Consider the following 53,305-nt stretch of genomic DNA (forward strand, 5'->3'; position numbering starts at 1 on the left):
CTGATCCGCCTTGATCACTTCATCGGCCAGGCGTTTGTCTGTAATTTTAAATGCCTTGGTGGCCTTTGCCAGCTGCCATTCACATAATTTGCCCATGGCATGAATCTGTGCACCGAGATTATCGATTTCCCGGTCATAGGAAGTTGAGATGTGACGTTCCATAAAATGGCGGTCTCTCCTTTTGTGTGCGAAATATGAAAACAAAACAAATATAGCTGATGCATATTAAAATTATATTAGGGCAGGAAAACAGTCAGGCAGATTTTCCGGCCGGTGTTGATCACCTGCTTGCCCAATGTCATAATTAGCATCCAAATTAAAACCATGAAGCACATGAAGGACATGAAGATTGATTTTCCGGCATATATTCTTCATGCTCTTCATACCCTTCATGGTAAAATAAAATATTCAATGCTTAAGTTAATGACATTGGGTTGCATATTTTTTATGTTTGGGAGAATTTTTGGGGAGAAAAAATTGACAAAATACGTATTTAAAGGAGCTACCATGTCCTGCCTGGAACTTTTGGCGCCGGCAAAAAATATGGAATTTGGCAAGGCCGCCGTGGACCATGGTGCAGATGCCGTGTATATCGGCCCCGAGCGCTTCGGGGCAAGGGCTGCCGCCGGCAACAGTGTGGCGGATATCGAAGCGTTATGCACCTATGCCCACCGCTATTTCGCCCGGGTGTATGCGGCCTTTAACACCCTGCTCTTTGACCATGAACTTGAGCCGGCCAGGCGTTTGATCCAGCAGCTTTACCATGCCGGGGTGGATGCCCTGATCATCCAGGATATGGGTCTTTTAGAGATGGATCTGCCCCCCATCCCCTTATTTGCCAGTACCCAGACCGATAACCGGACACCGGAAAAGGTCAGATTCCTTGAACAGTCCGGATTTTCCCGTGTTATTCTTGCCCGGGAACTGCCGCTGGCGGCTGTTAAGCAGATCCGGGACGCCACGAGTGTGGATCTTGAGGCCTTTGTCCACGGGGCATTGTGCGTGGGCTATTCCGGGCAATGCTACATGAGTGCGGCCATTGGCGGCAGAAGTGCCAATCGCGGGGCCTGCGGCCAGCCCTGCAGGCTTGCCTGGACCCTTGAAGATAAACAGGGAACCACCCTTTGTGAAAACAGACACCTACTCTCTTTAAAGGACATGAACCGCGCTGATTTCCTGGCGGATCTGGTCCGGGCCGGAATTACCTCTTTTAAGATCGAAGGAAGGCTTAAAAGTTTAGATTATGTGAAAAATATCACGGGATTTTACCGCCAGAGGCTTGATGCCCTGATAAAGACCGGTTTTTCCCAATCCTGCGCCTCTTCGGGCCGTACCACTTTTTTTTTCACCCCGGATCCCCGCAAGTCCTTTAACCGGGGATTTACTGATTATTTTCTTTCCGGTTCCTCACCAGGCTCCATTGCTGCCTTTGATACGCCAAAATCAGTGGGAGAGCCGGTGGGCCAGGTTAAGCAAATTAAAAACCAGGCCCTGGTACTGGACCGGGTCCATGATCTGCGGCCCGGGGACGGGATCTGTTTTCCCACAGCACCGGGCAGGCTCAAAGGATTTTATGTGAACCGGGTGGATGAAAACGCATTTGTGTTCCCGTCCGGCAGAACACGGATTCACAAAGATGATCTGCCGAAGGGAACCATGGTATTCAGAAACCATGACCTTGGGTTTGCGCGTCTTATGGCAGGCATGACCGCCCAAAGAAAGATATCTCTGGATATGAAATTTTGTGAACACCCCCAGGGGTTTGAGCTCTCCTGTGTGGATGAGGACAATATCCAGGCCCGGGCCCTGCTTTGTGTTCCGGGCGAACCTGCCCGCAATCCGAACACGGCCAGGGCAGCCATTGAAAAGCAGTTGGGCAAACTGGGCAATACCTGTTTTTTGATGAACCGCCTTGAAATCCTTTCAAAGCCGGTGTTCCTGCCTGCCGCTGACTTGAACCGCCTGCGCCGGGACCTTTTGGACTGCCTGGAAAAGAACCGGTTAAAGGCCCATGCGCGGCTCTCTGTTGCGCCAAGGCCTGTCCCCGTTTCTTTTTACCGTGCCGACCTTGATTTCCGGGCCAATGCTGCCAACCATCTGGCGGTTCAGTTTTATAAGAAAAGAGGCGTAACATCCATTGATCCAGCCTTTGAATGTGCCCCGCCAGGACCGGGAACCCCGGTCATGACCACAAAACACTGTATCCGCCGCAGCCTTGGGTGGTGTTCCGGAAAGGCAGAGAAAAACCGGAGCAATTCCCCGCAGCCTTCTTTGGCGCCGTTGTTTCTGACCCATGGCAAACACCGTTTCCAGGTGACCTTTCACTGCCGGGAATGCGAAATGCAGATCCGGACAGAAGGATAGTTGCATGTAACTTTGACGTAAGACATGCATATGATGGGGTGATTGGGGCGTTTATTTGCCATACGTGAAGGCTCAAAAAAACAAATTTTTATTTGGCTTCTTTATGATCCAGATTTTTCTGAAAAGCTACTCCCGTTCAGTATTACTTTAAATTCACACATATTATCGCCATTTCCTATTGACTGTTTCATTTCGACTTTGACATTAGTTTGGGATACTTTTGAAAAAATTGTTTCAATCATTCCTTTTGAACAAAGACATTGGATGGGATGTAATTTTACATATTTTCCTCTAACAAGTGGGCACCCGCACTCATGAAACACACCGGTTATTTCCAGATCATTTGATTGCCACCCGCCTTTTAAACCTTTCGATTTTCGAAGAATATTCCAACCATTGATGAGATCTGAAATTGTTTTGATTTCATGTCCTAAAGAGGATTCGCATAATTGTAAAATATCTGAGACGCAACTGATACCAGCCTTTTTCATCAATGTTTCTTGGTCGGTTTCATTTAAAAGACTTATTCCTTCGTGAAGGCTTTCAATCCATTTTTGATTTTTATTGATCATAGTTCGTTCCTAAACATCAAGTTGATCTGCGGTTACCGTTTATTTTTCATTCCGGCTTATCTACCCAGATAATATGAATATTATGTGGATATAAATAATTCCTTCTTCCACAACGCATGAAAATGGTGGACCGGTCCGTGTCCCGAGCCGGTTTTGATATCGGCGCCGGCCTTTAATGCTTCGGTGATATAGGTTTTGGCCTGGGAAACGGCAGCTTTCAGGTCAAGTCCCCGGGCAAGGCCTGCGGCAATGGCAGATGACAGGGTACACCCCGTACCGTGGCTGTTTTTGGTGTCCACACGGTCCGCCGTATAGCGCGTTGTCTGCCCGGAGGCGGCTTCATAGAGCAGATCAATGCCCGGCCCCGAAGCCAGGTGCCCGCCTTTGACCAGCACATTGGCTGCGCCAAGGCCTGCAAGGGCAACGGCAGCCTCTTCCATTTTATCCGGGGTGTCGATGGTCCTGCCTAAAAGCACCGAGGCCTCGGGCAGATTCGGGGTGATCACCGTGGCCAGGGGAAGCAGGTGTTTTGTCAGTGCGGCCACAGCATCGTCCTGGAGCAGCTTGTCTCCGGATTTGGAGATCATCACCGGGTCCAGCACCACATTGGGGCATTGCCATTGTTTGAGTTTTTGGGCCACCAGTTCAATGACTTCAGGTGAATGGAGCATGCCGATTTTGACGGCATTGGTGCCGATATCCGCCATCACAGCATCAATCTGTTCCCCGATAAATGCCGGGGGAACCGGGAAAATACCTGTGACACTGTGGGTGTTCTGGGCCGTGAGTGCTGTAATGGCGGACATGCCGAATACCCCCAGGGCACTGAAAGTTTTCAAGTCTGCCTGGATACCTGCCCCGCCGCCGCTGTCAGACCCTGCGATGGTTAATGCGCGATAGTATGTTTTCATAAGTTACAACGTCCCTTTGGATCGGATTTTTTTAATTGTTGTTGTCCCGGGTGTAGATAAGATCCCGGGGGCTGAGTGTGTTTTTAATCAGTCCGTATTTCAGGGAAAAATCTATAAATGCCTGCCATTTTTCAGGGTCGCTGACCTGGCCCGGGGCTGCAAAATACGCGGCTGTCAGGGCAAACGCTTTTGTTTCTGTCTCTTTATCCACTTCGGGCAGGGCGTCAAAGTAGAGGGACAGGGCGTTGTCAGGATCCCTTTTAATGTCAGCCAGGGCCTTGGAAAGCGCCAGGACAAATCCGTGGACAGCCTCTTTTTTCTTTTCAAGGGTGGCTGCACCTGCCGCAAAAATCAGCTCTTCGTATTCCGGAATGCCGTATCTTTCCAGTTCAAAAAACCGGGGTTCAACGCCTTGCTGCTGCATGGTCACGGTTTCGTAAGTTTTAAAGGGACCCATAACAGCGGCCACCTGTTTGGAAACCAGGGCAGGCAGGATGGTGAATCCCACATTCACCGGGGTGTAGTCCGTGATCCCGTTGATGTCGGCAAAGCCTTTGAGCAGCATGTCCATGAGTCCGGGCACGGTGTAACCGATTTTTTTACCGGACAAATCTGCGGGCGTTTTTATGGACTGATCCAAAAACATCAGGGTGGTCAGGGGCTTGACCACAAGGGGGGCCACAGCTTTAACCGGGAGTCCGGCATCTGCCGCCATGATGGTCTGGGGCTGGTAGGATACGGCCAGATCCACCTGGCCGGCTGCTGCAAGCTTCAGCGCATCCGAGGTCTCCGACGGAATGATAATCTCAACGTCCAGACCTTGTTCTGCAAAATATCCGGATTCCTGGGCAAGATAGACAGGCAGGTGGTCCACGTTGGGAAACCAGTCCAGCATGAGCACAAGTTTCTGTGCCGAAGCAGTGCTGCAGAGCATTAAGAAAATCATCAGTGTCAGAACAACATGTCGTTTCATTGTTTATCCTTTCGTTTTATGAATGAATTGTTTTTCCATGTCATGATTCGTTTTTCAGCAAAACCGACCAGGGCCCACAGCCCAAGACCCATGGCCGAAAGCCAGAGAATGCAGGCAAATACCAGCTCCGTATTCAGCCGGGCATTGGACTGGATCATCAGATACCCAAGTCCTTTCTGGGCACCCACCCATTCGCCGATGACCGCGCCGATGGTGGCCACGGTGACGCCTACCTTAAGCCCGGAGAAAAACTGGGGAAGGGCCCAGGGCCAGTACAGCAGGCGCAGCTTCATCCAAAACCCCGCCCCCATAAGGGTAAACAGTCTGCGAAAATCAGGGTCGCAGCTTTTAAGGCCGGATAACAAGCTCACGGTAATGGGGAAAAAAATGATCACCCAGGCCATGAATACCTTGGACCAGATGCCGTACCCCAGCCAGATCACAAGCAGCGGGGCCAGGGCAAATACCGGCACAGCCTGGGATGCCACCAGAAACGGGGAAAGGCCTTTTTCAATGCCGGGCCGGGCAAACATGAATATGGCCAAAGGAATGGCGGTTCCCAGGGCAATCACAATGCCCAGTATGATTTCCAGGGCCGTGGTCAGGGCATGGGGCCAGATCAGGGGCGCTTTTATCACCGCACAAAAGCCGATGGCCGATGGCGGGGGCAGGATAAATGCCGGGATGTTCATGACCCGTACAAAGGCCTCCCAGAGGACCAGTATGCCAAGGATAAGGGCTGACGGGAATAACATATCTGACCATTTCATCCCTGAATCTTCTCCTTTTCGGTCAGCAGCCGGGAAAGAATCCTGGCCTTGATGTCCATGAATTCCGGCAGGCTGAAATCCCTTGGTTTGGATGCCCTGGGCTGGAACCGTTCCAGAATGGCCATGGGGGCAGAACCTAAAAGGATGATGTCATCTGCCAGGGTCAGGGCCTCTTCAATGTCGTGGGTGATCATGAGAACGGTTTTGCCGAACTCTTTTTGCAGCATGAGCAGCAGACCTTGCAGTTCCCGGCGGGTAATGGCGTCCAGGGCGGACAGGGGTTCATCCAACAGGACCAGGTCCCGGTCAAACATCAGGGTGCGGGCCAGGGCGCATCGCTGGCGCATGCCGCCGGATACCTGGTCGGGATAATGGGTCTGAAATCCTGTAAGCCCGATTTTTTCGAAGATCCGGGCAAGTTTTTCCTTTGCCTGTTTCATGTTTTTCAGGGCCCGGGGCTTTGCCTGCACCGGCAAAAGCGCGTTTTCTCCCAGCGTCAGCCAGGGCAGCAGCATGTCCTTTTGCTGCATATAGGCGGCAACGCCGCCAAGGTGGGCAGTGGCGTTGCCCTGCCACACAATCCGGCCCTGGTCCGGGCAGACCATGCCGGTCAGGCAGTCAAAAAGGGTGGACTTTCCGCACCCGGACGGGCCCACCAGCACTGTAAACCGCCCCTGGGGCAGGTACAGGCTGAAATTTTTAAAAATGGCCTGCAAACCAAATGATTTGGCCAGACCTTGGACCTCAAGCATAAGTTGCTTCCAGTCTTGCTGTTAGTAAGTGCCTAAACCCAAACCCGTGTTTGGGCGGCTCGTTAGCGGAGCGTCTGCTCATAAAGTTGCCCAGATGCAAGGCCCGGATGGGTGGCTTTTCATTCAAACACTATTTACCAGCAACCCCGGTCATGGTAAATATTTTTATTGAAAACGTCCCGCATAACCGGGAAGCGCCGTTTCGGTTATTCACCCTCGGATCATTTAAGGAAAAGTCCATGTCATCAGGGTCATCAGGGTCATCAGGCAGCAATGAGACCGGTTCCGGCCGGCTGGGCACGTTTGCCGGTGTTTTTACGCCAAGTATTTTAACCATTCTCGGGATCATTCTTTTCCTGCGTCTGGGATATGTGGTGGGCGCTGCCGGGCTTGGAAAATCTTTGATTATCATTGCCGTGGCCAACCTGATTTCCGTTCTGACCAGCTTTTCCCTGGCTGCCATTGCCACCAATATGAAGGTTGGCGGCGGCGGTGACTATTACCTGATTTCCAGAACCCTTGGCATAGAATTCGGCGGGGCCATCGGCATTGTGCTGTTCTTAGCCCAGTCCGTGTCCATTGCCTTTTACTGCATTGGTTTCGGGGAGGCCCTGACCGCTATCCCCGGCCTGACCGGCCATGTGACGGTACAGCTTATTGCAGGTGCGGCCCTGGTGTTTCTTTTTCTGCTGGCATGGATCGGCGCGGATCTGGCCACCAAGTTCCAGTATGTGGTCATGGTATTTTTAATCCTGGCGCTTTTATCCTTTTTTATTGGCGGTATCCGGCAATGGAACACCGGACTTTTGATGGAGAACTGGGTTGCCAGGGAAGGCGCCGCTCCTTTCTGGATTCTTTTTGCCCTGTTTTTTCCGGCGGTGACCGGGTTTACCCAAGGGGTGAGTATGTCAGGCGATCTTGAAGATCCGGGTAAAAGCCTGCCCGCAGGAACCTTTGCCGCGGTCTTTCTCTCCATACTGGTCTATTTCTCCGTGGCTGTCGTGTTTGCCGCTTCCACACCTTTGAAAACCCTGGCCGGCGACTACGGCGCCATGAAACAGATTTCCATGTATGGCTGGCTGATCAATGCCGGTGTTATTGCTGCCACCCTGTCTTCGGCCATGGCCTCGTTTCTCGGCGCACCCAGGATTTTAAAGTCCCTGGCATCGGATAAAATATTTCCCTTTCTTGCCCCCTTTGCCAAGGGGGCTGGCCCGTCCGGCAATCCCCGCCGGGGGGTGCTGCTCTCCTTTGGCATCGCTGTGGCCACCGTGTTCATGGGCCAGCTGGACCTGATTGCCGGGGTGGTCTCCATGTTTTTTCTGATCTCCTACGGCCTGCTCAACTATGCCACCTATTTTGAAGCCTCTGCCGAAACCCCGTCTTTCAGGCCCCGGTTCAGGTGGTACAACAAAAATATCAGCCTTGGGGGTGGGTTGATCTGCCTGGGCGTAATGCTGGCCATTGATTTTAAAACCGGAATTGCTGCCGTGGCCATCCTGTTTGCCATTTTCCAGTATCTCAAACGGGTATCTGCCCCGGTAAGGTGGGCGGACAGCCGGCGCTCCTTTCATCTTAAACTGGTCAGGGACAATCTGATGGAGGCACAAAAGGTTCCCGAGCACCCAAGGGACTGGCGGCCCTATATCCTTGCATTGTCAAATGATGAAGAACATATGAAGCAGTTACTGGATTTCTCCGCTCTGATCGAGGGAAAAAGCGGTATGACAACCGCTGTACGGATTCTCCAGGCACGGGGATACCGTGCTGTAAAACTTAAGGCAGAGGCGGAAAAGAATCTGGCCCGGATCATTTCCGAGAAAGAGAGTTCAGCATTTCCCCTTGTACTGTTTTCGGAGGATACGGCCAATGGCCTGTCCGTGCTGTGCCAAAGCTTTGGCCTGGGGCCGGTCAAGGCCAATACCGTACTCATGAGCTGGAATGAACAGTATGCCAAGAATGATGACCCTGCCCGGTTCCATAATTACCTGGAATTGATACGGCTGGCAGCCCAGTCCGGGTGCAATACCATTCTCTGGGACTGGAAAGAGCTGCCTGGAACTGCTGAACCTACTGAAATCACATGCAAACACAGAACAATTGATGTCTGGTGGAAGGATGACGACACCAGCCGGCTCATGCTGCTTCTTGCTTATCTGATCACAAGGGGCGGTCCCTGGGACGGCGCCGAAATCCGGCTTTTAGCCTGTTATCTGGACCGGGACAACACGCAGATCATGCAGATGCTTTCCCATACCCTGGATGAATTCCGCATCCAGGCCGAACCTAAGGTTATTCTTGGAATCAATGAACAGGTGGTTTTAAAAACATCCCAGGAGACAGACCTGGTTTTTATCCCTGTATCCCTGAAAAAAGATGATGCCCTGATGTTTGGCGATCTGATGTTTGGCGACCTGCCGGCAGACTCGCTTTTGCCGGATTTGAAAAGGGTTGCCATGGTCATGGCTGCCCAGAAAATTGAGCTGGATTCATCCCCGGAACAGGGCAGGGCCGGTGAACTGGCGCATTTGTTTGATGAACTCAAGCATGCGGAAAAAAGGGTGGAGGCCGCAAAGAAAAGGGCCCGGCAGGTCGCAACATCTGCCACGGATTTTATCAAAGATGCGGGTGATATGCCGCTCAATGACCCGGACCTGTTAACGCATCTTAAAGCAATGCTTGCATTGCAGGAAAAATCCGAAGAAGCCAATAAAAAGGTGCTTAAGGAACAGGCCAAGCTGATGGAAGTCTCCCGGCGGGCCAAGGATGAGGGACTTGCCGTGGATAACGAAGCGCAGTAATTATCGACAGTATCTGTACTCCTTAGTGCCTTACTCCTGAGCTTCTGTCACAAAAAACAAGAAATTGTTAGACTCCTTTCTTCTTGTTTCTAGTTTCCAGTCTCTAGTTTCTGCGGCTCTGCCGCCTTAGATAGGCAAAGTGACCAACAAAGGCTCGTTCGTACTTTTATGCTTTAAGCCGATAATCAAGGATATGGGGGAGATCTTTTAAGCAAATCGAGAAGTACCCTTGTCGATCCGGTCGGCGTTCTTTTTCCCTGCTCCCATTGCCGTATTGAAGAGGGGCTTACATTTAATAATTTGGCAAAAACTGTTTGACTCAAATTCAAGGATTCTCTTATTTTTTGAATTTGATGTGTCGAAAGTTGTACTTCAGGGATGGTAACGCCCAGTGAGTTTAACTCTTTTTCAGTAAAAGAGGTCTTAATTCCTGAATTAAGCATATCTTGAACAGTTTCACCGATTGCTTTTTTTATTGAATCCCTCATTTTATTCCTCCAAATCAAACAAAACGTATTCTTCTATCAATTTTTAAATTCGGCCGGTATGGATTTCCATCAAATCTGAGCCCAATTTTTTGAAATAGTTTAATTCTGCTTTGTTTATATTGCCTCTTTCATTTTTACCAAATCCATACAGGAAAATAGCTTTGTCTTCTTTTTTATGCGATTATTGTCCTGAATCCAGAACTTTTCCCTTGCCCTTCCCGGTTTACACGAACTTTAAACAGGTTGCTGCCTAAATTTGTTACAGAGAGCCCTTTTTCTAAATTTTCAACAGATTCGATGAGGTGATGATTTTTCAAATTCATCTTGTTTGCCCATTTCTTAAACCATTTCGTGCATAACTTCCTCATAAAATAAACTATAACTCTTTGTGATATACTTTTCAAGCCTCAAAACGCTTGCATTGCAGGGCAAATACGAAGAAGTCAATAAAAAAGACGCTAAGGAACGGGTCAAGCTGATGGAAGTCTCCCGGCGGGCCAAGGATGAGGGACTTGCCGTGGATAACGAAAACCCGTAATTTTCAAGTATTCATATCCTATTCCAGCTGTTTTATGACCTCTGCGTCCGAGCTGTCAGAATGAATGGTTTCACCAATAATCTTATTGGTAGCCTCTTCAATGTACTGCCTTAAGGTTTTATTCAACGCTTCAAATTCAGGCCATAATGTCTCATCCACAAAACTTTTGGGTATTTTTGCCATGACAGTGGTATATCTTTGCCGGTAATATCTGTATGGTTTGATGTCGTATCTTCTTAACAGGGCTAAAAACAATTTTCTGGACCAAACATCTGCCATGGAAAATTTATACTCCACAGGCGGATCTTCCTTTTTGATTTCGTTTAACCGGTCCCTGATTCTTTGAAGGGCGTTAAACGCGGCATCCTTTTCCCCGTCAGTGGTCGCTCCGGCAAAAAGCGCTTCTATCAGTTTGAGTTTTTCGGTCAGTTTTTTTTCGTTCATGTATAATTCCCGTAATTCGATTTGTTTTTTTTCGATGCCCTAATGCTTTTCTGCCAGACAGTTCATCCACATAACGCCGCCCCTTCCCAGGCCATCCTGGCAAATCATAGTCCGGACAAGTTGCAGATTGTGTTTCAGGCATAACGCTTCCCATCCCGCCGGTGATAATGCCGTGAACCTCCGGCCTTTAGAATCAAACTCATTTGCCATGACGTCATCCCGCCGGGCCGGAACAGAAAATATAAATCGGCCCTTTGCTGCCAGAAGCGCATTAACAGCCCCAATTGTTCTCTCAATTTCCTGTACGGAAAGATGCATCAGAACGGCAACGGCATATATTCCGTGAAACTGCCCCAGGTGATATGACAGCCCATCCGGCAGTTTCAAGAGATTCACATGCCCCGCAAGTTCGGGGTGGTGTATTTTTGTCTGTTGCACCATTGCTGCCGAGCCATCTGTAGCCAGGACTTTGAACCCCTGGCGGATCATAAAGGCGGCATCCCTGCCGGAGCCGCACCCGAGCTCCAGAAGTCTGCCGCCTGGTCTCAGGCTGGATAAAAGAAATTCATGCAGTTGTGTGACATCAGCCGATTCATACCTTTCAGCCACTTTCAGGGAATGTTGACTGTAATAGTTTAAAGTTGAATGCCCCATGGGTGACGTTTTATTTTTGGGCAGTCATCCCCTGGAGAATGGCCTTGACCTGGTTCCCGTCAGCACGCTTTCCAAAATGCTTCATAACGGCGCCCATGGCCTGGGTGGGACTTTTCATGGCAGAAAAATCTATATTGGTTTTTATCCAGGCTTCAATGGCTTCCGTGGTCGCCATTTTGGGCAGATAAGATTCTAAGAGTTCCAGATAATCAGAAGATGTCTCTTTTTTTATCTCCAGCATGGTTTTTTCAGATTTGACGAACTTTCGGATGATATTATGGATATCCTCATCCGTGATCTCTTCCGGCGTTTTTGTCCGGGTGGATTTTTTCCCGCTCCCAAGGGTGATGGGCACAGTGATTTCAGGAAACGCCCCCATAATCAGGCGCATGGTATCCCTCACGCCTGTATCTTTTTTAAGCATGGATGTTTTCATATCCTGCCGGATTTTATCATAGAGGGAAATCCCCATTGATGCATCCCATCCATATTGAGCTGTATTTTCTGCCATTGCCTGCATTCTCCTTTTTTATGGCGCCGTTGCCGGATGCGCGGGTTAATTGTATCTCTTAATTTATTGATGTCTATACCAGAGTCTGGCCGGCTAGGGCCAGGGATTTATTGGACCGCGGGGAGATTGGTCTGGACGAAAAAAGTATCAATTGGGGCTGGAAAGGGTTTCCCTGATTTTTTGGGCAAGGGCTTCTCTGGAAAAAGGCTTTTGGAGGAACATGACCCCTTGGTCCAGAATTCCGTGGTGGGCAATGACGTTGGCTGTATATCCGGACATGTAAAGGGTTTTCAGGGATGGGAACTTGAGCTGCAGTGTACCGGAAAGTTCTTTGCCGCTCATCTTGGTCATAATCACGTCGGTGAGAAGCAGGTCAATCTTGCTGCCGTGACGGTCTGCAACAGACAAGGCCTGGTGGGGAGAATTGGCTTTGAGCACCCGGTAGCCCAGTTGGTTCAGTGTCTTTGCACAGAAGTTCAGGATCATGACCTCGTCTTCCACAAGAAGGATGGTCTCACCGCCCCCTTGAACCGCATGGCCTGTGTTCCTGGGGAGCTGATAATTGTTGTCATCGCCTGTGTAGGCACTGAAGTAGATCCTGAACGTCGTGCCGTTGCCCGGTTCGCTGTATACGTTGATGAACCCCTTGTTCTGTTTGACGATGCCGTAAGTGGTGGCCAGCCCCAGCCCGGTTCCCTGGTTTGGTTTTTTCGTGGTGAAGAAAGGCTCGAACAGGCAGTCTTGAACAGCCTTGTCCATGCCGCATCCGTTGTCGCTGACTTCCAGGGTGACAAATTCTCCGGGTTTAAATCCCGGCCGTTGGCGGCACTCTGATTCCCCTATGCAGACCATATGGGTTTCGATGGTGATCCTGCCGTTTCCGGTGATGGCATCCCTTGAATTCACGCAGAGATTGACAAGAATCTGGTCTACCTGTGAGGGATCCAGCATAACCCGTCCCAGATTCTTGCCGGGGATCCATTTCAGTTCAATGTCTTCGCCGATGAGCCGGATCAGCATTTTGATCATGTCATCGATAATCACATTAAGATTCAGGGGTCTTGGGGAAATGGTCTGCTGGCGGGCAAAGGCCAGTAGCTGGCGGGTCAGGTCTGCCGATCGTCTGGCTGCTTTTTGAATCTCGTTTAATGCGTGGTAATTAACGTCATTTTCATTGATTCTGTCCATTATCAATTCCAGGTTACCCAGAATGACAAAGAGCATATTGTTGAAATCATGGGCCACCCCGCCAGCCAGGCGGCCCACGGATTCCATTTTCTGCACATGGAGGATTTTTTCCTGCAATGCTTTGTTTTCAGCCTCAATCCGCTTGTTTTCAGTAATGTCCTGAACGGTGCCGATGGATTTGACAGGGTTCCCCTGTGCATCATATTCGGTTTTGCACCGTTCCTGTACATATTTGATGCGGCCGTCTTTCATGCGCAGCCGGTGATCAATGCTGTAGGGTTTTCCTGTTTTCAGGGACCGGGTGTAGGCCTGATCGATTTTTTCCCGGTCCCCGGGATGGGCCGCATTGAGAAATGCCTCATAGGAGGCGTCAAAGCAAGCAGGATCGACTTCAAATATCCGGTAAATTTCCTCGGACCAGAATAATTCCCCGGTCCTGGGATACAGCTCCCAGTGGCCGATATGGGCCAATTGCTCTGCATCCCTGAGCCTGGACCGGAATACCTTGAGATCTGCCCTGGCCTCTTTCAGTGCCGTGAAGTCACAGGCGATTTCCAGAATCGTAATCCGGTCTTTCCGGGTTCTCACAGGGATCAGGCGGAGTTTCCAGAATCCGTTTTCAGCTGGCCAGCCGCATTGTCCGGTTGCCGGGAGGGTGATGTCTGCAGGTTTTTCGGTGTGCCGTACCTCTTCCATGGGACATCCCGTGCAGGGTTGTTTCAGCCCCCATATTTCGTAACAGTGCAATGGGGTTGCACAGGAGGATTTCGGCCTGTTGCCGGCAGCCATTTTACCGGCAATTGTATTGGTGCTGATGAGTCGGTAATCCGGGGCATACCAGGCAGCAAAAAAGGGAAGCCGCTCCATCAGGTCTTGATTGAATGTATCGTATTTTTCAGTCATTACAATTTTGTCCAAGTGTTTGGGTACGTTATTGAGAGACCTATGATGATATGCCAGAATGATATGATGGATAAAGTTTAAAAAAAAAGGGGTTAAAAAGCAATCTTAAATTTTAAATTCGCTTGACCGGCAGCAGATAATACGACATATATAAAATATTCTGTTTCCCAGATCCATGAATTAATGAATTAGGTTCGTGAGTTTCTGATTATAAAATTTCCAGGAGTATCCATGAAAATCAGTGCAGTCACTGTTCGTGTAAAAAAGGCGTTTGTAAACGACTTTATCGAAGCCAGCAAATTACATCAGGCCAATACGGTAAAAGAGGAGGGAAACCTCCGGTTCGATTTCCTTCAGTCCCTTGACGACCCGACTCTGTTTCTTTTTTACGAGGCCTACAGATCCCAGGCCGATATTGAGCTGCACAGGAATGCTGATTCCTACAGGACATGGCGAAAAATCGTGGATTCATGGATGGCTGTTCCCAGGGTTGGTGTGGGATTCAGGCCGTTGGCACCGGATGACGGCGAGCAATTCAGGTATCCCTGATCTCTCCGGTCCTGTTCTGCATTTCACCGATTCTTTTTTGCGTTCTGCCAGCTCGGCTTCGTATCCTGGCTGAGGCATCTTGTTTCTGGGGTTGTATTCATTCAATTACAGCTATAGGAGGGTTTGCCATGGAAAAACAACAATTGCTGGCCGACGCCTTGTCCCGGGAATTCATCGCTTTGAGAGCGTGTTGCAAGTTGCTGTCCGGTGATGTTTCGCCGGAAGATGTCCTTGGCCGGGAAAAACGGATTACGGCAAAAACCGCAGCACTCACTGCATATCTTGCCCACGCGCCATATTCGTCTGCCAAAGCAGCCGCAGCCGCCTTGGACATGGACAGAGATGAGATCATTCTTGGGTATAAACTGATCCAGCGAACCCGTGCCGCAGCCGATAAGATCCGGTTGTCGGTCAACGGAGATTATCTGAATATCGTCAGGCATTATTTTTCCGGCCGGATGTTTGTGGTGGTTTTTTTTACCGGCCTTGCCTGTCCCGGGCGGTGCTGGTTTTGTCCCAACGTGACAGTCCGGCCGGACGGCAGCCGGCAGCTTTCCCTCTATGGCGGCAGCCGGATTGATCAGATGTCTTCCGTCCAGATCGAGTCGGTTTTCCGGGATATCGTCAAGATTACGCGCCAGGACACCTCGGTTCTGGTGAAAATTTCCGGGGGGCTTGAGCCGTTGACCGATCCGGACACCATGGCCGTTATTCTGAACCAGGCCGACGCCCTGGGAATCCGTGTTAAATTGTTCACCAACGGCATGTTGCTGAATACGCCCCAACGCCGGCGTCTGGCCCTCAGGGCCGGGGACGTGAGAGTGAGTCTGAGCATGGTTGATGAAGATGCCTATGGAGAAGTGATGTTCGGCAATGATACCGCCCGCAGGACACAGTACGGGCTACCTGTACTGCTTGAGAATCTGCGCTGTCTTGTGACGGAACGAAACCGCCTGGGCACCAGGACCCGGATCGGCATCAATACTGTTGTGCTGGAAGAAAATTACAGGGATCTGGCGCGGTTTGTCCATCTGGCAGAGGAACTGGGTCTGGATTATATTGATTTCAAACCCAACTATTTTTCAACCTACACGACGCAAACCCTCAAAGAACTTTCAGCCCGGAAAGAGAGTATAACCGCACTGGGCAGTAAAGGCATCGGCATTTACTTTGCCGGTTCCCTGTCTGGGGACAACATGTTCTGGCGTCACCGGAACGGTGAATGCAACCCCCACAAGCAGTCCAGGTTCAAAATGTTCATCACCCCCAGCGGGGACTGCAGCCCGGTTCATCACGGCGCTTTTCCCCGGGGCAGGGAAACGTCCGATACCGGCGCCGGCCCCTATACCATCGGCAGAATTTCCGGAGATGCGTCACTTCTGGATCTGATCCGCAACATGCCGTGCCTGCCGGGTTTGCCGTATGAGAAGCTGAACCCGTTTGAACATATGCTGGCCCTGGAAATCGAGCGGGAAGAGCAGGACCGGGCATGGGGCATCCCGGACACCTGTAATCCCTATCATTTTTCCAAGGGAAATATCCTGCCCCGGGAGATCCTGGAGAGCCCGTTGCTGCATTAGGGACTGTTGCGCAATTTAAATGCCCTGGAAATTTTTCATCCGGCAGGTTCAAAATACCGGATATCGTACTTGTATCCCTGCTCCACCAGAAATAACTGGGGGTTTAACGCAAACGCCTGTTCGTCAGTTCCCTTGGACACCAGGGTATAAAACCGGGACAGCTTTTCCTTGGGCCGCAGAATTCTGCCCAGGCGCTGGGCTTCTTCCTGGCGGGAGCCAAAGGTTCCGGAAATCTGGATCATGACATTGGCATCCGGCAGGTCCACGGCAAAATTGGCCACCTTGGACACGACCAGAACCCGGACGATTCTTTTTTTAAAATCCTCATAGATTTTTTCCCTGTCCAGATGCCTGGTTTTCCCGGTGATCAGCGGCGCAGCCAGGGCCGATGCCATTATTTCAAGCTGGTCAATATACTGTCCTATGACCATAATGCTGTCATCCGGGTGATTGGCAATGAGTTCTTTGGCAATGTCCAGTTTCAAGGAATTTTCCGACGCAATGCGGAACCGCTGCCGTTTGGGGGCCACGGCATATTGGATCTCTTCATCCCGGGGCAGGGACACCCGGTATTCCGTGCAGATTGCCTGGGCAATAAATCCGCGGTTCTCCAGGGTTTTCCACGGAATGTCATAGCGCTTGGGGCCAATCAGGGCGAACACGTCATCTTCCTTTCCGTCTTCCCTGACCAGGGTGGCGGTCAGCCCCAGGCGGCGTCTGGCCTGGATGCCGGTGGTGGCTCTGAAAACCGGGGCCGGCAGCATGTGGACTTCATCATAAACAATCAGCCCCCAGTTGTTTTGACTGAAAAGCTTCAAATTGTTCATGGGCGCGGCCTTGTCTTTACGATGGGTCAGCATCTGATACGTGGTGATGGTCACCGGTTTGATGGTTTTTTCAAGGCCTGTGAATTCGCCGACGTCGTCCGGTGCCAGGTCGGTTTTTGCCAGCAGTTCGTTCCGCCACTGGTTGACCGAGACATTGTTGGTGGAAATGATCAGGGTATGCCCGGATATCCTTGAGATGACCCCCAGCCCGATAATGGTTTTACCAGACCCGCAGGGCAGGACAATGATGCCGTTTCCACCGGAAGACCGCCCGCCCTGGTGGAAAACATCCACGGCTTCTTCCTGGTAATCCCGCAGGGCAAATTGGTTTCCTGATGTGTCCACATCCCTGAGCCTGACTGGCAGGGCATCGCCGGTGGTATATCCGCACAGATCCTTGACCGGATACCCGGCCTTGACCAGGGCCTGTTTGACATTCCCCCGCTGGTCGGTTTCCACAAACCACCCGTCCTCTGCGGGTTCTGTCAGCAAACCGGCCAGGTCTTTGTTTTTGCCCAGGCGGTTTAAAATGACTTCGTCAAAAACCTGAAGCCGCAGCCGGTCTGAAGATTCCTTTTTCAGGACCAGCAGGCCGTAAATCCCGTACCATTCCTTGATATCCGACAACACATTTCCCGGCGGTTCATACCGGGAAAACCGGTGCAGCCCTGAAAGGATCTCCTCAAAGGGAATTTCCAGGGCCGCGGCATTCCACATGGACAGCGGACTGACCTTGTAGGTATGTATAAATTCCGGGGATTTTACAAGTTCGGCAAACAGTGCCAGAAAATCCCTGCACGGCCCGTAAAGGGGATGGGCTGTTTCCAGCATCAGGGTCCTGTCGCTTTGAATGATCAGGGGACCGTCCTGGGCCAGGGCATTCATGACACAAGGTCCTCAATTGTAATTTGATATGTTTTTTTCAATTTTTTTAACACCGATGCCACTTTATTCTTATCCGCCGTTGCATAGCTTAGTGCAAGGGTTTCCTTGTTGACCTCAAAGGGACAGTTTTCCCCGGCCAGTTCTTTGGCAAAGGTTTCAAGGATATCTGATTTTTGAAAAAAAGAGTCACAAATGTCTTCTGTTTTAAAATCAATTGTTCTTTGCCGGCCGGTTTTTGTTTTTCCACGGCTTTTTTCAGGTAGCGGCTGGTGATATCCTGGGGCGGGGGAGATAGTTTTGTTTGGCTGTGTACGATGTCAACCGGTGCCCGGGCCAGGGTTTCCAGTTTTTCCAGCACCTTTTGGGGAGAACGGATGAGGCAAAGGTCTTTGGATATTTTTTCCACCAGAAAATCATGGATGAATTCAGGTGGGTTTTTACCTTCCAGCAGTCCGCAGTCCTCGTGCAAGATAAACATGTCGGACTGCCCGGCCCATTCTGAAAGCTCAGTAACAATATTGGCCGGCAACGGGCTTGCACTGATGCGGGTTAAAAAATTTTTAAGATCAAACGTGTCGTTTTCGGCCATGAAATCAATGATGCGCTGCCGGTCCAGCTTCATCACGCAGATTTTATCCTCTGAAACCAGGGCGGAAAAGGGGGCCAGACGGTTAATCATGCCCGCCGGATAGATATCGGATTCGATGTGGATTTCGTGATTGGGCAGCACCGTTACTTTGGGTTCCGGAAGCGCACCGTTCATAAACCGGATGAACCGTTCCGTCACCCTGAACCCCCTGACCCGCCCGAAGGAAGGGGTGATGCCCTCCTGCAGGCTTTTTCCATAGGCCAGTTCCACAAACCCCATGCACAGGGGGGTATATTCCAGGAACCTTTCAATATACCGGCCTTCCACCCGGTCAAAGGCATCCGGGTCCATGGGGGCAACAGGACGTGACTCATTGAACTTTTTTTCGATAAAATTGCAGTACCGGCCTCTTTGTTTGTCGCCTTTGTATTTATATCGTGGCTTTTCCGGAATGAGAAAATACGGATCAAGTTCTTTCAACCGCCGGATGAACGACGCCGTTGAATACCAGATACCGGGGGAATACTGTTTCAGATGATTGAAAATTTTTCTTCTGGCGTTTCCAAAATGAATAAACGGCATCACACCGGTGGCACATCCACTATAGTGGAACCGGTCCAGCCGGCCCAGGACGTTGTCGGAATAAAATTCATTGGTGTCGTATGCGTAAGCATCGACCAGGCAGTCAAACACCACCTGCGCCTGCTCCTGCAAGCTTTTTTCAATGAATGCGGTGTATACTTGCGCATTGAAAAGAATATAATTATCCGAAAAAGAAGGTTCGCTGCTGGTGTAACCGGCATACTCCCCTTGGATATCGTATTCAATGAATTTCAATCTTAAGGCCAGGCGATCAATAAAATTCAACCAGTCCGATTCCTCGTCTTCTGCCACATCCGCCTGGGCCAAGGGGGCTGAAATCAGTTTGGCCAGCCGGTTAAGATCTGCTTTGGGCAGCTTATTTCCCCGTACAGACCGTTTTACGGTCCGGTTGCGGAGATATTCCACAAAGACATGGAGATCTTTTTCCAGATCCGGCATCTTGTCTGCGATGTCGGTTAAGTCCGATACATCAAGCTGTTCTGCGTATTTTTCGGGCAAGTTTGTTTTTTTCATGGATTCATATTTTTCCGAAAATAAGATCTGAATCAGGATTTGGCACGCTTCACGGCAAATCCCTGTTGAATGACCGTTTTTTCAATTTGGGATTCCAGACCCTTGGGAAAGGCTATGAATCCGTTGGGCAGAAAAAGCACCGCCTCATTGGAAAAGGTCTTTTCAAGGGATGCTTTTAAACCGATGTGTTTGATCTGTGCAACCCGCAAATCCCTGTGTACGATTTCTTTTCCCCAGTTTTTTTCAAGTGTTTGAAACAGCTTTTTGAATTCGGGCAGATGATTGATCAGCCTGCACAGCCAGGGCGTATTCCTGATCTCATACAGTTGCCGGCCCATCATCGCGGGATCGGGTTCCGCAAGGATTTTTTTGTTTTCCACCCTGAACCTGGCGATCCGGGCTAAACGGATCAGCATGGGGAGCGGAATTTTTTTAAAATCAATACAGGCTGTTTCCGGATCCGTGACATAGGTCTTTTCAGGGGTGTCTTCCCAGGGCTCGTCCGTGATGCCGGACAGGCGGTAACAGGCCCCACCGTCAAGGTCCGCTGTTCTTAAAATGCCCGTTTCCCACCCCAAACGGCAGACCCGGTCAATATCCGGCGCTGTTTCAAAATCACAGAAAATATCCAGCGCCGGTTTCAACTGATCCGGACGGACCCATTCATCGCGGTTTAAACTGGAAAAAATCACCTTCAATGCCGCCAGGCAGTCAAAGGAATATCGATTATAAGAGGCAAGTCCCATATTTTCTGCGGCTTGTGTTGTCCACTGCGCGTACTGCCATTGTGTTAAATTGTCCATATTGAATACACAGCCCTTGATTCTGAGGCACCCGTTTTGATCAATGGTCAAGTCCGGATGGTCTCCATGGGGCGTCCCGTCTAACCGGCTGATATTTGTCAGCAGTTTACGAATCCGGTCTTCGGATATCGTTCCGGATTGATCGGATTTCAAAGGGCGGTCAATCATTCCGGGTAAATGTGCCTGGAACTCAATGGGTAAACACAGACGGATTCTTTCCATTTTGGTTTTCCCGCCGGCACCGGACGGATCCGTATAAAAGGCCAGAAGGCCTTTGCGGACAAACCGGTTTTTAACATCTTTCAAGACATTCTGATACCGCCGGGTAAAGGTGGTGTATCGATGTCCCCCCAGGGCACTGACCCGTCCAAACGCGGAAATATCCACCGGCTTTTCCTGGGCCGCCAGAAAATGGAGCATGGTGACTTCTTTTTGAGTCAGACTGCCCAATGCCTGTTTCAACCCCACATCCGAAGTGAGCAGGGTCTCAACGATTTCAGCGGATGCTGACTGCGGTGTTGCAAATTGACGGAACTTGCAGATGGCCTTGATATCGGCCTGTACCAATTCGACACGGCACATTTGTCTTATAATATCAGCTTGTTTCATATTCAAGGGTTCCCGGCTTCAATCATGGGCATTGTATATAGAGGGGGGCAGTTTGCCGTTTTGGAGCAAAATCAATCGTAGTATCCTTCTATAACGATTTCGTAGTTGTTTGTAATGACATCTTTGATCTCTCTTATTCTGACACCATAGATGGATTTTTTGATTACCATTGAAGTATGTGGTCCTTTGATAACAGTATTGTTTTCAACCATATTTTTAACACGGATCATGGGGTCCGGGGCCAGGGCCGCAGGCTGTTTATGGAGAAGAAGAAAATCCTTTTGAATCATCAGCGCTTCAATTTTTTGTTTCTGCAGGTTGATTTCTTGTTGGTTTTTAAAAACTTTTTCCATAATAAATTTTTTTCTTACCTGGTATTCAGCCGTGTACCGCGCTGTCCTGTTCGTCGCCGCCTGGTACATATCGGAAATTTCAACCCGTCGCCGGGACAGGTAATTTTCCTGCTGGGCAATGCTTAACCCTTCGACCTGTTTTATCTCTTGGTCCATATAAGCCAGCATGTACTCATTCTGTAACAGCATTCCGCCATTATCTGCCGGACCGGTTCCATTGGAAGGCTCATATAATTGAATTTTTTGTCCAAGGGATTCTATGTGTTTCAATTTATCTGCATTGCAGACATTAAGAAGATATGTGAGTATCTGTTTTTTTTCCAAATATTCATTTTGGGTATTGAAATGATTTTGTAATTTCAATGCCAGCGTATCCAGTTCGTCCTGTTTTTGAAGCGTTCTTAAAACAGCGATCTCTTTATCTATCAAACGGTTAACAGCATCTGCCTTGAAATTTGGGATATGGCCGATTTCAAGGATCGACGGATGCTCCGGGCTGGAATATACACTATTTAATATAATGGTTTCCATGGCATGGATTTCACTTGAAAACACATTGGAATTCGAAGCAATCACATTGCGTGATGCCACAACCTTGGCCTGGGTGATATTTTTGGATATTTTCAGGTTCCCGCCGGACATGATAATTGTGCGATAATCTGACCTTTCGACAACCGATTCCTTTTCCCCGACATTTCCTTTGATATGGATATCTCCCGAGGCATCTACCTTTCCCAGAACATTTCCGGTGATTGACACGTCGTGGCAAATGACCGCGCCACCCGCGTTGATATTACCTTCAAGCTTTAAGTTAACATCACGATAGATCTCTTTGGTATCGGCCCCAAGATGCCCTGCCAATGTCCTGGTTTCCCGGTTATGGCGGCAAGGTTCAATAAACAGTGTCCTTTGCTTGAAAAGCACGGGGATGCCATCCTGGCCGGCAAGAAAAGACCTTCCCTTTTTCACCACACCGTTACCACACATCAAAAGATGGCTCCTGGGTTCAATGGGTAATATGGTTTGTCCCATGATATTCGTACCGGGTTTTCCCTGCTTATGGGGGGTGATTTTTGCTAAAACAGCTCCTTTTTTAACCTGGATTTGTGACCTTTGTCCTTTAATTTCAGTATTTGTGGAAGATTCAGTATCAAAATGGAACTGAACGATTTCATCAATTGATTGTTCGGGGAAAGTTCCCTGGGCGATTTTTAATCTGTCTCCGGTTTCGGAGTCAGCCAAAAAAATTTTGATCAATTCGTTACTGATCAATCCAAATCGAATACCGTTTAGCTTTAACCAATTATGGAAATGATCCAGCTCCAGATTTTCAAACGACTCTTTTTTACGATGAACCCATGCTTCCATTTTATCTTGGGAAACCGTGAATTCAAATAATTCATTGAATCGCTTACTTGAACTGATTTCCGATTTGTAAAGGGTAACGGCTTTTTCAAGGGATAACCGGTCTTTTTCAATCTGCTGCTGAATTTTCAAGATGAACAGAACATTCTGTTCAGTCAATTGAAAAAGTTCTTGTAGTATTTGGCCTAGATACCGTTTTTTTCCCCCCGATTCAGCATCTTTTTTCTGAATCCTCAAAGCCTGATTCAACTGCTCAATGGTTATAAAATTATATTTAACTGCAATAGCCCCAAATCGTTTATTTATCGTTGCCCGGTCCATTTCAGAAGAGGCAATGCCATAGATCGCCTGTTCAAGAAGATCATCCTGTATCCTGTCCTGGATGAGGAGAATTGCAGTTTTATTGGCCTGGCTCATCTCATTTTTTTCAACAAGGATGTCGCCGATTTTTTTACTTTTCCGATTTTTCCGAAAAAAAACATCCTGGTCATTCAGCGCATTTTCCACATGCTTTGGGGTGATAAACCGGTTACTGACGCCAATTTCTCCGAATCGTTTATCAAGCATTTTTATTTTCAGGTGGTTTCTCAGGGCAAGAAGGGAATTGATTTTTTCCTGTGTCAGGATCTTGGTTTCTTTGAAGATCGTCACGACACTATACCCAGGATCTTTTTGATAGATAGCTATCAATCGAGATAATATGGCCTGTTCCAGATTCGCAGTGATGAATTTGCATTTTACTGCCAGGGCAATAAGCTGCTGGTTTTCTTTTTGTGTATCTATCATACTATCATAAAAAACTGGCGCTTTATCTTGTCAACGGCCATTCATCAAAAAAGCGGCATCCCTGCGTTTGTTCAACGGATATATTCTAAAGTCCGTCATCCGGTCATCACACCTTTATAGATCACAGTCATGGTCTCTGTCCACCAAAAATCATGGTTCGAATCATGGGCATACCCATGGCTGCCGTGGCGGCAGGCCCAGTACCCCGAAACCGTGCCGAAAAACATGCAGGCAATGACCGTATGCTGCTCTTTATTTACATTGCAGATCCGCTGTCCGAAAATTGATGAGGTTGAAGTTGAATATGATGTTTTTCATAAATTTAACTCAAAAAAATTTATATTTACATAATTTTTTAAAAAATAATTGACTTTATCGTCATGTCAGCGTAATTTTTAAGAAATCAAATCAAGTAACCCTTTACGTTATCCTTCAAATAAGACGGGGCACCATGAAAATCGAGCTGATCAACATCAGCATTACCAGGGAATCCACACAGGGAAAAGGATCAGGCCATGACCGAACATGCCCTTTCAGCAAATGACAGATGTGCTGCATTTGAGGATCTTGGCATCCGGGATTATGTTCCGGTCCTTGATCTTCAGACCACTGCCCGGGAAGAGATGATCCAGGACCCGGGCCTTGGCGACCGGGTTTTTTTCGTCCAGCACCCTGCGGTCTACACCTTAGGCAAAAGAGGGGGGCGGGAAAATCTTGTGGTGCCGGAACGGTTTCTGGCCGAAAAAGGGATTGAGATTGTCCAGACCGCCAGGGGGGGAAACATCACCTTTCACGGGCCGGGCCAGGCTGTGCTCTATCCCGTCATCAACCTGGAACGGGCCAGGATCGGGGTGGCCGACTTTGTCCACGGTCTTGAGGAAATCATGATGAGAACGGTCCGGCAATTTGGTGTGGAGGCCCGAAGGGATCCGCAGAACCACGGTCTCTGGGTGGGGAAGAAAAAAATCGGCAGTGTGGGCATCTCGATTAAAAAAGGGATCTGCATCCATGGCCTGGCCCTGAATGTCTGTCCGGATCTGACCCCTTTTACCTGGATCAATCCCTGCGGTCTCCAAAATTTATCCATGACTTCACTTGAACAGGAAACCCACAATCCCCCCTTTGACCCGAAAGCTTCCATGGAACAGGTCAAAGATCTGTTTTTCAAATTTTTCTGCGACATTTTCGATTTTAACACAAGGAGGCCAATCCCATGAATTCCCTTTGCAACAGCCATACAGAAACCCGTTCTTCCGGTGCCATCCGGAAAGGCAAGCCCAGGTGGCTGAAAAAAAGCATGCCCAAAGGCGGGGATTACCAGCGGGTTACCCGGCTTTTATCCCAAGCAGGCCTTCATACCGTTTGCCAGGAAGCGGCCTGTCCCAACATGTTTGAATGTTTTTCAAAAAATACCGCCACGTTCATGATCCTGGGCTCCCATTGCACCCGGAACTGCCGGTTCTGCAATGTGGCTTCAAACCCTCCGGGCCCGGTTGACCCGGATGAACCCCAAAGGGTGGCTGATACCGTACTCAAACTGAAACTGACCTACGTGGTTGTCACTTCCGTTACAAGGGACGATCTTCCCGACGGCGGGGCATCCCATTTTGCATGTGTGATCCAGGCCATCAAAAAGGCTGGTCCGGGCATCCGGGTGGAAGTGCTGATCCCGGATTTCCAGGGAGATGTCAAGGCTCTTGAAAGCGTGGCTGAAGCAGACCCTGACGTGATCAACCACAACATTGAGACGGTTAAAGGCCTTTACGCCAGGGTCCGTCCCCAGGCCCTTTACCAGCGATCCCTTGACCTGATCCGACATGTTACTGAACGCTTTCCCGGCCTGCCTGCCAAGTCCGGCATCATGGTGGGCCTGGGCGAAACACCGGAGGAACTTGGGGCCACCTTCCAGGACCTGTACGATCACGGCTGCAATATCCTCACCGTGGGCCAGTACCTTCAGCCCACAAGGGACCATCTTTCCGTGGAAAAATTCTACAGTCCGGAAGAATTTGAACAACTTGACCGCATGGCCCGGGATATTGGATTTAAACAAGTGGCTGCCGGCCCCTTTGTCAGAAGTTCCTACAAGGCCGGGGCGTTGTTCGAAACACTTTAAAAATTCAAGTCTGTGCCTCCTGGCGTAATTTTTAAAAATTTTCTTGACGAACCATATGGTTAACTAGTAGTAGGATCGTTGGTTAACGAGTTCGAATGCAGAATTACGGAGGCGGACAGATGAACGGATTCTTTGTCGCGGGAACAGATACGGACGCGGGTAAAACAGTTTTTACTGCCGCTTTGGTGCGTCAAATACGGATGCAGGGTATAGATGCCGTGCCAATGAAAGTGATTCAGACCGGGGGAGGCTATACCCAGGACGGATACCCGATTTCCCCGGATTTTGAAGTCTATTGCAGGGCTTCATCCTTTATCCGGGATGGGGACGAAATAAGGGATATGGTGCCCTTGTCATTTTCCGCCCCCTGTTCTCCCCATCTGGCAGCCCGGATGGAAGGGACCGCGTGTGAAACCGGCCCGGTCCTGGCGGCGCTGGAGCGACTCTGCACAAGACATGACCTGGTCATTGCCGAAGGGGTGGGGGGGATCAATGTTCCCCTGTCAGACAGGCTTACAAGCCTTGCCCTCATCAAAGAAACAGGACTGCCCCTTATTCTGGTCATTCGAAACGTTTTGGGGTGCGTCAACCACGCCATCAATACCATCCAGGTCCTCAGATCTCATCGCATTCAAATCAGGGGGGCGGTCATGACCGAGACAAGTTCCCCAAAGGATTGCGATACATTTATTCTTGGGGATAATCCCCGGATTATCAGCCGGCTCGGCAACATTCCCATTTTGGGCAGCCTTCCCTTTATCCCCGGAGCCCAGTCCGGCACGGAACCGTTTTGGACCGCCCTGGATGTTTACATGAACGGTATTGCCGGCGCACTTTTAAACGGCGGGAACAATGAACAGAACTGAAGCATATCTGGCCTTTGACAAAAAACATATCTGGCATCCCTATACCTCCATGACCGATCCCCTGGGCGTCTATATGGTGAAACGGGCCGAAGGGGTCCATATCCACCTTGCCGACGGCAGGGTTTTGACCGACGGCATGTCTTCATGGTGGGCAGCCATTCACGGGTATAACCACCCCGTGCTGAACCGGGCCCTCCATGAACAGCTCAGGAACATGAGCCATGTCATGTTCGGGGGCCTGACCCATGAGCCGGCCTGCATCCTGGCTGAAAAGCTGATATCCGTTGTTCCCCAGGGACTTGAACACATCTTTTTTTCGGATTCCGGGTCTGTTGCGGTTGAGGTGGCTATCAAAATGGCCATCCAGTACCAGCACGCCCTGGGCAAGCCCGGAAAAAAAAAGCTGCTCACAGTCAGGAAGGGCTATCACGGGGACACCTTTGCCGCCATGGGGGTGTGCGATCCGGTCCAGGGCATGCACAGCCTGTTCAAGGGTGTACTGCCCGGGGCGATTTTCGCCCAGGCCCCCCAATGCTCTTTTTTCCAGGCCTGGGATGAAGGGGACACGGCTGAGATGGAATCGCTCATGGCCGAACGCCACCAAGAGATTGCCGCTGTCATACTTGAGCCGGTTGTCCAGGGGGCAGGGGGGATGCGCTTTTATCATCCCAATTACCTCAAACAGCTTGGCGCCCTGTGCCGGCGGTATGATATTCTGCTTATCTTTGATGAAATCGCCACGGGGTTCGGCCGCACCGGAAAACTGTTTGCCGCCCAGTGGGCCGGAATTTGCCCCGATATCATGTGCATTGGAAAGGCTTTGACCGGCGGGTACATCAGTTTTGCGGCAACCCTTGCAACCCCTGACGTGGCCCGGGGGATATCGTCTGACGGCGGGGTTTTCATGCATGGACCGACCTATATGGGAAATCCTCTGGCCTGCGCGGTTGCCAATGCCAGCCTCGACCTGTTGATGACCGGGGAGTGGCAGACCCGGGTTGGGGCCATCCAGGGCCTGCTGACCGAGCATCTTGCGTTGGCCCGGACTTTAGAAGGGGTCAAGGAGGTGAGGGTTCTGGGTGCAATCGGGGTGATCGAACTGGAAGAGGCGGTGGATATGTCTGTTATCCAGGATATGTTCGTCCGGGCCGGTGTCTGGATACGTCCCTTTGGCAGGCTGGTCTATACCATGCCGCCCTATGTCTGCAAAAAAGAGGATGTGGTGAAGATTGCACAAACCATGTGTCAGGTTGTAAAGGCGTATTTGAAAAGGAGGTAATGAGCGGTGATTTTTTTGATTTTGTATGTTGTGGCGCTCCTGGGCTTTGGTCTTTTTGAAGTTAAAAAAATAAAAAATAAGGAATTCTCAATATCCTGAGGAAGAAGATGCAATATACCATTGAGTCATATATCAATATCGCAAAAACCATTATTGAGGGGCAACGCCCTGAAGATAAAATTTATCATCATCTGGCATTGACCGGGGATAAGGATGTGTTCGCCCTGATGGCAGGTGCTGATCTCATCCGGGACACCTTTTTTAAACGTGAAATTCACCTATGTTCAATTTGCAACGGAAAATCCGGAACGTGCAGTGAAAATTGTAAATTCTGCTCCCAATCAAAATTTCATACCTCGGATATTGAAATCTATCCCCTGATGTCCAAAGCTGAACTCCAGAAAAGGGCATACGCGCTCATGGATACAGATGTCCACCGCTATTCGGTTGTGACCACAGGCAAAGGGCTTGGCAAAAGTGAGGTGCGGCAGGTGGCGGATGCCCTGGGTGAGCTTCCGTCAAAGAAATTATCCTATTGCGTCTCTTTGGGCATCCTGGATGATGAGGATATGGCGTATTTGAAAGCCTGCGGCATAGGCCGCTATCATCATAACCTTGAAACCTGCCGAAGCCATTTTGATACTGTCTGCACATCCCACACCTACGATGACCGGATCAATACGATTAAGAAAGCAAAAAACGCCGGCTTGTCTGTTTGTTCGGGCGGCATTTTCGGTGTGGGTGAAAGCATGGCCCAAGTCCTTGAGCTGGCGTTTGAATTAAGAGAACTTGAGGTGGATGCTGTTCCGATCAATTTTTTAACCCCCATACCGGGAACGCCTTTTGAAGGGGAAAATAATCTGACGCCGTTAAGGTGTCTGAAAATAATATCTGTCATGCGATATGTGCTGCCGGATACAGACATCATTATTTGCGGCGGAAGAATACCGAATTTAAAAATGCTTCATCCCTTTGTCTTCCAGGCCGGTGCAAACGGCATAATGACAGGCGATTATTTGACCACAAAAGGCAATCAACTTCAAGAAGACCTTGACATGATCAATCAGCTGGGGTTTGAATAAACTTAGCGCGCTAAGTTCTCATACTGACAAGGAGCAGCCCCACCCCTCAATAGGGTCGATCCTCGGGAAAATTATTTGTGATTGCGGAAAAGTTGTATACAACCCTGTTAAAGCGAATAATTATTTGCTTTAACAGGGTTGTATACGGTATAAAGCAAATAATTATTTGTGTTATAGATAAGGTTTCTATGATTGATGCGATTTGTAATACTGTGTTAAATCAGCTTGGGCAGCGCCTGAGGCAGGCCAGGTTGGCGCGCGAAGACTCCCAGGAGGATTTTGCATTCAGGATCGGCGTTTCTATCCCTACGCTGCGCAAGATGGAGACAGGCAGTCCCCAGGTGTCCATCGGCACTTGGGTAAAAGCCTTGGATATTCTTGGATGTATTTCTGACATGGATAAGCTGATTGCTCCTAAAGAATCGTTGGCAGAACGGTTTGAAATCCAACACAAGTATGCAGGCCGGCAGCGCGTCAAACGGAGCAGGTAATGCAGAAGCTCAATGTTGTGTTAACCCTTCCTGGCGGTGGGCATTTGTCCTGTGGTGAAATTTTTACCACCACACCTGATGCCCGGGGCCGGATCCAGGGATCTTTCCGGTATACAAAAGAGTACCTGTCAAATCCTGGTGCTTTTCCCCTTGATCCGGTGCACTTGCCTTTGGGCGCCGCTGAAATTGAGGCAGACCGTCCCCAGGGGATACATGGTGTATTTGAAGATGCCTTGCCGGATGACTGGGGCAGGGCGCTTTTATCCGCAAAGTACCGTATCCCCAGGGCAGAACAAACTGTGCCCAATTTATTAAAGTTTCTGGGAGCAAGCGGCCTGGGTGCATTATCTTTTTATTCCGGAAAGGGCAACGCATATGTCGACCCTTCAGCAGGTATTCATGATTTATCCCGGATGCTAGCGGCGGCATTAAATTTTGATGCCGGCCTTCCAGTGGATGAGAATGATCTAAACGCGCTTTTTATTTGCGGCAGTTCTCCCGGCGGGGCCCGTCCGAAGGCCTTGATTAAGGACAATGACGGCAGGCAGTGGATAGCAAAATTCCCCAGACTCAATGACCGCTATCATGTTGAAGCCATCGAAGCAGGAACCCTTTGGCTGGCGGTCAATGCCGGCCTGAATGTTCCCGATTTTTCAATCCGGAAGGCCGGCAACCGAAGCGTCCTGCTTGTAGAGCGGTTTGATATGACACCGTCCTGTGGCCGTAACCACATGATCAGCATGCAGACCTTGCTGGGCGCTGACGGATATTACAATATGTCTTATTCGGATATGTTTGTGATGATCAACAAATTCAGCAGCAAGCCCCGGAAAGATACAGATGCGCTGTTCCGGCAGATGGTATTTAATGCCGCCATCAGCAACACAGATGACCACCTTAAAAATTTTGCCATGCTTTATACCGAATCCGGATTTTGTCTGTCTCCGGCGTATGACCTGGTCCCGGATATTTATCATAACAGGGAGCATCGGTTATCTTTTCCCCAGGGAGCTGGTACATTGCCACCTGGCAGAAAGATTCTGGAAAGAATCGGCAATGTATATAAAGTGTCGAATCCGGGCCGGATCATGGACGATGTTTATCAATCTGTGTCCCGTTGGCAAGATGTATTTGAAGAATATGATGTTCCGGAAAAAGATATCCAGCGGCTTGAACCTGCCATCAGCCGGGGTTTAAGCCGATTAGGATCTCAGACGAAATAATCTGCATTCTATAGACCGGCACCGGATTCCCCGGGGACACACCAATGACGGAAAAATTAAATATTGTAATCAGACAATTGCCGTGCAGGATAACAATTTGTTGATTTGGTTCGGTAAAAGGGCTTATATGTACGATAATTTTTATTTAATTGAACGATCAGGCTGATTATGAAAAAAGAAAATCATTCAGAAATAAAAGATATTCGCGCACAGGTGAGAACTGCGGCTGCCGACGGAGCCAGTGTTGAATTTACGTTCCCGGATTCCATACTTGTATACCAGTTCCCTTTAAGGGACTGGAGTGATAACGGCTTGGGTATCCTGATCAAACAGGATGCCCGGATATTGGATTATATCCGGGTGGGTCAGATATTTTCAGTTAGCCTTCGCCGGGGTGGGAGGAGCCTTGCTTTGGAGATGTACCAGGTGGAAATCCGCCATATTTCAGATCCTGGACAAGGACAACATCCCGGGCATAAAGTCGTTGGGTTGAAAATTCTGGAGAGGATCCAGATGTAGTTATTTGTTTAACTCAAACCGGTACCCTACGCCGTGGACGGTTGTGATAATTGCAGGTGCCGCCGGTTTGTCCTCAATTTTTTTTCTCAAAATTGCAATATGCTGGTCAAGGGTCCGGGTGGTGCCCCCATATTCCACGCCCCATACACGGTTTAAAATGGTCTCCCTGTCCAGCACTTCCCCGGGGTGTCCGGAAAAAAGTCTGAGAAGTTCATGAATTCCAAATGGCTTGGTGATGTAATCGTCCGCACCAAGTTTCAGGCCCACCACTTTGTCGATCTCTTCCCCTTTAGCGGTGTTATTCTCCCGGTCAGCCGGGCGGTAAAGATCAAATGATCTCTTACCGGTCATGGGCGGATTGAACCGGTTGATAAATTGCCTTTCCTCCCCCGTGACAGCCCGGGAACGCCGGGGGTACAGCAGGCTTTTTTTTGGGGGTGGACTTTTTTTCCTAAAGTGTAAGTATCTTAATCCAGAAAATCCAATTCCGGAATGGGCAACAGTTTTTTGCCCGGGCCCAGACACACCAGTTCCAGAGTACAGGTTACTGCCGGCTTGTTTTGGCCCGGGCGCCAGGCGCTGTGGAAAAACACCACCCGGTATGGTCCCTGCTTTTCCCAGGTGGTGCGTATATCCAGAATATCCCCGAACTGGGCTCCGTCATGGTATCCGATGTCCGCTTTATATACGGCAAATCCGACACCCTGGTCGTGCCACATCCGGACCAGGGTCTGAACACCGAATATGTCTTCCCTGGCCCGTTCAAAATATTTCAGATAATTGGCGTGGTAAACGACGCCGGAGTGATCCGTGTCTTCATAATATACACTGGCCTTGAAGTGGTGGACGGCCGGGTCCTGATCCGCTGTATGCATCTTGGTGATATGTTTTGTGTTAGTCATAGTCATAATCGTTTATATACATTGTCCCTGGATTTACATAAAAAGTATTGAATATTTATTGCGGTTGACATTAAACTGCCTGGCATTAATCCACAAGTTTTAATACATGGAACATCATAATTAGCCAAGGAAGAAATCATGGAATTACAGGCTGCCATTGAGCAAAGAAAAAGCATTCGCGGATTTTTAAACAAACCGGTTCCCAAAGAGGTTCTGACTCAGCTTCTTACCCTTTCTGCCAGGGCGCCGTCTACGAAGAATGCACAACCGTGGTATTTTTATGTGGTTGCTAAAGAACCTTTGGAACAGCTCAAACACGCCAATGTGGAAAGGTTCCGCAGGTCTGAAGCCCCCCCTGAGGAGATGGCGCATACCCTGGTTGAACCGGAAAAAGGAACTGTTTACCGTGACCGGCAGGTAGATATTGGAAAACGGCTGTTTACCATCATGGGGATCGGAAGGGAAGATAAAGCCAAACGGATCGAGTGGATGGAACGGGGATTCCGGTATTTCGATGCACCTGCGGCGATTATCGTTGTCGGCGATAAATCACGTCCCATTGAAGGCACCTATATGGATGCCGGATTGGTTACGCAAACGATCTGTCTGGCTGCACTTGATTTCGGGCTTGGCACCTGTATCGAGAACCAGGGCATCACCTATTCCGACGCAATTAGAGAAAATCTTAAAATTCCTGATGATAAGCGCTTACTGGTTGCCATTGCAATTGGGTACCCTGACTGGGATTTTTCCGGAAACCAGATAACCAGTCCCCGGGAGGACCTGGAAAATGTTGTTACCTGGTGCGGATTATAAGGGGTTTGAAAAAAAAATAACGCCGCCATATCTATAAAACTCGCCAGGAGGCAGCATGATCTGCGTTGAAATACCCGGCATTGGTCCGGTTCGTATTCAAAACGTGATGTTTGACTTCAACGGCACCATTGCTGCGGATGGCCGTCTTCTTGACGGAGTGGGGCCGGCCATGAACCGGCTTGCCCCTCAACTTGATTTTCATGTGGTGACCGCTGACACCTTTGGCTCGGTCCAGGCGCAGCTTGGCGGGGTGAAGACAGAAGTTGTATGCATTTCAAATCAGGATCAGGATCGAAAAAAACTGGATGTACTCAATCGCATCGGCGCAGATACCACCATGGCTGTGGGCAACGGTGTCAACGATGCGTTGATGCTTAAACATGCAAGGCTGGGCGTTGCGGTACTCGGGGCCGAGGGGATGGCGCTGCCGGCTTTGATGTCCGCCGATGTGATGATCCGGCATATTCTGGATGTATTTGCCTTTTTTGAAAAGCCTAAACGGTTGATCTCCACCCTGAGAAACTGATTTTTTAATTAAGGATCAGCCGGCCTTGCGGATAAAGGCGCGCTTGCGAAGCAGCAGCCACAACCCGCCGCAAACCACCCCGGTTATCGTTTGTATCAGTCCAAGGCTTGGAATCAGATCTTCCACCGTCTCAAGGGAGATGAGAAACATACCCAGGCTGCCTATGAACATGGCCATGAAATTGATCAGGGATGCGGCTGATCCCGTGTCTTCATCCTGCTGGGATAACAGCAGATTGGTAGAAGGGGGGCGTATCAGGGTGCATGCCAACGTGCTGGCCAGCATGCCCGGAGCGAACAAAAACGGAGAGCCGCTGCCTTTCATGAAAATGAAGCTCCCGCTTACGGCCATACAGGTAAAACTGCCGATGATGATATTGCCCGGGGAAAACCACCGTGATATCTGGATATAGATCAAGGGTCCTGCCAGGGCACCCAATGCATTGAGACCGAAATAATAGCTGTAGGCCTGTTCATCCATGCCAAACCCCTGGATATAAATAAATGCAGAGGCCCCGATAAAGGTCATAATCGGCAGGGATATCATGGAAAATATCATGAGCAAAATGGAAAACCCCGGATTTTTCATGACCACGGCCAGGCGTCCCAGGGCGTTGAACAAAGAGCCCGGGTAGGGGGTTTCAAGGGGCTCATCCAAAAACAGGGACAGGCAGAATGAAACCAGGCCGATTCCGGCCAATGCCCAGTATATGGCATGCCAGGACATGAATCTTAAAATCTGTGCCCCTGCCACCGGTGCCACCACCGGGGCCACAATGACCATGGCCATGACAACGGCCAGCACGGACTCCCGCTTCCTGCCCGTGTACATATCCTTGACCATGGCTGTTGCCACGGCACTGCCTGCACCGCCGCCAAAACCCTGGAATACCCTGGCCAGAACCAGTGTCGTTACATTGGTGGACATGGCGCATACGATGCTGCTTAACGTGTACAGAACAAGTCCGGTCAGCAGGATGGGTTTTCTGCCATATTTTTCACTGACTGGTCCCCAGATCAGAATACCCAGGGAAAAGGAGATTAAAAACAGACTCAGGCTCAGGTTCACAAGGGTCTGGCCGGCATTAAACTCTTCCATGACATGGGGCAGGGCCGGCAGATACAGATCCGTTGACAAGGGCGGAAAGGCGCTGAGCAGCGCCAGCATGGCGATGATTGAACGGTCGCCGAAAAATTTTTGTTTTTGATGCATTCGTTACTCTTTTTTCCAGATTACTTTACAGGGTTGGTTTCAATATTTAAAATCTGTTGTTTATCAGCAATACCCAATGATGGAAAGGCTATTTTGTCACCCATGGCATCCCCAAGATTGAACAGATGATACAAAAGAATCCCGGGTAAGACGAAGTTGTCTCATTTTTGGCAACCGGCCGATTGTGTCTGTCCGTCATGGAGATAATTATTAATGCAATTAAGCGAAAGTTGGAAAAATGAAAGTACTTGTTATTAATTCAGGAAGTTCCTCACTGAAGTATAAATTGTTTGACTTATCCGGTCCCAGGGCAATATGCGCGGGCCTGGTGGAGCGAATCGGCAGTCCGGAGAGCAGTCTGACCCATACCCTGTATCCGGACCCGGGACCTGGTGAAAAAACCGAACTGATTGAAATTTTTAAGAATCACACCCAGGCCATCGAAAAGGTGGCTGCTTTACTTATGGCAGGTGATGATCCGCTTGTTAAATCGGCTGACGAGCTTTTAGCCATTGGTCACCGGGTGGCCCAGGGCGGTGAATTTTTTAAGGAAAACTGCATTGTGGATGCCAGGGCCATTGAGGGTATCCGGGAGAATATTGTGCTGGCGCCCTTGCATAATCCGGCCAATCTGGCCGGGATTGAAGCGGCTATGGCGTATTTTCCCGGCGTGCCTTCGGTTGCCGTGTTTGATACGCTGTTTGCAAGCAGTCTCCCTGATTATGTTTACCGGTATGCATTGCCCACTGCGTATTATAATGATTATAAAGTCAGGCGGTACGGATTCCATGGCGCCTCCCACGCCTATGTCACCAAAACCCTTGCCGGTCTGATGGGAAAACCGTTAAATGAGTTGAACAATATTGTCTGCCACCTGGGCAACGGATCTTCCATAACCGCTGTCAAAGGCGGCGTGTGCCGGGAAACATCCATGGGTATGACGCCCACTTCCGGTCTGATCATGGGGACCCGGTGCGGTGACATTGATCCTTCCCTGCCTGCCTATCTTACCTCCCGTACCGGTAAAAGTGCCGGGGAAATCCAGACGGTTCTTGACCGTGAAAGCGGTCTGACCGGTATCTGCGGGATGAATGACATGCGGGATATCCACAAAGCCATGGCCTCGGGTGATGACAATGCCAGACTTGCCTTTGAGATGCTGTGCCATGGTATTAAAAAATATATCGGGGCTTACTATGCCGTGCTTGGCCGGCTGGATGCCATTGCCTTTACCGCCGGCATCGGGGAAAATGACACAAAAGTCCGGGCCAAATCCCTGGAAGGGCTTGAGCACCTCGGTATTATAGTGGATCAAGAGGTGAATGCCGGTTTAAGGGGTAAATCCGCCCGGATCTCCACCCATGACAGTGCCGTGGAAGTCTGGGTGGTCCCCACGGATGAAGAATTTGAGATTGCAACCATCTGCAAGGATCTTGTATTGTAAGATGACAAAAATGTATGATTTGTTTTTAAAATGATTTTGACAGCCCGAATCCTGCCCATACAAAAATCAGTCCGGCGCTTAGCTGAATAAGCCCGTTTAGAACGGCCAGGCCGATCTGTCCGTTGCGCATATATAAAAACAGTTCAAATCCAAAGGTGGAAAACGTAGTAAATCCGCCTAAAAATCCGGTGAAAACAAGCAGCCTGATCTCCGGGGGAAAGATTTGCCGTGTGTCGGCAATACCACCTAAAAGTCCTATGATAAAGCATCCTAAAACATTGACAGTGATGGTTCCTAAAGGAAGTGATGTATTTTTTACGGCATTGACATATCCTTCATATACCAGAAAGCGGCACATGGCTCCCATGGCACCGCCTAATCCTACCATTGCTATTTTGATCATTTTTTATATTAACCGGTTTATGGCGTATGGTACATTAATGTAATAATCTTATTTTGTTTTACCACGAAGCGCACGAAGTTCACGAAGATATTAGCGTACCAAGCGTCTTGTTCTTCGTGAACTTCGTGGTTTTAATCTGAACGTATCTTAATGTTATGACATTGGGTAAAAGATGTTAAACAAAAGACTATCCGATTTTTAACTGGATATTGTGGGATGCCATGGTGCGGGTGACGGCCCGGTTCATCTCGTCCAGATCCAGATTAGAGCGATATTTTCCGTCCGTTTCGCTGATCTCTATCCCGTCTATGGTTTTACGGGTCAGTTTGAGCAGTACGCTGAGGCCGAATGTCTTTTTTACTTCGAATATTTTTTTATTGCTGTCCATTATAATAAGTCCTTTCAATAAGTCCTTGGTTTGTGTGTTCGTTTGTGTGTTCAATTCTGAATTTATGAAATGCAAGTTGCATACCGTTCTGTTTAAAAATTAATGAAAAAGTGCTAAAGGTCAGAGGAGTCAGGACCTGTAAGGTGAGTTTGTATCTATTGTTAGAAACCCCTTGGTATAATTATCGGAATAACTGGGCAGAAATTTACATTTTTGTTTTGGTTATTACCGGGTTTTTTGAACAGTGGTTGACATGGGATTGTTTTTTCAGGATAAAGATAGGGCTGGCTTTGATCTTTGCCTAATATGAGTGTCAAGGAGGTTTTAAGCGTTTTGAATTCCCCAAATCCGGATAATCCCATATTCATCGTGGACGACGATTCAAAGATCCTTGCAGCAGTAGAAACGGCTCTGCGAAAGGCCGGTTTTGACAACATTACTGCCATCGGGGACTCAAGGGATGTGATCAGGACCATGGAGCGCAGGATTCCCGGACTGGTCCTCCTGGATTTGAACATGCCTCATATCAGCGGCGGCCACCTGCTGAAAAGTATCCGTAAAACCTGGCCAAGAATACCTGTTATTGTGCTTACAAGTAATCTTGACGTGGATACGGCTGTTCAATGCATGAAGATCGGGGCCATGGATTATATCCTTAAGCCCGTTGATTCGGATCGCCTGGTCAAGTCGGTGAAACAGTCCCTTGACGGCGGGCAGGGCCTGGGTAAGCTTTCCCCTCCCCAGCGCCAGGAGTTATTTGCCCAGATAAAAAAACCTGCCGCCTTCAGCGCGATCATTACCCAGGACAGTCAGATGCATTCCATTTTCCATTATGTGGAAGCTGTGGCACCGTCTCCCCAGCCAGTGCTGATTTTTGGGGAAACCGGGGTGGGAAAGGAGTTGATCGGTCAGTGCATTCACAACTTGAGCGGCCGCAAGGGAAAACTGGTTAAGGTCAATGTGGCGGGGCTGGATGATAATGTGTTTTCAGATACCTTGTTTGGCCATGTGCCCGGCGCGTTTACCAGCGCCCAGACTGCCCGGCCCGGGTTGATCCTCCAGGCTTCCGGGGGAACTTTGATGCTGGATGAGATCGGCGATCTGGCATTGTCCTCCCAGGTCAAGCTGCTCAGACTGCTCCAGGGCGGTGATTATCTGGCCCTGGGGTCGGATATTACCCGGCATTCGGATACCCGGATCATTGCGTCCACCAACCAGGATCTGTGGGCACTTGAAAAACAGGGCAAGTTCAGAAAGGATCTGATTTACCGCCTTTCCACACATACGCTGACCATACCGCCGCTGCGGGAACGCCTTTTGGACATTCCCCTGCTTCTGGATCGTTTTATCTGCCAGGCAGCCGATGAACTGGATAAGCCTGTGCCTGATATCCCGAAACGTCTGATTGAAACCATGGAAACATATCCATTCAAGGGAAACATCAGGGAGTTGAAATCCATGGTTTACGATGCCATGTCCAGGTACCAGGGCGGCGCCATTTCTGCCGATCTGTTCAATATTTCCACCCACGCAGATCATGGGCCAGGGTCGTCTATACCTTTAAACCAGGACCTTCCGACTTTGAAACAAGCCTCTAATGCGCTGGTGGAAAAAGCCATGGCCTATACAGGGGGCAATCAGACTGCGGCATCCAAAATTCTGGGCATTTCACAGCAGGCGCTCAGCAAGCGCCTTCAAAAACTTCGTGGAGAAGTATAGTCCGGTCCGCCTACAATTTAATTGTATCTACAATATTTGTTGTAATTGTGTCTATCTTCCTGTTATAAAGAGATATTCTTATTTTTTATTTAAAAAACGCTAACAATTTTTATTGTAGCTGGTTTGGGTTAAAATAAACATCATTTTGATTATTTTGTTTATTATCAGCATGTTAAAGCTGAAAATTCTCTTCGGTACAAAATTTGCTCTTAAATCGTTGATAAAATGGTTAAACGTAAATTTTGGGTACATTTTATAAGAAAAGGAGAGCCTTACTATGAGTGAGAATATTTTTCATGCACCGGATAAATTTCGTGAAAATGCCTGGATTAAATCCATGGATGAATACAAGGCCATGTATCAAAAATCCGTGGAAGACCCTGAAGGGTTCTGGGGAGAAATTGCAGAAACGTTTTACTGGGAAAAAAAATGGGACAAGGTCCGGGAGTTTAACTACAGTATGTCCAAGGGGCCGATATCCATTGAATGGTTTAAAAATGCCAGGACAAATATTACCTATAATTGTCTGGATCGTCATCTGGATACCCGGGGGGACCAGGCTGCGTTGATCTGGGAGGGAAACAGTCCGGGTGAAGATATGGTGATCACCTACCGTGCGCTCCATGAAAAGGTGTGCCGCTTTGCCAATGCCCTGAAAGAAAGCGGGGTGGGCAAGGGGGACCGTGTGGCCATATACCTGCCAATGGTCCCTGAACTGGCCATCACCATGATGGCCTGTGCCAGGATAGGGGCCATCCACTCCATTGTATTCGGGGGCTTTTCTTCCGAGGCCCTGGCCAACAGAATCATGGATTCCCTTTGTAAAGTTCTGGTGACATCGGACGGGGTCATGCGCGGGGCCAAGTCCGTTCCCCTCAAGGGCAATGCGGACCAGGCCCTTAAGATGTGCGCAGACCAGGGGCACGTCGTTGAAACCTGTTTTGTGGTCAAACGGACCGGTTCCGGTATCAATATGGTAGAGAACCGGGATGTCTGGTGGCACGAGGCGGCCCAGGCCCAGAGTGCTGAGTGCCCTGTGGAATGGATGGATGCCGAGGATCCGCTGTTCATCCTCTATACATCAGGCTCCACAGGCACACCCAAGGGGGTTCAGCACAATGTCGGCGGATATATGGTGTATACAGGAACCACGTTTAAATACATCTTTGATTACCACGATGGCGATGTTTACTGGTGCACGGCAGATATCGGGTGGGTTACGGGTCATTCCTACATTGTTTACGGCCCGCTTTCCCAGGGTGCCACATCCATTATATTTGAAGGCATACCTTCCTATCCGGATCCCGGCAGGTTCTGGGCCACAGTTGACAAATGGAAAGTCAACCAGTTCTACACAGCCCCCACTGCCATTCGGTCGCTCATGGCCCAGGGAGATGAGTGGGTGGCACAATATGACCTTTCCTCCCTGCGGCTGTTAGGATCAGTGGGCGAACCCATTAACCCCGAGGCGTGGCAATGGTACCATAAACATGTGGGAAAAGAGCAGTGTCCCATTGTCGATACCTGGTGGCAGACTGAGACCGGCGGTATCATGATTTCTGCGTTGCCCTATGCCATTGACCAGAAACCTGGTTCCGCCACCCTGCCGTTTTTCTCTGTGCAGCCTGTAGTACTTGGTGAAGACGGCAAAGAGCTGGAAGGGGCATGCGAAGGCATCCTGGCGATCAAGGAACCCTGGCCCGGTCAGATGCGCACGGTTTATAACAGCCATGACCGTTTTGAAATGACGTATTTCCAGATGTTTGACGGATATTATTTTGCAGGCGACGGCTGCCGCAGGGATGAGGACGGCTATTTTTGGATCACAGGCCGTGTGGATGACGTTATCAACGTGTCCGGACACCGCATGAGTACATCCGAAGTGGAATCTGCCTTGGGCAGTCACAAGGATGTGGCCGAGGCTGCAGTCATCGGGTATCCCCATGATATCAAAGGGCAGGGTATTTATGCTTTTATTACATTGAATATCGGTGTATCCCCGTCCGATGAACTGATGGCGGACCTGAAACGTCATGTGAGAAATGAAATCGGGCCCATTGCCACGCCGGATATCATCAATTTTGCCTCGGATCTGCCCAAGACCCGGTCCGGCAAGATCATGAGGCGTATCTTAAGAAAGATTGCAACGGATGAGCATGACCAGCTTGGCGATATATCCACCCTGTCAGATCCTGAAGTTGTGGGCACGCTGATCAACAGCCATAAGGAATTGATGAAATAGCAATGACCCCTGGCAAATGGGTGACTTTGCGTTCAAATACCACTTAATCTTGACAGTCTGACTGATTTTGCTTAATTGGTACATAAGTCTCAAGTCTGCTATGACGGTTGTTTTTAAAGGATAGTTACATGTCCCAAGATACATCTCTTGTCAATCTTCTGGTGGACCAGGAACGTCATATATCACTTAAACAATTATTATCCTCTTTGCCGGATATCACATTGAATCTGCGTCAGATCTGTGATTTTGAATTGTTAACCACAGGTGTGTTCAGTCCGCTGAAAGGATTTATGACCCGGGTGGCGTATGACAGTGTCCTGGACCGCATGCGCCTGCCTTCCGGCGAAATCTGGCCCGTGCCCATCTGCCTTGATGTCTCCAGGGATCTTGCAGACAGGTTTGAGGCTGGGCAGTCTGCTGTACTCCGTGACCCTGAAGGATTTCCTTTGGGTATCATGGCCATTGAGGACATCTGGCAGGCAGACCGGGAAAAAGAGGCCATGGCTGTTTACGGCACCACAGATTGGCCCATGATGAGGTGGCCCGGCTCCAGGGCGGGCGCGGCCGATACTACGTTGGCGGCCGTATTGAAGCCTTGAATCTGCCGATTCATTCTGATTTCAAGCAGATCCGCAACACGCCTTCGGAGGTGCGGCAACAGTTTCGTAAGCTGGGATGGAATCGGGTTGTGGGGTTTCAGACCCGGCAGCCCATCCATCGTCCCCAGTTCGAGCTGACCATCCAGGCCATGAAAAAGGCAAAGGCAAACCTGTTGATGCTGCCCATCGCAGGCATCCCCAGACCCGGAGATTTTGACCATTATACCCGGATGCGCTGTTATCAGAAGGTGGCAGCCCATTATCCCCCGGACACCCATATGCTTAATCTGCTCTCCTTGTCCACCCGGCTGGCAGGCCCAAGGGATGCGGTGCTTCACATGATCATCGGGAAAAATTTCGGGTGTACCCACTTTGTCATCGGGCATAACCATGCAACCCCGGGAACGGACAGCAGCGGAAATCCATTCTACGATACCCCCCAGATCAGGGAACTGACCCTCCAGGCCGGGGAAGAGATCGGTATTGAGCCGGTATTTTTTGAAGAGATGGTTTATCTGCCCTTTGAGGATGAGTTTAAGCTGGCCAGTGAGGTGAAGGAGGGCCAGGAAACCCTCTCTTTTACCAATGACCATATCCGTGACCGGGTCAGAAAGGGAAAACACATACCGGAATGGGCCAGTTTTCCGGATGTGATCAACGAACTGCGCCGTTCCTATCCGTGTCCTGCCATCCAGGGATTTACCGTTTTTCTCACCGGGCTTTCCGGGGCCGGAAAATCCACCATTGCCAAGGTGCTGTATTCAAAATTTATGGAAATCGGCACCCGGCCCGTAACCCTCTTGGACGGCGACATTGTCCGGCGCAACCTGTCTTCGGAGCTTAATTTTTCCAAGGAGCACCGTGACATCAATGTCCGGCGCATCGGATTTGTGGCTTCCGAGATCACCAAGAACAGAGGCATTGCCATCTGCGCCCCCATTGCCCCCTACGAGCGGACAAGGTCGAAAATCCGTACATCCATTGAGGCCCATGGCGGATTTTTTGAAATCCATGTGGCCACCCCCATCAGCGTGTGCGAAAAAAGGGACCGCAAAGGCATGTATGCCAAAGCCAGGGCAGGACTGCTCAAGGGCTTTACCGGGGTGGATGATCCATATGAGGAACCTTCAAATCCGGAACTGTCCATTGACACCTCCAACCTGACCCCGGATGAGGCGGTCCGGCAGATTTTACTGCTGATCAGTGAAAAGGGGTTTGTTTAGGAATGAGTCCGAATTAAAACCATGAAGAGCATGAAGGACATGAAGATTGATTTCCCGGCATATATTCTTCATGTCCTTCATGGTGAAATAAAATACTCAATGCTTAAGTTTATGACATTGGGTTATCTATTGTCCCTGACAAGTGATTTGCCAGCACCGGTGGATCTGTTTTTTCTTGGAAATATAGTCTTCGGGAATCGTTTCCCGGGTGATCTCTTTAATATCAGCGGCGTCAAGCCTGTTTTCAGCCATGGAAAAATTCTGGTGGTTGGTGGAAAAAAATACCGTACTCCCCGGGCGCATGAGCTTGAACACCTGGTTGAGCAGAAAAGGATAGTCTTTGGCAATATCAAAGTGTTTGTCGGCCATGCGCGTGGTGGAATAGGAGGGGGGATCCACCACAGCCAGATCGTATCTGTGTTTAAGCCAAAGGGCTTTTTTCAGGAAATCAAACGTATCCATCCGGACCTGGGAGTGGCAGGGTGCGGATAGGTTGTTTAAGGCCAGATTCTCTTTGACCCAGGTAATGGCGGTTTCGGACCGGTCCACGGACAGGGTGGAGGCTGCCCCGCCCTTTGCCGCATAACAGGTGAAGGCGCCGGTGTAGCAATACAGATTTAAAAAATCCTTGTCCCGGGCCATCTGTCTGACCATCATCCGGGTGTCCCTGTGGTCGGAGAATAGACCGGTGTCCACATAGTCGCTGGGGTTGACCAGGAATTGAAGATCCCGTTCCCACATGGGGATCTTTTTGTTCTTCGTATTAATCCTCTGGTACCGGGTTCCGTCCTTGATACCTGCCTTCCGGATTTTAAGATGCAGGTTTTCCTGCGGAACATCAAGGGCCTGGGCCACAGCCCTGCCCATCTGGGGCAGCCAGTCCGGCTCGGACTGTTTTCTGGCATATTCAGCCACCACAAGATGTCCGGCATACCAGTCCACCACAGCCCTGATTTCAGGGATATCCCAGTCATACAGCCGGAAAACCTGCAGGTTCTGTTTTGTGAACCGCGTATACAGGTGCTTGAATCTTTTTTTTACCCTGTTGGCCAGCATCTGGGCCTGTTCCTGATATTTTTCACTGGTCTTCATGGTAAAATGTCATACACCATTCAAGTGTGAATGGCAAGAAAGGCAAAGGTGTTCCGGCAGTTCTGAATATGGAGAGATCTTCAACGCCGGTTAAAGTTAATTTCCAGTTTATGATTTGACCTGATACTTAAGTTAAATTATAACGTGAAGGGGAGAATTTTAATCCCAGTAACTTTTACAAGAACCCTGACGATATTTAATGGACCTAAATTTATAATCATTTACGATGGAGGAAATCAGCGATGACATCCACATTACCGGAACAGATGAAAGTGATTGAAATTACCGAACCAGGCGGCCCCGAGGCCCTTTCTGTGGGAACCAGGCCTCTGCCCCAGCCGAAACCGGGAGAGGTGCTGATCAAGGTGGCGGCCACCGGTATAAACGGGCCCGATATGGTTCAGCGTAAAGGGCTTTATCCGCCGCCAAAGGGCGCGTCGGACCTTCTGGGTCTGGAGATTGCAGGAACCATTGTTGCCGTCGGCAGCGATGTCAACGATTGGTCTGTGGGAGACCAAGTCTGTGCCCTGACCAACGGCGGCGGTTATGCCGAGTATTGTGCCGTTGTGGCGTCCCATTGCCTGCCGATTCCAAAAGGCTTGAGTTTGGTGGAAGCCGCGGGAATTCCCGAGACGTTCTTCACGGTTTGGAGCAATATATTCATGGGGGCCGGACTCAAAGAAGGGGAAACCTTTCTTGTCCACGGCGGTTCCGGCGGTATCGGCTCAACGGCCATCATGCTTGGAAAAGCCTTCGGCTCAACGGTTTATGCCACTGACAGCCCTGCAGAACGATGTGAAGCCTGTAAAGGTTTCGGTGCCGATCGGGTTATTGACTACAACAAGGAAGATTTTGTTGAAATTGTCAGAAATGAAGCCAAGGGCGCCAATGTCATTCTCGATATTGTCGGAGGAGACTACATTGCCCGCAATATCAAGGTGTCGGCACCGGATGCACGCATCGTTCAGATTGCATTCAACAAGGGCTCCAAAGTCGAGATCAATCTGATGCCCATCATGCTGAAACGGCTCCTTTACACGGGCTCCACCCTGCGCAGCCGTTCGGATGCCTCGAAATCTGAAATTGCGGCACAGCTCAGGGAGAAGGTCTGGCCGCTGATTGAGGCGGGAAAAATCAAACCGGCTGTCCACAAAACATTTCCCCTGGAGCAGGCTGCAGAGGCCCATCGGCTTATGGAAAGCGCAACGCATGTCGGTAAGATTATTCTCGAGGTATGACCGTTATCTTGTGCCTGAACGATAAACCTGAACGATAAACCTGAACGATAAATCAGATGGGTTCAAGTTTATGGACAACCGGTGGGCACAAAAAGCGTGCCCACCCTACCGCTTACCGTTACCTTCCCTGGCAAAGAAGTTCCTAGTGGACCCGTACACAATTGTGTACGGGTTATATTTATAATTGCTGGGGGCGTTTCCCATTGAGCGTTGGGTTGCCAACTCAATTCAGCAATTTGCCGACGGGCGTATAGACCAGTCCAAAGGCCTCGGCCACGGCCTTGTAGGTCACCTTGCCGTTGATGACGTTGGCGCCAAGTTTGATCTCCTCGTTGGCCTGCATAGCCCCTTTCCACCCCTGGTTGGCGATCTGCAGCGCATACGGCAATGTGGCGTTGGTCAGGGCCAGTGTCGAGGTCTTGGCCACAGCTCCGGGCATGTTGGCCACGCAGTAGTGCACCACGCCGTCGATCACAAAGGTGGGATCGCCATGGGTGGTGGCCTTGGAGGTTTCAAAGCAGCCTCCCTGGTCAATGGCCACGTCCACCAGCACCGAGCCTTTTTTCATGGTCTTGAGCATGTCGCGGGTCACCAGCCTGGGTGCCTTGGCTCCGGGAATCAGCACCGCCCCGATCACCACATCAGCTTTTTTGACCAGCGTGCGAATCGTTGCCGGACTGGACATCAGGGTGAAGCAGTTGGCCGGCATTACATCGCTCAGGTAGCGCAACCGGTCCAGGTTCATATCCAGAAGGTAGACCTTGGCCCCCAGGCCGCAGGCCATCTTGGCCGCATTGAACCCGACCACGCCGCCGCCGATCACCACCACCGTGGCCGGCTCCACCCCGGGCACCCCGCCCAGAAGAATGCCGCGGCCGCCCTGGGCCATCTCCAAAAACTTGGCGCCTTCCTGAATGGCCATGCGTCCGGCCACCTCACTCATGGGAGTCAACAGCGGCAGGCTGCCGTCGGCTTTCTGAATGGTTTCATAAGCGATACATACGGCCTTGCTCTTGATCAATGCCCGGGTCTGGGGTTCGTCAGCTGCCAGGTGCAGGTAGGTGAAAACGATCTGCCCTTCCCGGATCAGGTCGTACTCCGGCGGCAAGGGTTCTTTAACGTGCATGACCATGTCAGCCCCAGCGTAAATTTGTTTGGGCGTATCGACTATTTTGGCCCCGGACCGGGTGTAGGCGTCGTCGGTGAAGCCGCTGCCCGCCCCGGCGCTTTTTTCCACCAGTACCTCATGCCCGTTCTTAACCATTACCTCCACTCCCGCCGGCGTCATGCACACCCGGTTCTCCTCCGCCTTGATCTCCCTGGGTATTCCTATGATCATGTTTCCTCCCTTATGCATGCGGTTTGAATCCCAAACTCTTTAGAACTCAATGTAAGTGGGCCGCTGAAAAATACGCCCGGGTTAAGTTTTTTTTGACTGGCACACGCCCATCGGCTTTACAGAGCAACATTCGCACGGATCTCAGTCGCGGTGTTATCTTATAGGCGCTGATGATACAGATGGTCAGGATTTGTATTTTTTCAGGAATTATTCTGCATTGAGATTCTTTAAAATCTTTTTTGCCAAGGCTTCTTTAATTTCGTTATGGCGTGGGATAGTCTCAATTACACCGTTTTTCGGATTAATCCAAAGTGAATGTGAAGCACCTTCTCGTTTCAAATAACATCCGGCAATTCTTAATTTTTTTTCGAGATCCCTTCGCTTCATCCAACCATCACTTTATCTTGAATAACATCATCTGGAAGTCCTCTAAGAATATCATCCCTTCGATCCTCTAACAAAAACTCTATGGCCTCACGTAGATTATTCTTTGCATCCTCTATTGTTTCTCCCTGACCATTGGCACCAGGAACCTCAGGACAAATAGCCCAGAACCCACCTTCAAGCGCTGCTTCAATTATTGCTGTGAATTCTGCTTTCATTATAACCTCCTGTCGTAAAGTTCAATCATATAAATACATATGCCTAAGGCGGGCTATGCCCGCAACCTAATAAACGGTGATATGAGCTAAGCAATTTCTCATGTATAATAATGGTAGATTAAATATTTTTAAAATACAAAAAGGAACTGCTTATGAAAAATTTTATAGACAGGTTTTCGGATTTGGTCAAGGATGTGATAACAGGGTTTGACCGTATTGTTTTCAAAAGTTTTATTCTTCCACTGATGTCTGCCTCCGAGGTGATGCACTTCTGCCGGAACAGGGGGATTCTTAACAAAAATTACAAAGACTGGATGTTATCTCAGACCAGAAGCACAATTGCCACAACAGAGCAATACGCTATCTTGCTCAAAACGGCTATCTGCTTCCCCTTGCCGCTTGATGTAGGTCCTTGCAACTCCTTCATCTCGCCCTACTGTTGATACAAAGTATCCCTACGCCCCGGCAAAGCCGGGGGGTTACCCATGTTAATTAAATTTTTGCATCGGATAATCATGTGTAAATTTAATCTTTGGCCTCGTCGAGCACTTTTCGGACCGTTTTTGCCAGATCAGCCTTCAGAAAGGGTTTGTTCATAAAGGCTTTGATACCGATTGCTGCCAGGGATTTATCAGAAATCTTTTTACTAAAACCGGTACACAAGATTACAGGAATATCCGGCCTAATGCCAATAAGCTCTGAAGCAAGTACATCACCCGTCATGTTTGGCATTGTCATGTCAGTGATAACCAGATCGAAATCGTTCGGCTTGGCCCTGAATAGCTCAAGCGCTTCAATGCTGCTGCTCCGTGCCACAACAGAATAACCCAGTTGATCAAGCTTTCTTTTTCCCATTTTAGCAATGGGGGCTTCATCATCAACATAAAGAATTTTCTCAGACCCGGTTGGCAGGTCCTCAGGCGTGTAAACATGATTCAATTGACGCTTTTTTGTAATCGGCAGATATATTGTGAACGTTGCCCCCTTGCCAAGCCTGCTGGCAACCGTTATCTTCCCGCCATAGGCTTCAACAATGCCGTGTACGACAGAAAGACCCAGCCCGGTTCCCTCGCCAAGGCTCTTTGTGGTAAAATAGGGATCGAAAATAGAATTGATAATTTCATCAGGAATGCCTGTCCCTGTATCTGACACCCGTATCTGAATATAATCTCCTGGTTTCAAATCAATGGTTTCTTTTTGCAGACCCGAATGAGCACAGATGTCTTCAATGCAGACCTCAAGCAAGCCGCCATGATCCTCCATGGCATGCGCTGCATTGGTGCATAAGTTCATCAGTATCTGATGGATCTGGGTTGGGTTTCCCATGATGAAAGAATTACTGGTAATCGTTTGCCGTATGTCAATTGACGTCGGTAGAGAAGAACGGATGAATTTTAAAACCTCTTTTGTAATGATGCTTGGCTGCACCGGCGTGGTTTCTTCTTCTGACTTTCTTGCAAACGTTAGAATTTGTTTAACGAGATCTTTGGCACGGTTGCCAGCAATAAGTATTTCCTGGAGATCATCTTCAAATACTGTGTTTTTTTCAACTTGATAAAGTGCCAGTTGGGCAAAACCAATGATGGAAGAGAGGATATTGTTAAAATCGTGGGCAATACCGCCGGCAAGGTTGCCGATCGCTTCGAGTTTTTGGGTCTGCTGAAGCTGCTTGTTCATTTTTCCCCGTTCTTCCATGGCGTGTTTTTTTTCGGTAATGTCACGAAGCGATAGCAGGTAGGATGACTCTCCATCCCAATCAATCTCAGTTGCTTTCGCTTCTGCAAAACGGGTTTTTCCTCTGCCGAAAGTCGTTTCTATTTCAAAAATGGTACCTAATTTAACTGGAAAACCGAACGCAATATCTAAAAGATCATTCTCTTTTTTACCAAAGAACTCACATGCCGCCTTATTGACGAATTTGATTTTGCCATTCCGGTCCAGTACAACAATCGCATCGATCAGGCTGCCCACCAAAGACGAAAGTCGTTCCTTTTGTTTAATCAGCTCCTTCTCTGTCCGACGCCGGTCTGTGATATCCAGTATGGCTCCGATCAGCCCACCAACCATTCCATCGGACCCATGAAAAACCGCCTTATAAAAAATAACATCCCGTCTCTCACCTGAAGCATTCTGCACCGAAGACTCGTAATGTTGGTGTCCGCCGGCGGTTAACAGTTCCTGGTCTTTTGCATGATGAATTGCGGCCAGATCCGGAGGGTTGATGTGGAATCCTGTTTTTCCGATCAGTTCGGTTTCGTCTATTCCCCAAAATGTCTGAAACGGTTGATTGAAACCAAGGTAGCGCCCATCGGTATCTATGTAAAAAACTGGAATCGGAATTGAATTTAAAAGGGATTTTAAGAATGATTCACTTTTACTCAATGCATTTTCAGCATGTTTACGATCGGTCACATCGTTATAAATAGAAACGATTTTACCCGATGGAAGCTTGTATACAAAATTTTCACGCCATCCTTCTATCCGTCCATCTTTGTAAAAGGCACTGGGGTAATGTAGCGGTTCACCTGTCCGCCAAACACGCTTGAGCACATCGAACAGGCCGAATTCAGCAATACTTGGGAATACGTCGGCAACTCGTTTTTCGATCAGTTCGGTCCTGGAAATCTGGTCTATCTTTTCGGCGGCCTGGTTGAAATCCTTGAATATAAAATCCTCGCCGTTTTTCGTGACCTCGTAAACCGCTACGCCGCTGCTCATGCGCTCGATCAACTGGCGAAACCGTTCCTCACTTTCGATGAGCGCTCTTTGGGCAATCTTACGTTCCGTAATATCTTGAAAAGTTCCTTTCAGTTTTATCACTTTTCCCTCTGCTACTTCCGCCTCGCATCTGGTCCGCGTCCAGCGATGATTTCCTTTTGCGGTAATGAACCGCATCTCCATATCATAAAATTGGCCTCCATCAAGGGCACATTGAAAGGCTTTTAACAGTTCCGGCCGGTCCTGGGGGTGAAAAAAGTCGAACACCTTGTCTAATGTCGGCTTATAATCCATCGGAACTTCGTGGATACGCAGGGTCTCATCGGTCCATGTGACTTCGGATGTTTTTGCATCAACTTCCCAACCGCCTACACGTGCCATGCGGCCAGTGGCTTCCAGTAATTTTTTATTTTTCTGCAATTCCTTGTGCAGCATTGATTTTTCAACCATCTCACCAATAAGGCTTGCAGAGATATGAAGTCGTTGTTTGGCCAGATCCACGATAAATTGAGGCCGTTGGTCATAAGCATTTGCCTGTTTTTTCAGTTGTGTAAGGTCAACATCAAAAGTCTCTGCCAGTTCTTTTAAGCGTTCTGGGTCAGCAGGAGGTGTTCCATACCCTATATTGATCACTCCCACAACCTTCCCACCAGCGTAAATCGGTTCCGCATACAGGTTGATGCCTCCCACGCATTGAATATCCGTACTGCGCCCCAATTCCATGGCGGCTTTTGCTGAATCGTTCCAACAGTTTTCATGACAGAGCCAGCAGCCGCTGTTTAAGGCGCTGCGGTTATCGTCGGTTTTGCAAAGTTTGCGGGACGCCGTATCCATGAGCCGGCACCATCTCGAAGAAAACATGCCAAACGCATAATCCCCATTTGATTCATAAACCGCGACGGAGGTCTCCAATAGGTTAATCGCATCTTCTGCTATTTTCTGAAGCGTTTCTTTCCCAACAGAATCCAGAATCAACCTGCAGGTGTTTAATTCAGTTACATCTCCATAATAGGGTTCGTAAAATTCGTTTGATCCGCTATCAGGTCCCAGGCGTTTGTTCAAAGGCCATTCGAATTGACTTGATCTGTCATGATTTGACTTTTGGTTGCTCATGTTCTTCTCTCTGTTTCCACCCCTTTACCCATGTCGGTTTCGGCCAGTTAGTTTGGTCTGCGCATTAAATGCCCAGGGCCTGGAGTACAATTCGTTTCACACTTAAATCTCCGATGATCCTTTTTTCAGGTTCCGGCGAAATTCTACATAATGTTGGGGTGACAATAATTTGATCGCGTACCGCGACATCCGGAGACTCTAACACATCAAACACTTCCAGCGAATATTCTCCTGCCCATTCATCCTGAAAGGTGTCATTTAAATTGTTGATAATTCTTTCGCTTTTTTTCGTTTTACCAGCTATATATAGCTTTAATCCTAGCGTTGAATTCCTGATTGTCGATTTTGCTGTCAATGTATCTTCTGCAACCGATAGCAAATCCGCTTTTTCAATTGGCTTTTTTAATATCTGAAATTTAATACCATCTTCACAGATATTTTTTAACTCATCGAAAATAATTGAAATATCATGTTTCATTATGAAATCTCCCAGAAGATAGAAGCATTATTTATCAGATATCTGAAGAATACTGTATGTGATATACTTGATTTCGTCGATTTCAATAGGTTTGCTAAGCAATTCGAAATCACACCCTTGCCTCTGAACCTCTTTCAGGTCATCCATAAATTCCAAATGAAAAGCGGTTATTATATAAACTGGAAGAGAGGGGTTTAGTTTTCTTATCGCTTTGAGCGTTTCAATCCCGCTCATCCCCGGCATTTTTAGATCAAGATAGACAAGGTCATAATGAGTTTTTTGAACTAATTCTAAACCCAGCGCACCTGATTCCGCTTTATCGACAATGATATCTGTATCTTCCAAAGATAGTGAAAATGCATTTCGGATATGCTCATCATCGTCAATGATAATAATATGTTTTCCCATTTTACGCTCCGTTTTCTTTGGATTTGAGATCTTCGTGAGGAATGGTTATTGTAAAGCTTGTACCCTCATTCACTTTACTCCTGCAGACAATTTCGCCATTATATTCTTTTATGATCCCAAACGAAATCGAAAGTCCTAATCCAGTGCCTTTTCCAACCTCCTTGGTCGAAAAGAATGGGTCGAATATCCTTTCAATATGGTCCGCGTTGATACCAGGTCCACTGTCTTCAATAATGATGAAAGCATGATCGTTTTTTATTTCAAATGATAATCGAATCTCTTTTTTATCACATGTCTCAACTGCATCAATCGCGTTAGACAACAAATTCATTAGAATTTGCTGTAGTTTTGGCGAACTCATTTTTATCACTGCATTTTTTTCGTCAAAATCTTTAATCAATGTAACTCCTGTCTTGACAATACGGTAGTCAAGTAACTCCAGAACACGTCCAACGGCTTCTGGGAAAAAAACACGCTCTTTTTTATCTTTTTCTCCGGTATCTTGATGGGAAAAGGTAAGAAGGTTACGAACCAGGCTGATACAATCTTTTGTTGCCGTTTCAGCGTTTTTCATAACCTCATATAGTTTATTTTCGGAATCAAGTTTCTTTAGCGCATATTGGACATAATTTAAAATGCCCATTAGCGGATTGTTCAGTTCGTGGGCGATTCCCGCTGCAAGAGTCCCGATGCTGCTCATTTTTTCAGCTTGCATAAGCTTTATTTGAGAGAGCTTAAATTGATCGTCAGCAATTTTTCTTTCTGTTATATCCTGATATATCCCATGAATCCGAACGCACTTTTTTTTTCTGAAATCCGCTTTCCCAATAAATCTTACCCACGCCTTTTGATTTGATGCTGTAATGAGTGGAAATTCTTTATCAAAGGAAATACCCAATTCAACCGCACGGTTGATGTCATTTTCGACAGTGGATCTGTTTGCAGGTGGGAAAAAGTTTATTGAATCTTTAAGGTTCGGCATGTATTCTTCGGATACTCCATGTATGTGTCTGGTCATATCAGTCCAGCGAATGGCATTCGTTCTGACATCTAATTCCCAACCGCCTATCATAGCAATTCGCGCTGTTTCATTCAGAAATTCCTGGCTTCTTCGTAAGGCATTTTCAGCGGACCGCTGCAGGGATAAATCTCGAACCGAAACACGGATAGCGGGCTTGTCTTCCCATACCGTGTTGTTTGCCCATAATTCCACAGGCACTGTATCACCATTTGGCACCAACATATCGATTTCTACGCGCCCGATGTCTTGTGTCGGAAGGCCCAATTGGGTGCCAAGTATGACATTTTTTTTTCGTTGAAGTATCTTTTCAGCTGCCGGATTCAAAAACAAAACTGTCCCTTGAGGGTCAACGACAAGTATGCCATCGGTGCTATCACAAATAATTGACGCAAGATTGGCCGAGGAAGCCGCTTTTTCATGGGATGTCGAGTAGCCCGAGGGAACCTCCCCCTCAGGCTCTCACAGAACCGGACGTGAACGTCTCCGCTCATCCGGCTCCTATTGACCAGCCTATGCATAGAGCAATCTCCAATGGGCAAACAAATTTGGCTGTCTTCGTGCAATTCGTTCCAGCCATTGACTTGCCTTTCGGCGATGTCCTCTAAAACTTTTGTATTTCCTTGTTGCCCAAATCACCAACCGGCGATCCAGACACCTTAAGGCCGGGTACAGTGCAGATTTATAAAACCTGCCATAATAGTTAATCCAGCCTTGAATGACGGGATTGAACATCTGGGCTAAATCTTCCAGGTTCTTGTCACTGCGCCTGGGCCAATTCCACTTTCGTGAGGTTTGTCGAATTGCTGTTGCTGCTTTATTGCTGATGGCAGGAGAAAAGTTAATGAAAAATTTTCCCCATCGGTTCTTTGATCTTCGAGCACGAAAAGTATAACCCAGAAAATCAAAACTTGTCAG

General features: G+C 48.9%; 50 protein-coding genes and 2 pseudogenes (1 of these 52 running past the window's edge). 22 read left to right on the plus strand and 30 right to left on the minus strand.

The annotated features are described in order from the left end of the window. A protein-coding gene (gene phoU, locus Q366_RS11950; RefSeq protein ID WP_035239156.1) for a phosphate signaling complex protein PhoU crosses the window boundary here: on the minus strand, positions 1-162 show its start. Its footprint begins 519 nt before the window's first position; 162 of the gene's 681 nt are visible here — the first part of the coding sequence; its start codon is at positions 160-162; the stop codon falls past the left edge of the window. 315 nt (positions 163-477) lie between these two features. On the opposite strand from phoU, the gene Q366_RS11955 reads away from it, so the two are divergent. Continuing rightward, a complete protein-coding gene (locus Q366_RS11955) occupies positions 478-2,364 on the plus strand; it encodes a peptidase U32 family protein (protein WP_245619949.1) in 1,887 nt (628 codons plus the stop codon). 101 nt (positions 2,365-2,465) lie between these two features. Here the strand turns inward: Q366_RS11955 and Q366_RS11960 are convergent, their stop codons facing one another. The 5 genes from Q366_RS11960 to Q366_RS11980 all read right to left on the minus strand — a co-directional run bounded on the left by Q366_RS11960 (position 2,466) and on the right by Q366_RS11980 (position 6,342). Next, entirely contained in the window at positions 2,466-2,936 is a 471-nt protein-coding gene (locus Q366_RS11960) for a DUF6144 family protein (RefSeq protein ID WP_035239159.1), read from the minus strand. Positions 2,937-3,016: 80 nt separating this feature from the next. Next, positions 3,017-3,847, minus strand: a complete 831-nt coding sequence (gene thiD, locus Q366_RS11965) for a bifunctional hydroxymethylpyrimidine kinase/phosphomethylpyrimidine kinase (protein ID WP_035239161.1) — start codon at positions 3,845-3,847, stop codon at positions 3,017-3,019. Between the two features lie 31 nt (positions 3,848-3,878). Next, positions 3,879-4,820, minus strand: coding sequence for an ABC transporter substrate-binding protein (locus Q366_RS11970; protein ID WP_035239162.1), 942 nt, complete (start codon positions 4,818-4,820; stop codon positions 3,879-3,881). After that, positions 4,817-5,590: an ABC transporter permease gene (locus Q366_RS11975; RefSeq protein WP_035239164.1), complete on the minus strand. Its 774-nt coding sequence runs from the start codon at positions 5,588-5,590 to the stop codon at positions 4,817-4,819. Before Q366_RS11975 ends, Q366_RS11970 begins: the two co-directional genes overlap by 4 nt. Beyond that, a complete protein-coding gene (locus Q366_RS11980; protein ID WP_035239166.1) occupies positions 5,587-6,342 on the minus strand; it encodes an ABC transporter ATP-binding protein in 756 nt (251 codons plus the stop codon). The genes Q366_RS11975 and Q366_RS11980 overlap by 4 nt, the downstream gene beginning before the upstream one ends. Before the next feature lie 239 nt (positions 6,343-6,581). Here Q366_RS11980 and Q366_RS11985 point away from each other — a divergent pair, with 239 nt between their 5' ends. Continuing rightward, a complete protein-coding gene (locus Q366_RS11985; RefSeq protein ID WP_035239273.1) occupies positions 6,582-9,143 on the plus strand; it encodes an amino acid permease in 2,562 nt (853 codons plus the stop codon). A 185-nt stretch (positions 9,144-9,328) separates the two neighbouring features. On the opposite strand, the gene Q366_RS20900 is transcribed toward Q366_RS11985, so the two are convergent. Both Q366_RS20900 and Q366_RS22280 read right to left on the minus strand, forming a co-directional pair. After that, entirely contained in the window at positions 9,329-9,631 is a 303-nt protein-coding gene (locus Q366_RS20900; RefSeq protein ID WP_245619950.1) for a helix-turn-helix domain-containing protein, read from the minus strand. Positions 9,632-9,674: 43 nt separating this feature from the next. Beyond that, positions 9,675-9,999: pseudogene (locus Q366_RS22280) on the minus strand (type II toxin-antitoxin system RelE/ParE family toxin). 20 nt (positions 10,000-10,019) lie between these two features. Here Q366_RS22280 and Q366_RS21310 point away from each other — a divergent pair. Continuing rightward, positions 10,020-10,169, plus strand: a complete 150-nt coding sequence (locus Q366_RS21310) for a hypothetical protein (protein WP_156968167.1) — start codon at positions 10,020-10,022, stop codon at positions 10,167-10,169. A gap of 18 nt (positions 10,170-10,187) precedes the next feature. Here the strand turns inward: Q366_RS21310 and Q366_RS11995 are convergent, their stop codons facing one another. From Q366_RS11995 to Q366_RS20360, 4 genes are all read right to left on the minus strand, one after another. Then, positions 10,188-10,613, minus strand: a complete 426-nt coding sequence (locus Q366_RS11995) for a hypothetical protein (RefSeq protein ID WP_035239169.1) — start codon at positions 10,611-10,613, stop codon at positions 10,188-10,190. Between the two features lie 39 nt (positions 10,614-10,652). Continuing rightward, on the minus strand, positions 10,653-11,267 hold the full coding sequence (locus Q366_RS12000; protein ID WP_035239170.1) for a class I SAM-dependent methyltransferase: 615 nt from the start codon (positions 11,265-11,267) through the stop codon (positions 10,653-10,655). A gap of 10 nt (positions 11,268-11,277) precedes the next feature. After that, entirely contained in the window at positions 11,278-11,778 is a 501-nt protein-coding gene (locus Q366_RS12005) for a GatB/YqeY domain-containing protein (protein ID WP_035239173.1), read from the minus strand. A 147-nt stretch (positions 11,779-11,925) separates the two neighbouring features. Next, positions 11,926-13,869 (minus strand): PAS domain-containing hybrid sensor histidine kinase/response regulator, encoded by a 1,944-nt coding sequence (locus Q366_RS20360; RefSeq protein ID WP_051958015.1) that lies wholly within the window; start codon positions 13,867-13,869, stop codon positions 11,926-11,928. Positions 13,870-14,100: 231 nt separating this feature from the next. Here Q366_RS20360 and Q366_RS12015 point away from each other — a divergent pair, with 231 nt between their 5' ends. Together Q366_RS12015 and Q366_RS12020 are read left to right on the plus strand one after the other, a co-directional pair. Then, positions 14,101-14,418 (plus strand): putative quinol monooxygenase, encoded by a 318-nt coding sequence (locus Q366_RS12015; protein WP_035239175.1) that lies wholly within the window; start codon positions 14,101-14,103, stop codon positions 14,416-14,418. Between the two features lie 128 nt (positions 14,419-14,546). Next, positions 14,547-15,998, plus strand: a complete 1,452-nt coding sequence (locus Q366_RS12020; protein WP_035239177.1) for a radical SAM protein — start codon at positions 14,547-14,549, stop codon at positions 15,996-15,998. 35 nt (positions 15,999-16,033) lie between these two features. Here Q366_RS12020 and Q366_RS12025 read toward each other — a convergent pair whose 3' ends face one another. The 4 genes from Q366_RS12025 to Q366_RS12040 form a co-directional block, all read right to left on the minus strand. Next, positions 16,034-17,710 (minus strand): DNA repair helicase XPB, encoded by a 1,677-nt coding sequence (locus Q366_RS12025; protein ID WP_035239178.1) that lies wholly within the window; start codon positions 17,708-17,710, stop codon positions 16,034-16,036. Positions 17,711-17,798: 88 nt separating this feature from the next. Then, positions 17,799-19,415 (minus strand): hypothetical protein, encoded by a 1,617-nt coding sequence (locus Q366_RS12030; RefSeq protein ID WP_035239181.1) that lies wholly within the window; start codon positions 19,413-19,415, stop codon positions 17,799-17,801. A 32-nt stretch (positions 19,416-19,447) separates the two neighbouring features. Continuing rightward, positions 19,448-20,827: a hypothetical protein gene (locus Q366_RS12035; RefSeq protein ID WP_035239184.1), complete on the minus strand. Its 1,380-nt coding sequence runs from the start codon at positions 20,825-20,827 to the stop codon at positions 19,448-19,450. A 71-nt stretch (positions 20,828-20,898) separates the two neighbouring features. After that, entirely contained in the window at positions 20,899-23,331 is a 2,433-nt protein-coding gene (locus Q366_RS12040; RefSeq protein WP_035239188.1) for a flagellar assembly protein A, read from the minus strand. Positions 23,332-23,495: 164 nt separating this feature from the next. On the opposite strand from Q366_RS12040, the gene Q366_RS22175 reads away from it, so the two are divergent. From Q366_RS22175 to Q366_RS12080, 9 genes are all read left to right on the plus strand, one after another. Next, positions 23,496-23,618 carry a hypothetical protein gene (locus tag Q366_RS22175; protein WP_281175490.1) on the plus strand — a complete coding sequence of 41 codons (123 nt, stop codon included), beginning with the start codon at positions 23,496-23,498 and terminating at the stop codon, positions 23,616-23,618. A 228-nt stretch (positions 23,619-23,846) separates the two neighbouring features. Next, the gene (gene lipB / locus Q366_RS12045) at positions 23,847-24,548 is read left to right on the plus strand and encodes a lipoyl(octanoyl) transferase LipB (protein WP_035239193.1); all 702 of its coding nucleotides are present in this window, start codon (positions 23,847-23,849) and stop codon (positions 24,546-24,548) included. Next, positions 24,545-25,447, plus strand: coding sequence for a lipoyl synthase (gene lipA / locus Q366_RS12050; RefSeq protein ID WP_051958016.1), 903 nt, complete (start codon positions 24,545-24,547; stop codon positions 25,445-25,447). Before lipB ends, lipA begins: the two co-directional genes overlap by 4 nt. 95 nt (positions 25,448-25,542) lie before the next feature. Beyond that, positions 25,543-26,313 carry a dethiobiotin synthase gene (bioD, locus tag Q366_RS12055; RefSeq protein ID WP_084691809.1) on the plus strand — a complete coding sequence of 257 codons (771 nt, stop codon included), beginning with the start codon at positions 25,543-25,545 and terminating at the stop codon, positions 26,311-26,313. Beyond that, positions 26,300-27,592 carry an adenosylmethionine--8-amino-7-oxononanoate transaminase gene (gene bioA, locus Q366_RS12060; RefSeq protein WP_035239200.1) on the plus strand — a complete coding sequence of 431 codons (1,293 nt, stop codon included), beginning with the start codon at positions 26,300-26,302 and terminating at the stop codon, positions 27,590-27,592. Before bioD ends, bioA begins: the two co-directional genes overlap by 14 nt. Before the next feature lie 107 nt (positions 27,593-27,699). Beyond that, a complete protein-coding gene (bioB, locus tag Q366_RS12065) occupies positions 27,700-28,674 on the plus strand; it encodes a biotin synthase BioB (RefSeq protein ID WP_035239203.1) in 975 nt (324 codons plus the stop codon). A gap of 188 nt (positions 28,675-28,862) precedes the next feature. Next, a complete protein-coding gene (locus Q366_RS12070; protein WP_035239210.1) occupies positions 28,863-29,165 on the plus strand; it encodes a helix-turn-helix domain-containing protein in 303 nt (100 codons plus the stop codon). Further along, positions 29,165-30,388 (plus strand): type II toxin-antitoxin system HipA family toxin, encoded by a 1,224-nt coding sequence (locus Q366_RS12075; RefSeq protein ID WP_035239213.1) that lies wholly within the window; start codon positions 29,165-29,167, stop codon positions 30,386-30,388. The genes Q366_RS12070 and Q366_RS12075 overlap by 1 nt, the downstream gene beginning before the upstream one ends. Before the next feature lie 168 nt (positions 30,389-30,556). Then, positions 30,557-30,907 carry a hypothetical protein gene (locus Q366_RS12080; protein ID WP_035239215.1) on the plus strand — a complete coding sequence of 117 codons (351 nt, stop codon included), beginning with the start codon at positions 30,557-30,559 and terminating at the stop codon, positions 30,905-30,907. Here the strand turns inward: Q366_RS12080 and Q366_RS12085 are convergent, their stop codons facing one another. Beyond that, positions 30,908-31,258, minus strand: a complete 351-nt coding sequence (locus Q366_RS12085) for a DNA-binding response regulator (RefSeq protein WP_051958017.1) — start codon at positions 31,256-31,258, stop codon at positions 30,908-30,910. 116 nt (positions 31,259-31,374) lie between these two features. Further along, complete coding sequence (locus tag Q366_RS12090; RefSeq protein WP_051958018.1) at positions 31,375-31,809, minus strand: YbgC/FadM family acyl-CoA thioesterase; 435 nt, start codon at positions 31,807-31,809, stop codon at positions 31,375-31,377. A gap of 138 nt (positions 31,810-31,947) precedes the next feature. On the opposite strand from Q366_RS12090, the gene Q366_RS12095 reads away from it, so the two are divergent. Together Q366_RS12095 and Q366_RS12100 are read left to right on the plus strand one after the other, a co-directional pair. Then, entirely contained in the window at positions 31,948-32,625 is a 678-nt protein-coding gene (locus tag Q366_RS12095) for a nitroreductase (protein WP_035239217.1), read from the plus strand. Positions 32,626-32,680: 55 nt separating this feature from the next. Next, positions 32,681-33,151 (plus strand): HAD family hydrolase, encoded by a 471-nt coding sequence (locus Q366_RS12100; RefSeq protein ID WP_035239220.1) that lies wholly within the window; start codon positions 32,681-32,683, stop codon positions 33,149-33,151. Positions 33,152-33,166: 15 nt separating this feature from the next. Here the strand turns inward: Q366_RS12100 and Q366_RS12105 are convergent, their stop codons facing one another. Continuing rightward, positions 33,167-34,363: a multidrug effflux MFS transporter gene (locus tag Q366_RS12105; RefSeq protein ID WP_035239222.1), complete on the minus strand. Its 1,197-nt coding sequence runs from the start codon at positions 34,361-34,363 to the stop codon at positions 33,167-33,169. A gap of 238 nt (positions 34,364-34,601) precedes the next feature. Here Q366_RS12105 and Q366_RS12110 point away from each other — a divergent pair, with 238 nt between their 5' ends. Next, complete coding sequence (locus tag Q366_RS12110; RefSeq protein ID WP_035239225.1) at positions 34,602-35,807, plus strand: acetate/propionate family kinase; 1,206 nt, start codon at positions 34,602-34,604, stop codon at positions 35,805-35,807. A 25-nt stretch (positions 35,808-35,832) separates the two neighbouring features. Here Q366_RS12110 and crcB read toward each other — a convergent pair whose 3' ends face one another. Further along, positions 35,833-36,210, minus strand: a complete 378-nt coding sequence (gene crcB, locus Q366_RS12115) for a fluoride efflux transporter CrcB (protein WP_035239229.1) — start codon at positions 36,208-36,210, stop codon at positions 35,833-35,835. 187 nt (positions 36,211-36,397) lie between these two features. Continuing rightward, on the minus strand, positions 36,398-36,598 hold the full coding sequence (locus Q366_RS12120) for a hypothetical protein (protein ID WP_035239232.1): 201 nt from the start codon (positions 36,596-36,598) through the stop codon (positions 36,398-36,400). A 333-nt stretch (positions 36,599-36,931) separates the two neighbouring features. On the opposite strand from Q366_RS12120, the gene Q366_RS12125 reads away from it, so the two are divergent. The 3 genes and pseudogenes from Q366_RS12125 to Q366_RS12135 all read left to right on the plus strand — a co-directional run bounded on the left by Q366_RS12125 (position 36,932) and on the right by Q366_RS12135 (position 42,381). Then, complete coding sequence (locus Q366_RS12125; RefSeq protein ID WP_035239285.1) at positions 36,932-38,317, plus strand: sigma-54-dependent transcriptional regulator; 1,386 nt, start codon at positions 36,932-36,934, stop codon at positions 38,315-38,317. Positions 38,318-38,594: 277 nt separating this feature from the next. Beyond that, positions 38,595-40,559: an acetate--CoA ligase gene (acs, locus tag Q366_RS12130; RefSeq protein ID WP_035239235.1), complete on the plus strand. Its 1,965-nt coding sequence runs from the start codon at positions 38,595-38,597 to the stop codon at positions 40,557-40,559. Positions 40,560-40,687: 128 nt separating this feature from the next. Further along, positions 40,688-42,381 (plus strand): annotated as a pseudogene (locus Q366_RS12135) (bifunctional sulfate adenylyltransferase/adenylylsulfate kinase). A gap of 126 nt (positions 42,382-42,507) precedes the next feature. Here Q366_RS12135 and Q366_RS12140 read toward each other — a convergent pair. Beyond that, entirely contained in the window at positions 42,508-43,473 is a 966-nt protein-coding gene (locus Q366_RS12140; protein WP_035239236.1) for a class I SAM-dependent methyltransferase, read from the minus strand. A gap of 242 nt (positions 43,474-43,715) precedes the next feature. Here Q366_RS12140 and Q366_RS12145 point away from each other — a divergent pair, with 242 nt between their 5' ends. Beyond that, the gene (locus Q366_RS12145) at positions 43,716-44,711 is read left to right on the plus strand and encodes an NAD(P)H-quinone oxidoreductase (RefSeq protein WP_035239237.1); all 996 of its coding nucleotides are present in this window, start codon (positions 43,716-43,718) and stop codon (positions 44,709-44,711) included. A 223-nt stretch (positions 44,712-44,934) separates the two neighbouring features. On the opposite strand, the gene ald is transcribed toward Q366_RS12145, so the two are convergent. The 3 genes from ald to Q366_RS12160 all read right to left on the minus strand — a co-directional run bounded on the left by ald (position 44,935) and on the right by Q366_RS12160 (position 46,652). After that, complete coding sequence (gene ald / locus Q366_RS12150; RefSeq protein ID WP_035239238.1) at positions 44,935-46,050, minus strand: alanine dehydrogenase; 1,116 nt, start codon at positions 46,048-46,050, stop codon at positions 44,935-44,937. Between the two features lie 207 nt (positions 46,051-46,257). After that, the gene (locus Q366_RS12155; protein WP_035239241.1) at positions 46,258-46,437 is read right to left on the minus strand and encodes a type II toxin-antitoxin system HicA family toxin; all 180 of its coding nucleotides are present in this window, start codon (positions 46,435-46,437) and stop codon (positions 46,258-46,260) included. Beyond that, on the minus strand, positions 46,434-46,652 hold the full coding sequence (locus Q366_RS12160; protein WP_035239244.1) for a type II toxin-antitoxin system HicB family antitoxin: 219 nt from the start codon (positions 46,650-46,652) through the stop codon (positions 46,434-46,436). Before Q366_RS12160 ends, Q366_RS12155 begins: the two co-directional genes overlap by 4 nt. Positions 46,653-46,804: 152 nt before the next feature. On the opposite strand from Q366_RS12160, the gene Q366_RS12165 reads away from it, so the two are divergent. Then, entirely contained in the window at positions 46,805-47,095 is a 291-nt protein-coding gene (locus Q366_RS12165; RefSeq protein ID WP_035239246.1) for a hypothetical protein, read from the plus strand. Positions 47,096-47,177: 82 nt separating this feature from the next. Here Q366_RS12165 and Q366_RS20365 read toward each other — a convergent pair whose 3' ends face one another. The 5 genes from Q366_RS20365 to Q366_RS20910 all read right to left on the minus strand — a co-directional run. Continuing rightward, on the minus strand, positions 47,178-50,483 hold the full coding sequence (locus Q366_RS20365; protein WP_051958019.1) for a PAS domain-containing hybrid sensor histidine kinase/response regulator: 3,306 nt from the start codon (positions 50,481-50,483) through the stop codon (positions 47,178-47,180). 64 nt (positions 50,484-50,547) lie between these two features. Beyond that, entirely contained in the window at positions 50,548-50,961 is a 414-nt protein-coding gene (locus tag Q366_RS12175; RefSeq protein ID WP_084691810.1) for a circadian clock KaiB family protein, read from the minus strand. A 27-nt stretch (positions 50,962-50,988) separates the two neighbouring features. Continuing rightward, the gene (locus tag Q366_RS12180; RefSeq protein WP_035239249.1) at positions 50,989-51,369 is read right to left on the minus strand and encodes a response regulator; all 381 of its coding nucleotides are present in this window, start codon (positions 51,367-51,369) and stop codon (positions 50,989-50,991) included. Position 51,370: 1 nt separating this feature from the next. Beyond that, a complete protein-coding gene (locus Q366_RS12185; protein ID WP_342668595.1) occupies positions 51,371-52,774 on the minus strand; it encodes an ATP-binding protein in 1,404 nt (467 codons plus the stop codon). 126 nt (positions 52,775-52,900) lie between these two features. Further along, positions 52,901-53,305 (minus strand): group II intron maturase-specific domain-containing protein (locus tag Q366_RS20910; RefSeq protein ID WP_281175491.1); only part of this gene is annotated, 405 nt, incomplete at its 5' end.

It is taken from the genome of Desulfobacter vibrioformis DSM 8776, from assembly GCF_000745975.1.
Taxonomy (GTDB): domain Bacteria; phylum Desulfobacterota; class Desulfobacteria; order Desulfobacterales; family Desulfobacteraceae; genus Desulfobacter; species Desulfobacter vibrioformis.

Coding starts and splice junctions, on each gene's coding strand:
- Q366_RS11960 (WP_035239159.1), bottom strand. CDS start 2,936: ATGATCAATAAAAATCAAAAATGGATTGAAAGCCTTCACGAAGGAATA.
- thiD (WP_035239161.1), bottom strand. CDS start 3,847: ATGAAAACATACTATCGCGCATTAACCATCGCAGGGTCTGACAGCGGC.
- Q366_RS11970 (WP_035239162.1), bottom strand. CDS start 4,820: ATGAAACGACATGTTGTTCTGACACTGATGATTTTCTTAATGCTCTGC.
- Q366_RS11975 (WP_035239164.1), bottom strand. CDS start 5,590: ATGAAATGGTCAGATATGTTATTCCCGTCAGCCCTTATCCTTGGCATA.
- Q366_RS11980 (WP_035239166.1), bottom strand. CDS start 6,342: ATGCTTGAGGTCCAAGGTCTGGCCAAATCATTTGGTTTGCAGGCCATT.
- Q366_RS11985 (WP_035239273.1), top strand. CDS start 6,582: ATGTCATCAGGGTCATCAGGGTCATCAGGCAGCAATGAGACCGGTTCC.
- Q366_RS20900 (WP_245619950.1), bottom strand. CDS start 9,631: ATGAGGGATTCAATAAAAAAAGCAATCGGTGAAACTGTTCAAGATATG.
- Q366_RS11995 (WP_035239169.1), bottom strand. CDS start 10,613: ATGAACGAAAAAAAACTGACCGAAAAACTCAAACTGATAGAAGCGCTT.
- Q366_RS12000 (WP_035239170.1), bottom strand. CDS start 11,267: ATGGGGCATTCAACTTTAAACTATTACAGTCAACATTCCCTGAAAGTG.
- Q366_RS12005 (WP_035239173.1), bottom strand. CDS start 11,778: ATGGCAGAAAATACAGCTCAATATGGATGGGATGCATCAATGGGGATT.
- Q366_RS20360 (WP_051958015.1), bottom strand. CDS start 13,869: ATGACTGAAAAATACGATACATTCAATCAAGACCTGATGGAGCGGCTT.
- Q366_RS12015 (WP_035239175.1), top strand. CDS start 14,101: ATGAAAATCAGTGCAGTCACTGTTCGTGTAAAAAAGGCGTTTGTAAAC.
- Q366_RS12020 (WP_035239177.1), top strand. CDS start 14,547: ATGGAAAAACAACAATTGCTGGCCGACGCCTTGTCCCGGGAATTCATC.
- Q366_RS12025 (WP_035239178.1), bottom strand. CDS start 17,710: ATGAATGCCCTGGCCCAGGACGGTCCCCTGATCATTCAAAGCGACAGG.
- Q366_RS12030 (WP_035239181.1), bottom strand. CDS start 19,415: ATGAAAAAAACAAACTTGCCCGAAAAATACGCAGAACAGCTTGATGTA.
- Q366_RS12035 (WP_035239184.1), bottom strand. CDS start 20,827: ATGAAACAAGCTGATATTATAAGACAAATGTGCCGTGTCGAATTGGTA.
- Q366_RS12040 (WP_035239188.1), bottom strand. CDS start 23,331: ATGATAGATACACAAAAAGAAAACCAGCAGCTTATTGCCCTGGCAGTA.
- Q366_RS22175 (WP_281175490.1), top strand. CDS start 23,496: ATGGGCATACCCATGGCTGCCGTGGCGGCAGGCCCAGTACCCCGAAAC.
- lipB (WP_035239193.1), top strand. CDS start 23,847: ATGACCGAACATGCCCTTTCAGCAAATGACAGATGTGCTGCATTTGAG.
- lipA (WP_051958016.1), top strand. CDS start 24,545: ATGAATTCCCTTTGCAACAGCCATACAGAAACCCGTTCTTCCGGTGCC.
- bioD (WP_084691809.1), top strand. CDS start 25,543: ATGCAGAATTACGGAGGCGGACAGATGAACGGATTCTTTGTCGCGGGA.
- bioA (WP_035239200.1), top strand. CDS start 26,300: ATGAACAGAACTGAAGCATATCTGGCCTTTGACAAAAAACATATCTGG.
- bioB (WP_035239203.1), top strand. CDS start 27,700: ATGCAATATACCATTGAGTCATATATCAATATCGCAAAAACCATTATT.
- Q366_RS12070 (WP_035239210.1), top strand. CDS start 28,863: ATGATTGATGCGATTTGTAATACTGTGTTAAATCAGCTTGGGCAGCGC.
- Q366_RS12075 (WP_035239213.1), top strand. CDS start 29,165: ATGCAGAAGCTCAATGTTGTGTTAACCCTTCCTGGCGGTGGGCATTTG.
- Q366_RS12080 (WP_035239215.1), top strand. CDS start 30,557: ATGAAAAAAGAAAATCATTCAGAAATAAAAGATATTCGCGCACAGGTG.
- Q366_RS12085 (WP_051958017.1), bottom strand. CDS start 31,258: ATGACCGGTAAGAGATCATTTGATCTTTACCGCCCGGCTGACCGGGAG.
- Q366_RS12090 (WP_051958018.1), bottom strand. CDS start 31,809: ATGACTAACACAAAACATATCACCAAGATGCATACAGCGGATCAGGAC.
- Q366_RS12095 (WP_035239217.1), top strand. CDS start 31,948: ATGGAATTACAGGCTGCCATTGAGCAAAGAAAAAGCATTCGCGGATTT.
- Q366_RS12100 (WP_035239220.1), top strand. CDS start 32,681: ATGATCTGCGTTGAAATACCCGGCATTGGTCCGGTTCGTATTCAAAAC.
- Q366_RS12105 (WP_035239222.1), bottom strand. CDS start 34,363: ATGCATCAAAAACAAAAATTTTTCGGCGACCGTTCAATCATCGCCATG.
- Q366_RS12110 (WP_035239225.1), top strand. CDS start 34,602: ATGAAAGTACTTGTTATTAATTCAGGAAGTTCCTCACTGAAGTATAAA.
- crcB (WP_035239229.1), bottom strand. CDS start 36,210: ATGATCAAAATAGCAATGGTAGGATTAGGCGGTGCCATGGGAGCCATG.
- Q366_RS12120 (WP_035239232.1), bottom strand. CDS start 36,598: ATGGACAGCAATAAAAAAATATTCGAAGTAAAAAAGACATTCGGCCTC.
- acs (WP_035239235.1), top strand. CDS start 38,595: ATGAGTGAGAATATTTTTCATGCACCGGATAAATTTCGTGAAAATGCC.
- Q366_RS12140 (WP_035239236.1), bottom strand. CDS start 43,473: ATGAAGACCAGTGAAAAATATCAGGAACAGGCCCAGATGCTGGCCAAC.
- Q366_RS12145 (WP_035239237.1), top strand. CDS start 43,716: ATGACATCCACATTACCGGAACAGATGAAAGTGATTGAAATTACCGAA.
- ald (WP_035239238.1), bottom strand. CDS start 46,050: ATGATCATAGGAATACCCAGGGAGATCAAGGCGGAGGAGAACCGGGTG.
- Q366_RS12155 (WP_035239241.1), bottom strand. CDS start 46,437: ATGAAGCGAAGGGATCTCGAAAAAAAATTAAGAATTGCCGGATGTTAT.
- Q366_RS12160 (WP_035239244.1), bottom strand. CDS start 46,652: ATGAAAGCAGAATTCACAGCAATAATTGAAGCAGCGCTTGAAGGTGGG.
- Q366_RS12165 (WP_035239246.1), top strand. CDS start 46,805: ATGAAAAATTTTATAGACAGGTTTTCGGATTTGGTCAAGGATGTGATA.
- Q366_RS20365 (WP_051958019.1), bottom strand. CDS start 50,483: ATGAGCAACCAAAAGTCAAATCATGACAGATCAAGTCAATTCGAATGG.
- Q366_RS12175 (WP_084691810.1), bottom strand. CDS start 50,961: ATGAAACATGATATTTCAATTATTTTCGATGAGTTAAAAAATATCTGT.
- Q366_RS12180 (WP_035239249.1), bottom strand. CDS start 51,369: ATGGGAAAACATATTATTATCATTGACGATGATGAGCATATCCGAAAT.